The 56679-nt window shown below is 64.9% G+C and carries 51 protein-coding genes and 1 other RNA gene (2 of these 52 only partly in view); 34 read left to right on the top strand and 18 right to left on the bottom strand.

Features of this window, described 5'->3' with window-relative positions:
• Positions 1-745 carry the 3' portion of a DNA repair protein RadA gene (radA, locus tag ACAW63_RS00820; protein ID WP_371230991.1) on the top strand. The gene continues 632 nt to the left of window position 1, outside the view, so only the last 745 of its 1377 coding nucleotides appear in the window; the start codon falls outside the window, past its left edge; the stop codon is at positions 743-745.
• A gap of 19 nt (positions 746-764) precedes the next feature.
• On the opposite strand, the gene ACAW63_RS00815 is transcribed toward radA, so the two are convergent.
• Positions 765-1133 carry a PilZ domain-containing protein gene (locus ACAW63_RS00815; RefSeq protein WP_371230990.1) on the bottom strand — a complete coding sequence of 123 codons (369 nt, stop codon included), beginning with the start codon at positions 1131-1133 and terminating at the stop codon, positions 765-767.
• 178 nt (positions 1134-1311) lie between these two features.
• Here ACAW63_RS00815 and ACAW63_RS00810 point away from each other — a divergent pair, with 178 nt between their 5' ends.
• From ACAW63_RS00810 to yjiA, 4 genes are all read left to right on the top strand, one after another.
• On the top strand, positions 1312-1824 hold the full coding sequence (locus ACAW63_RS00810; RefSeq protein WP_371230988.1) for a DUF3015 domain-containing protein: 513 nt from the start codon (positions 1312-1314) through the stop codon (positions 1822-1824).
• A gap of 185 nt (positions 1825-2009) precedes the next feature.
• Complete coding sequence (locus tag ACAW63_RS00805; protein ID WP_371230986.1) at positions 2010-4076, top strand: carbon starvation CstA family protein; 2067 nt, start codon at positions 2010-2012, stop codon at positions 4074-4076.
• Between the two features lie 11 nt (positions 4077-4087).
• Positions 4088-4291, top strand: coding sequence for a YbdD/YjiX family protein (locus tag ACAW63_RS00800; RefSeq protein ID WP_015478970.1), 204 nt, complete (start codon positions 4088-4090; stop codon positions 4289-4291).
• 77 nt (positions 4292-4368) lie between these two features.
• Positions 4369-5367, top strand: a complete 999-nt coding sequence (gene yjiA, locus ACAW63_RS00795) for a GTPase (RefSeq protein ID WP_343577083.1) — start codon at positions 4369-4371, stop codon at positions 5365-5367.
• Positions 5368-5579: 212 nt separating this feature from the next.
• Here the strand turns inward: yjiA and ACAW63_RS00790 are convergent, their stop codons facing one another.
• Positions 5580-6266: a GntR family transcriptional regulator gene (locus ACAW63_RS00790; protein WP_275608753.1), complete on the bottom strand. Its 687-nt coding sequence runs from the start codon at positions 6264-6266 to the stop codon at positions 5580-5582.
• A 140-nt stretch (positions 6267-6406) separates the two neighbouring features.
• On the opposite strand from ACAW63_RS00790, the gene ACAW63_RS00785 reads away from it, so the two are divergent.
• From ACAW63_RS00785 to cysC, 8 genes are all read left to right on the top strand, one after another.
• Positions 6407-7477: an ABC transporter ATP-binding protein gene (locus tag ACAW63_RS00785; protein WP_371230983.1), complete on the top strand. Its 1071-nt coding sequence runs from the start codon at positions 6407-6409 to the stop codon at positions 7475-7477.
• Between the two features lie 2 nt (positions 7478-7479).
• A complete protein-coding gene (locus tag ACAW63_RS00780) occupies positions 7480-8391 on the top strand; it encodes an ABC transporter permease (protein ID WP_370600093.1) in 912 nt (303 codons plus the stop codon).
• Positions 8388-9179 (top strand): ABC transporter permease, encoded by a 792-nt coding sequence (locus ACAW63_RS00775; RefSeq protein ID WP_275608751.1) that lies wholly within the window; start codon positions 8388-8390, stop codon positions 9177-9179. The genes ACAW63_RS00780 and ACAW63_RS00775 overlap by 4 nt, the downstream gene beginning before the upstream one ends.
• Before the next feature lie 38 nt (positions 9180-9217).
• Positions 9218-10270 (top strand): extracellular solute-binding protein, encoded by a 1053-nt coding sequence (locus ACAW63_RS00770; protein WP_331317480.1) that lies wholly within the window; start codon positions 9218-9220, stop codon positions 10268-10270.
• A 216-nt stretch (positions 10271-10486) separates the two neighbouring features.
• Entirely contained in the window at positions 10487-11686 is a 1200-nt protein-coding gene (locus ACAW63_RS00765; protein WP_371230982.1) for an amidohydrolase family protein, read from the top strand.
• Positions 11683-13182, top strand: a complete 1500-nt coding sequence (locus ACAW63_RS00760; protein WP_370600091.1) for an amidohydrolase family protein — start codon at positions 11683-11685, stop codon at positions 13180-13182. Before ACAW63_RS00765 ends, ACAW63_RS00760 begins: the two co-directional genes overlap by 4 nt.
• An 11-nt stretch (positions 13183-13193) precedes the next feature.
• Positions 13194-13865: a flavin reductase family protein gene (locus ACAW63_RS00755; protein WP_371230979.1), complete on the top strand. Its 672-nt coding sequence runs from the start codon at positions 13194-13196 to the stop codon at positions 13863-13865.
• Between the two features lie 178 nt (positions 13866-14043).
• The gene (cysC, locus tag ACAW63_RS00750; protein WP_371230977.1) at positions 14044-14634 is read left to right on the top strand and encodes an adenylyl-sulfate kinase; all 591 of its coding nucleotides are present in this window, start codon (positions 14044-14046) and stop codon (positions 14632-14634) included.
• A gap of 67 nt (positions 14635-14701) precedes the next feature.
• Here cysC and ACAW63_RS00745 read toward each other — a convergent pair whose 3' ends face one another.
• Positions 14702-16186 (bottom strand): APC family permease, encoded by a 1485-nt coding sequence (locus ACAW63_RS00745; protein ID WP_275608746.1) that lies wholly within the window; start codon positions 16184-16186, stop codon positions 14702-14704.
• 117 nt (positions 16187-16303) lie between these two features.
• A complete protein-coding gene (locus tag ACAW63_RS00740) occupies positions 16304-17797 on the bottom strand; it encodes an aldehyde dehydrogenase (protein WP_371230976.1) in 1494 nt (497 codons plus the stop codon).
• Positions 17798-18092: 295 nt separating this feature from the next.
• Here ACAW63_RS00740 and ACAW63_RS00735 point away from each other — a divergent pair, with 295 nt between their 5' ends.
• The 4 genes from ACAW63_RS00735 to ACAW63_RS00720 all read left to right on the top strand — a co-directional run bounded on the left by ACAW63_RS00735 (position 18093) and on the right by ACAW63_RS00720 (position 20875).
• Positions 18093-18839, top strand: coding sequence for a FadR/GntR family transcriptional regulator (locus tag ACAW63_RS00735; protein ID WP_275608744.1), 747 nt, complete (start codon positions 18093-18095; stop codon positions 18837-18839).
• 130 nt (positions 18840-18969) lie between these two features.
• Positions 18970-19725, top strand: coding sequence for a cache domain-containing protein (locus tag ACAW63_RS00730; protein WP_371230974.1), 756 nt, complete (start codon positions 18970-18972; stop codon positions 19723-19725).
• Positions 19726-19786: 61 nt separating this feature from the next.
• A complete protein-coding gene (locus ACAW63_RS00725; RefSeq protein WP_371230972.1) occupies positions 19787-20458 on the top strand; it encodes a YceH family protein in 672 nt (223 codons plus the stop codon).
• A 114-nt stretch (positions 20459-20572) separates the two neighbouring features.
• Positions 20573-20875 (top strand): hypothetical protein, encoded by a 303-nt coding sequence (locus ACAW63_RS00720; protein ID WP_371230970.1) that lies wholly within the window; start codon positions 20573-20575, stop codon positions 20873-20875.
• Positions 20876-20938: 63 nt separating this feature from the next.
• On the opposite strand, the gene ssrA is transcribed toward ACAW63_RS00720, so the two are convergent.
• The 10 genes from ssrA to ACAW63_RS00670 all read right to left on the bottom strand — a co-directional run bounded on the left by ssrA (position 20939) and on the right by ACAW63_RS00670 (position 35568).
• Positions 20939-21294: a transfer-messenger RNA gene (gene ssrA, locus ACAW63_RS00715) on the bottom strand.
• 74 nt (positions 21295-21368) lie between these two features.
• The gene (locus tag ACAW63_RS00710; RefSeq protein ID WP_275608740.1) at positions 21369-22046 is read right to left on the bottom strand and encodes a type 1 glutamine amidotransferase domain-containing protein; all 678 of its coding nucleotides are present in this window, start codon (positions 22044-22046) and stop codon (positions 21369-21371) included.
• Positions 22047-22134: 88 nt separating this feature from the next.
• Complete coding sequence (locus ACAW63_RS00705) at positions 22135-23145, bottom strand: sodium:calcium antiporter (RefSeq protein WP_371230968.1); 1011 nt, start codon at positions 23143-23145, stop codon at positions 22135-22137.
• A gap of 398 nt (positions 23146-23543) precedes the next feature.
• Positions 23544-26834 (bottom strand): carboxyl transferase domain-containing protein, encoded by a 3291-nt coding sequence (locus tag ACAW63_RS00700; protein WP_371234532.1) that lies wholly within the window; start codon positions 26832-26834, stop codon positions 23544-23546.
• Positions 26835-27017: 183 nt separating this feature from the next.
• Entirely contained in the window at positions 27018-27269 is a 252-nt protein-coding gene (locus tag ACAW63_RS00695; protein WP_275608737.1) for a hypothetical protein, read from the bottom strand.
• Between the two features lie 85 nt (positions 27270-27354).
• The gene (locus tag ACAW63_RS00690; protein ID WP_371230966.1) at positions 27355-28761 is read right to left on the bottom strand and encodes a sensor histidine kinase; all 1407 of its coding nucleotides are present in this window, start codon (positions 28759-28761) and stop codon (positions 27355-27357) included.
• Complete coding sequence (locus ACAW63_RS00685; RefSeq protein WP_371230964.1) at positions 28758-29435, bottom strand: response regulator; 678 nt, start codon at positions 29433-29435, stop codon at positions 28758-28760. The genes ACAW63_RS00690 and ACAW63_RS00685 overlap by 4 nt, the downstream gene beginning before the upstream one ends.
• A 207-nt stretch (positions 29436-29642) precedes the next feature.
• Positions 29643-32450, bottom strand: a complete 2808-nt coding sequence (locus ACAW63_RS00680; RefSeq protein ID WP_371230962.1) for an FAD-binding and (Fe-S)-binding domain-containing protein — start codon at positions 32448-32450, stop codon at positions 29643-29645.
• Positions 32451-32622: 172 nt separating this feature from the next.
• The gene (gene lldD, locus ACAW63_RS00675; RefSeq protein ID WP_371230960.1) at positions 32623-33768 is read right to left on the bottom strand and encodes an FMN-dependent L-lactate dehydrogenase LldD; all 1146 of its coding nucleotides are present in this window, start codon (positions 33766-33768) and stop codon (positions 32623-32625) included.
• 123 nt (positions 33769-33891) lie between these two features.
• Positions 33892-35568, bottom strand: coding sequence for a lactate permease LctP family transporter (locus ACAW63_RS00670; RefSeq protein WP_371230959.1), 1677 nt, complete (start codon positions 35566-35568; stop codon positions 33892-33894).
• A gap of 330 nt (positions 35569-35898) precedes the next feature.
• Between ACAW63_RS00670 and ACAW63_RS00665 the strand changes: the two genes are divergently transcribed.
• Positions 35899-36675, top strand: coding sequence for an FCD domain-containing protein (locus tag ACAW63_RS00665; RefSeq protein WP_371230958.1), 777 nt, complete (start codon positions 35899-35901; stop codon positions 36673-36675).
• 39 nt (positions 36676-36714) lie between these two features.
• Here the strand turns inward: ACAW63_RS00665 and smpB are convergent, their stop codons facing one another.
• A complete protein-coding gene (smpB, locus tag ACAW63_RS00660; RefSeq protein ID WP_275608730.1) occupies positions 36715-37194 on the bottom strand; it encodes an SsrA-binding protein SmpB in 480 nt (159 codons plus the stop codon).
• A 153-nt stretch (positions 37195-37347) separates the two neighbouring features.
• Here smpB and ACAW63_RS00655 point away from each other — a divergent pair, with 153 nt between their 5' ends.
• Together ACAW63_RS00655 and ACAW63_RS00650 are read left to right on the top strand one after the other, a co-directional pair.
• Complete coding sequence (locus ACAW63_RS00655; RefSeq protein ID WP_275608729.1) at positions 37348-37782, top strand: type II toxin-antitoxin system RatA family toxin; 435 nt, start codon at positions 37348-37350, stop codon at positions 37780-37782.
• On the top strand, positions 37775-38083 hold the full coding sequence (locus tag ACAW63_RS00650) for an RnfH family protein (RefSeq protein ID WP_371230955.1): 309 nt from the start codon (positions 37775-37777) through the stop codon (positions 38081-38083). The genes ACAW63_RS00655 and ACAW63_RS00650 overlap by 8 nt, the downstream gene beginning before the upstream one ends.
• A gap of 55 nt (positions 38084-38138) precedes the next feature.
• On the opposite strand, the gene ACAW63_RS00645 is transcribed toward ACAW63_RS00650, so the two are convergent.
• Complete coding sequence (locus tag ACAW63_RS00645) at positions 38139-38675, bottom strand: outer membrane protein assembly factor BamE (protein WP_371230953.1); 537 nt, start codon at positions 38673-38675, stop codon at positions 38139-38141.
• A gap of 96 nt (positions 38676-38771) precedes the next feature.
• On the opposite strand from ACAW63_RS00645, the gene fur reads away from it, so the two are divergent.
• Positions 38772-39176, top strand: a complete 405-nt coding sequence (gene fur, locus ACAW63_RS00640; protein ID WP_015478949.1) for a ferric iron uptake transcriptional regulator — start codon at positions 38772-38774, stop codon at positions 39174-39176.
• A 221-nt stretch (positions 39177-39397) separates the two neighbouring features.
• On the opposite strand, the gene recN is transcribed toward fur, so the two are convergent.
• Positions 39398-41074 carry a DNA repair protein RecN gene (recN, locus tag ACAW63_RS00635; protein WP_371230952.1) on the bottom strand — a complete coding sequence of 559 codons (1677 nt, stop codon included), beginning with the start codon at positions 41072-41074 and terminating at the stop codon, positions 39398-39400.
• A gap of 197 nt (positions 41075-41271) precedes the next feature.
• Between recN and grpE the strand changes: the two genes are divergently transcribed.
• From grpE to ACAW63_RS00590, 9 genes are all read left to right on the top strand, one after another.
• On the top strand, positions 41272-41835 hold the full coding sequence (gene grpE / locus ACAW63_RS00630) for a nucleotide exchange factor GrpE (protein ID WP_371230951.1): 564 nt from the start codon (positions 41272-41274) through the stop codon (positions 41833-41835).
• A gap of 90 nt (positions 41836-41925) precedes the next feature.
• A complete protein-coding gene (dnaK, locus tag ACAW63_RS00625) occupies positions 41926-43842 on the top strand; it encodes a molecular chaperone DnaK (RefSeq protein ID WP_371230949.1) in 1917 nt (638 codons plus the stop codon).
• A 122-nt stretch (positions 43843-43964) separates the two neighbouring features.
• Positions 43965-45095 (top strand): molecular chaperone DnaJ, encoded by a 1131-nt coding sequence (gene dnaJ, locus ACAW63_RS00620; protein WP_371230947.1) that lies wholly within the window; start codon positions 43965-43967, stop codon positions 45093-45095.
• Positions 45096-45153: 58 nt separating this feature from the next.
• Entirely contained in the window at positions 45154-45960 is an 807-nt protein-coding gene (gene dapB, locus ACAW63_RS00615; protein ID WP_371230946.1) for a 4-hydroxy-tetrahydrodipicolinate reductase, read from the top strand.
• A gap of 324 nt (positions 45961-46284) precedes the next feature.
• A complete protein-coding gene (carA, locus tag ACAW63_RS00610) occupies positions 46285-47421 on the top strand; it encodes a glutamine-hydrolyzing carbamoyl-phosphate synthase small subunit (RefSeq protein WP_275608721.1) in 1137 nt (378 codons plus the stop codon).
• Positions 47422-47465: 44 nt separating this feature from the next.
• The gene (gene leuE, locus ACAW63_RS00605) at positions 47466-48119 is read left to right on the top strand and encodes a leucine efflux protein LeuE (protein WP_371234530.1); all 654 of its coding nucleotides are present in this window, start codon (positions 47466-47468) and stop codon (positions 48117-48119) included.
• A 19-nt stretch (positions 48120-48138) separates the two neighbouring features.
• Positions 48139-51360, top strand: coding sequence for a carbamoyl-phosphate synthase large subunit (gene carB / locus ACAW63_RS00600; protein WP_275608720.1), 3222 nt, complete (start codon positions 48139-48141; stop codon positions 51358-51360).
• Positions 51357-51833, top strand: coding sequence for a transcription elongation factor GreA (gene greA / locus ACAW63_RS00595; RefSeq protein ID WP_275608719.1), 477 nt, complete (start codon positions 51357-51359; stop codon positions 51831-51833). The genes carB and greA overlap by 4 nt, the downstream gene beginning before the upstream one ends.
• Complete coding sequence (locus ACAW63_RS00590; RefSeq protein ID WP_371230942.1) at positions 51814-52248, top strand: DUF4149 domain-containing protein; 435 nt, start codon at positions 51814-51816, stop codon at positions 52246-52248. The genes greA and ACAW63_RS00590 overlap by 20 nt, the downstream gene beginning before the upstream one ends.
• A gap of 42 nt (positions 52249-52290) precedes the next feature.
• Here the strand turns inward: ACAW63_RS00590 and ACAW63_RS00585 are convergent, their stop codons facing one another.
• A complete protein-coding gene (locus ACAW63_RS00585; RefSeq protein ID WP_207882711.1) occupies positions 52291-52605 on the bottom strand; it encodes a YhbY family RNA-binding protein in 315 nt (104 codons plus the stop codon).
• 79 nt (positions 52606-52684) lie between these two features.
• On the opposite strand from ACAW63_RS00585, the gene rlmE reads away from it, so the two are divergent.
• From rlmE to glmM, 4 genes are all read left to right on the top strand, one after another.
• On the top strand, positions 52685-53308 hold the full coding sequence (rlmE, locus tag ACAW63_RS00580; protein WP_065085392.1) for a 23S rRNA (uridine(2552)-2'-O)-methyltransferase RlmE: 624 nt from the start codon (positions 52685-52687) through the stop codon (positions 53306-53308).
• Between the two features lie 200 nt (positions 53309-53508).
• On the top strand, positions 53509-55425 hold the full coding sequence (ftsH, locus tag ACAW63_RS00575; protein ID WP_275608716.1) for an ATP-dependent zinc metalloprotease FtsH: 1917 nt from the start codon (positions 53509-53511) through the stop codon (positions 55423-55425).
• Positions 55426-55434: 9 nt separating this feature from the next.
• Positions 55435-56304, top strand: coding sequence for a dihydropteroate synthase (gene folP, locus ACAW63_RS00570; protein WP_371230939.1), 870 nt, complete (start codon positions 55435-55437; stop codon positions 56302-56304).
• Positions 56301-56679, top strand: the start of a protein-coding gene (glmM, locus tag ACAW63_RS00565) for a phosphoglucosamine mutase (RefSeq protein WP_371230937.1). It continues 962 nt past the right edge of the window; 379 of the gene's 1341 nt are visible here — the first part of the coding sequence; it begins with the start codon at positions 56301-56303; its stop codon lies off the right edge, out of view. Before folP ends, glmM begins: the two co-directional genes overlap by 4 nt.

Below are 56679 nucleotides of genomic sequence, written 5' to 3'. Positions count from 1 at the left end.
CACGGCGATCTTCCTGGTCGGCCACGTCACCAAGGAAGGCGCGCTGGCCGGTCCGCGCGTGCTGGAGCACATGGTCGACACCGTGCTGTATTTCGAGGGCGAATCCGATGGCCGCCTGCGCCTGCTGCGGGCGGTGAAGAACCGCTTCGGCGCGGTCAACGAGCTGGGTGTGTTCGCCATGACCGACCGTGGTCTGAAGGAGGTTTCCAACCCCTCGGCGATCTTCCTCACCCGCGCCCAGGAGTCGGTGCCCGGCAGCGTGGTCATGGCCACCTGGGAAGGCTCGCGGCCGATGCTGGTGGAGGTGCAGGCCCTGGTGGACACCAGTCACCTGGCCAACCCGCGCCGCGTGACCCTCGGCCTGGACCAGAACCGCCTGGCCATGCTGCTGGCGGTGCTGCACCGCCATGGCGGTATCCCGACCTACGACCAGGACGTGTTCCTCAACGTGGTGGGCGGGGTGAAGGTGTTGGAAACCGCATCCGACCTGGCGCTGATGGCGGCGGTGATGTCCAGCCTGCGCAACCGCCCGCTGGATCATCAGTTGCTGGTGTTCGGCGAGGTCGGTCTGTCCGGCGAGGTGCGCCCGGTACCCAGCGGCCAGGAGCGCCTGAAGGAAGCGGCCAAGCACGGCTTCAAGCGTGCCATCGTGCCCAAGGGCAATGCGCCGAAAGAGGCGCCGGCCGGTTTGCAGGTCATCGCGGTGACGCGCCTGGAGCAGGCGCTGGATGCGTTGTTCGAATAGCGGCTTTCTGTAGGAGCGATCAGTGTTCGCTGAGCAGCGTGAGCTCGCGTTCCAGCAGCGATTCGTCGCCCAGGTTGAGCTCCACCAGGCGGCGCAGATGGCTGATGGATTCCAGGTCGATGTGCTTGCAGTTGAAGCCCAGTAGCCCCTCGCGTTCCCAGGCCAGCTCGGCTTCCATGTAGACGTTGACGTCGAAGCCCAGGTAGATGCGCACCTGCACCGGCTCGTCGGGCACCACTGCCCAGTGTTCGGGCCGTTGCACCAGCACCCCCTGCAGTGACAGGTCGAGCAGGGTGACCTTCCAGCGCTGGTCGCCCTGGCTGATTTCCGTGCCGGCATCGAAGGCAATGCGCTGGAAGCGCCGGCGCTCGGCGTGATCGTCACTCATTGTCGTGGCTCTCCGGCCGTTCTGCTTCGCCTCACTATAGACAAACCACCGGCCACGCGTTGCACGCCATGTGCCGACCTTTCGTCCGTCAGGCATTTCTGGCGCGGGTTTGACAGGCTGCGGTCGCTCGCCAAAGCTCCATGGGCGTCAATCCAACACCAATTGTGGAGTGCAGAACATGGATAAGAAGTTCGTATGCAAGGGGATCATTCTCGGGGTGCTGAGCGCCGCCAGCCTGGCAGCACTGGCCGATGAGGCCGGACAAAGCGGTCATGGCTGCGGCTGGGGCAACATGGTCTTCGAAGGTCAGCGCGGCCTGCTCCCGCACCTGCTGGCCACCACCACCAACGGCACCTCGGGCAATGCCACCTTCGGCCTGACCTCCGGCACCAACGGTTGCGATGCCAATCAGCGCATCGGCTACGGCGGCCGCTCGATCTTCGCCATGAACGGCATGCTCGACAATATCGCCGAGAACATGGCCCAGGGCCACGGCGAGGCTCTGGACGCCTATGCGGTGCTGCTCGGCATTCCCACCGAGGATCGCGCGCACTTCGCCAAGGTTACCCAGCAGCACTTCGGGGAAATCTTCACCTCCCAGAACGCCACCGGCGAACAGGTGCTGAACAACACCCTGGCGGTGATGAGCCGCGACCAGGTGCTGTCGCGCTACGCCAAGCAGCCGGCCTGATCTGCGTTCGACCCGAAAGCCCGCCACCCGGCGGGCTTTTCATTTGCCTGGCGCGCCGCCGGGCGGTATTTGACTTCAGGCAATAAGCGCCTAACCGCTCTAGACTAAGGTCGTATGAATGGGTCGCTGGAAAAGACTAGAATTTTTCTGCGAATTCTCGCCTTCAAACTGTCGGAAGCCTCGCTATGAACAATAACAACAACCTGCTACGTCACCTCGGATGGCTGGTGGTGGCGATAGTCGGTGCCTTTGCCTTGGGAGTCGTGGCGTTGCGCCGCGGCGAAGCCATCAACGCACTATGGATCGTCGTCGCAGCGGTCTCCATCTATCTGGTCGCCTACCGCTATTACAGCCTGTTCATCGCCACCAAGGTGATGCAGCTGGACCCCAACCGGGCGACCCCCGCGGTCCTCAACAACGACGGCCTGGACTACGTCCCGACCAACAAGCACATCCTCTTCGGTCACCACTTCGCCGCCATCGCCGGCGCCGGTCCGCTGGTCGGCCCGGTACTCGCCGCACAGATGGGCTACCTGCCCGGCACGCTCTGGCTGATCGCCGGCGTGGTGCTGGCTGGCGCCGTGCAGGACTTCATGGTGCTGTTCATCTCCAGCCGCCGTAACGGTCGCTCGCTGGGTGAACTGGTGCGCGAGGAAATGGGGCAGGTGGCGGGGACCATCGCTCTGTTCGGCGCGTTCCTGATCATGATCATCATCCTCGCGGTGCTCGCCCTGATCGTGGTGAAGGCCCTGGCCGAAAGCCCGTGGGGCATGTTCACCGTGCTGGCGACCATCCCGATCGCGATCCTCATGGGCGTGTACATGCGCTACATCCGCCCGGGCCGCATCGGCGAGATTTCCGTGGTCGGCGTGGCCCTGCTGCTGGGCTCCATCTGGCTCGGCGGCCAGGTTGCCGCCAGTCCCGAGTGGGCACCGGTCTTCACCTTCCACGGCGTGCAGATCGTCTGGATGCTGATCGCCTACGGCGCCATCGCCTCGGTACTGCCGGTGTGGCTGCTGCTGGCGCCGCGTGACTACCTGTCGACCTTCCTGAAGATCGGCACCATCGTCGCGCTGGCCATCGGCATCCTGATCGTCTCGCCGGAGCTGAAGATGCCGGCCCTGACCCAGTTCACCGACGGCACCGGCCCGGTGTGGAAGGGCGGCCTGTTCCCGTTCCTGTTCATCACCATCGCCTGTGGCGCCGTGTCCGGCTTCCACGCGCTGATCTCCTCGGGCACCACGCCCAAGCTGCTCAACCGCGAGCCCGATGCCCGCTACATCGGCTACGGCGGCATGCTGATGGAGTCCTTCGTGGCCATCATGGCGATGGTCGCTGCCTCGGTGATCGAGCCGGGCATCTACTTCGCCATGAACAGCCCGCCGGCCGTGGTCGGCGCCGACGTCAACGCCGTGGCGGCCACCGTCAGCAGCTGGGGCTTCGCCATCACGCCGGACGTACTGGCCCAGACCGCCAAGGACATCGGCGAGACCACCATCCTGGCCCGCGCCGGTGGCGCGCCGACCCTCGCCGTGGGTATCGCGCACATCCTTCACCAGGTGCTGCCGGGTGAGAACACCATGGCCTTCTGGTATCACTTCGCGATCCTGTTCGAGGCGCTGTTCATCCTTACCGCCGTGGACGCCGGTACCCGTGCCGGCCGCTTCATGCTGCAGGACCTGCTGGGCAACTTCGTTCCGGCGCTGAAGAAGACCGATTCCTGGGGCGCCAACATCGTCGGCACCGGCGGCTGCGTCGCGCTGTGGGGCTGGCTGCTGTACCAGGGCGTGGTCGATCCGCTGGGCGGTATCAATACCCTCTGGCCGCTGTTCGGCATCTCCAACCAGATGCTTGCCGGTATCGCGCTGATGCTCGCCACCGTCGTGCTGATCAAGATGAAGCGCCAGCAGTATGTCTGGGTGACCGCCTTCCCGGCTGCCTGGCTGCTGATCTGCACCAGCACCGCCGGCCTGATCAAGATCTTCGACAGCAACCCGGCCGTCGGCTTCGTCGCTCTGGGCAAGAAGTACGCCGCGGGCCTGGACGCCGGGCAGATCATCGCCCCGGCCAAGGACATCGGCCAGATGCAGGCGGTGATGATGAACGCCTACATCAACGCCGGTCTCACCGTGCTGTTCCTGCTGGTGGTGTTCAGCGTGCTGGTGTACTCCATCAAGGTCGGCGCCAGCGCCTGGACCAAGAAGGAGCGCACCGACAAGGAAGCGCCGTTCCAGCCGATTCCGGACGCGTGAGGAAGTAGAGCATGTTCAACGACCTCAGCCGCATGGGTAAGTATCTCGGGCAGGCCGCGCGCATGCTGGTCGGCATGCCCGATTACGACACCTACGTTCAGCACATGCAGAACAAGCACCCGGACAAGACTCCGATGACCTACGAGGAGTTCTTCCGCGAGCGCCAGGAGGCGCGCTACGGTGGCGGCAAGGGTAGGCCGATCCGCTGCTGCTAACGACGCGGATAGGTGTATAACGGACGGGCCGCGAGCGATCGCGGCCCGTTTTCATTTCTGATTGCCTGGATGTTCCCATGACCGATTCCGCAAGCACGCCGCAGATTCCGGTGACCGTCCTCACCGGCTTCCTCGGGGCGGGCAAGACCACCCTGCTCAAGCACATCCTCAAGGCCGAGCATGGCCTGAAGATCGCCGTGATCGAGAACGAATTCAGCGACACGCCCATCGACGCTCAGTTGCTCGGCGACGATGCGGTGCAGGTGACGACGCTGTCCAACGGCTGTGTCTGCTGCACCATCAATAGCGACCTCGAGCGTGCGCTCTACGTCCTGCTGGAGCGCCGCGACAACGGTGAGCTGGACTTCGACCGCGTGGTGATCGAGTGCACGGGGCTCGCCGACCCGGCGCCGGTGGCACAGACCTTCTTCGTCGACGAAACGCTGCGCGAGCGCTACCTGCTCGACGGCATCATCACCCTGGTGGACGCTGCCAACGCCGATCGCCACCTGCAGGAAGCCATCGCCCAGGCCCAGGTCGGTTTCGGCGACCGCATCCTGGTGAGCAAGCGCGACCTGGTTTCGCCCGAGCAATACGAGGCCCTGGTGGAGCGCCTGCAGCGCATCAATCGTCGCGCCGAAATCCATCCGGTGGAGCATGGCGCCATCGAGCTGGAGCGCCTGCTCGACGTGCGCGGCTTCAACCTCAACGGCGACGTGGGCCTGCGCCCGCTGCTGCGCCCCGTGCGCCCGGCGGCGGACACCACCGACCGCATCACCACCCTGGTACTGCGCAGCGAGCGCGCGCTGGACATCGAGCGCCTGAGCGTCTTCATGGATGACCTGCTGCAATGGCACGGCAACTCGCTGTTGCGCTACAAGGGCGTGCTGAACATTGCCGATGAGGCGCGCCGCCTGGTGTTCCAGGGTGTGCTGCGGCTCTATGGCTTCGATTGGGACACCGAATGGAAGAGCGACGAGAAGCGCGAGAGCGTGATCGTCTTCATCGGTGACAACCTGCCGGAAGAGCAGATCCGCCAGGGATTCGAAGCCATCACGGGCGGACCTGCCGCCTGAATTAAAACGCCCGGCCAGTGCCGGGCGTTTTTAAGCTCTTCGTAGGAGCGAGCTTGCTCGCGAACAAGGGCTGTCCAACTGACGCTGAAGGTCAGAGTCGCCCCGATAGCTCCCTCTCCCTTCAGGGATAGGGGACTGTACGGAGCAGGCGCCCACGATGTCGTTAGTCGGGAGCTGCGGTTCGCGAGCAAGCTCGCTCCTACAGAAAATCTTCAGCCACCAATCAGATGCTTGAGCGGATGGTAATCCGCCTTCAGGTTCCCCGCCGCCTTGAGGATGGCCTGCTCGATGGCGTTCAGGTGCATGCAGGTCAGTTCGATGGCCGCCGCCTGGTTGCCCGCCTCGATGTACTCGATCAGCCGCAGGTGCTCGTTGCCCCGGCAGGTTTCGTGGTGCTCGTCATCCAGGGTGGTCGCGTAGAGCGAGGCGCGTTCGATCAGCTTGCGGAAGAAGTCCAGCAGCACCGGATTGTTCAGCGCCGCCGCGAGCTTCAAGTGGAACTCGCCGAGCAGGTGGACGAATTGCGCGTGGTCATGGTCGTGGGCCGCGTCCTCCAGCGCCACGTGGTCGCGCAGGTCCTGGATGATAGCGCTGTCCGCGCGGCGGCAGAGTTCGCTGACAATGCCGATCTCGATCAGTCGCCGGGTTTCGAACAGCGAGCGGATCTCCTCGTCGCTGGGTAGTGACACCCATGCCCCCTTGTTGAGCGCGCTGGACACCAGCCCATCCGCTTCCAGATGTTTCAGCGCCGCGCGCACCGAAGTGCGGCTGACCTTGAACAATTCCGCCAGCGCCGCTTCGCCCAGCTTCATGCCCGGGCGCAGGCTGCGCTTGCTGATTGCCTCGTAAACCCCTTGGTAGACGCGTTCCACCGTGGACTCGGGGTGCTTCTCCGTCATGAGCGACTCCACCTCTTGCTTGACCCTGGAAAGGATGCCGCAAAACCGTCCGTGCAAAACCAGTTGCAGAAGAAAAATACATCAGCTATTTCTAAGTTGCATTCAAATATTGCATACAAAAACAAGAGGAATGCACCAAAATGAATCACTCGTCGTCAGTCGAGGTCCGTCGGGTCAGCAAACGCTACACCGATGATCCGAACGTCGCCCCCGCCCTCAACGAGGTCTCGGTCGATATTGCCCATAACGAGTTCTTTACCCTGCTGGGGCCGTCCGGCTGCGGCAAGACCACGCTGCTGCGCAGCATCGCCGGTTTCGAGAACGTCACCTCCGGCGACATCCTCGTCGGTGGCGAGCGGGTCAACGACCTGCCGCCCTACCGCCGCCGCATCAACACCGTGTTCCAGAGCTACGCGTTGTTCCCGCACATGTCGGTGAGCGAGAACATCGCTTTCGGCCTGGAAATGCAAGGCCTGGCTCGCGGCGAGATCCCCGGCCGGGTGAAGGAAATGCTGGCGCTGGTGCAGATGGAGCACCTGGCACGGCGCAAGCCGGCGGAGCTCTCCGGCGGCCAGCAGCAGCGCGTGGCCCTGGCCCGTGCGCTGGCGCCCAAGCCCTCGGTGCTGCTGCTGGACGAACCGCTGTCTGCGCTGGACCTGAAGCTGCGCAAGGAGATGCAGGTCGAGCTCAAGCGCGTGCAGGAAGAGGCGGGCATCACCTTCATCTTCGTCACCCACGACCAGGAAGAAGCGCTGACCCTGTCGGACCGCATCGCCGTGATGTCCCACGGCAACATCATGCAGATCGGCACACCCAACGAAATCTACGAGCGCCCGCGGCATCGCTTCGTCGCGCAATTCATCGGCGACATCAACTTCCTCCCCGGGCAGATGCGCCAGGGCGCCTTCCACCCCAACGCCATGCCGGCGGAGATCCACTGCCAGGTGCCTGAGGGCCTGGACCAGAACAGCGTGCAACTGGCGTTTCGCCCGGAGCGCTCGAAGCTGGTCGACCCCTCGCAGCCGCACCACCTGCGCGCGGTGATCGAGACGGTGATGTATGTCGGCACCGCCACGCTGTACCGCTGCCGTCTGCCCGATGCTTCGCAGATCACCCTGCGCGAGAGCAATGAAGGCGGGCGCGCCCGTGACGTCGGCGAGGCCGTGGCGGTGCACCTGCCGCCCCAGGCCTGCCTGCTGATGGAGGCCTGAGCATGACGGAGTCGCCCACCACCCGCCGCCTGTTGCTGCTCAGCCCCGTGGCGCTGACGCTGCTCGGGCTGATCGCCATTCCGCTGGCGATCATGGGCTACATCAGCCTGCTGCCGCGCAACCTCTACGGCGGCGTCGACTGGCACGCCGACTGGCAGATCCAGAGCTACGTGCAACTGTTCTTCCAGGAAGACTTCGACGGCAACCTGGAGCTCAACTGGGTCTACGCCCAGGCGCTGCTGCGCTCGCTGTTCCAGGCCGGCGGCACCACGCTGCTGTGCTTCCTGTTCGGCTTCCCGGTGGCGCTGTGGATGACCAGCCTCAGCGAGCGCTCGCGCAACCTCATGGTGCTGCTGATCACCATCCCGTTCTGGACCAACCTGCTGATCCGCAACTACGCCTGGCTGATCATCCTGCGCGAGCACGGCTGGATCGCCCAGACGCTCAATGCACTGTTCCCCCAGGCCGGCGGCATCACCCTGCTGTACAACGACTTCGCGGTCTGCGTGGGGCTGGTCTACAGCTTCCTGCCGTTCATGATCCTGCCGATCTACTCGACCCTGGAGAAGCTCGACTGGCGTCTGGTCGAGGCCGCCTACGACCTCGGCGCGAACCGCTGGAAGGCGTTGCGTCGGGTGATCCTGCCGCTGTCCATGCCCGGCGTGATCGCCGGCTCCCTGCTGGTGTTCGTACCGAGCCTGGGCGCCTTCATCACCCCCGCCATCCTCGGTGGTGGCAAGACGCTGATGATCGGCAACCTGATCCAGCAACAGTTCGGCACCGCGCGCAACTGGCCGCTGGGTGGCTCGCTGTCGTTCCTGCTGCTGGCGATCATGCTGCTCGCGCTGATCGCGTTCGCCCTGTATAGCCGCCGCGCAGCCAAGGCCGTTCACCTGGGAGGAGCCAGCGCATGATCGCCCAGCACCTGAAGAAACTGCCCGGCACCCGCGAGACCAGCCTGCTGGTGCTGGCCTACCTGTACCTGCCGATCTTCGTGTTGATCGCCTACAGCTTCAACGCCAACCGTTCTGCCACGGTGTGGACCGAATTTTCCTTCGCCTGGTACGGCAAGATCGTCGCCAACCCCTCGATCCAGGCCGCCGCATTCAACTCGCTGGTGGTCGCCGGTTTCGCTACCGTGCTGTCCACCGCGATCGCCCTGGCGGCGGCGCTGGCGACCTCGCGGCCATTCTACGGACGTCGGGTGGTGGAGGGCGGGATCAACCTGCCGCTGATCCTGCCGGAGATCGTCATCGCTGTGGCCACGCTGCTGCTGTTCATGTCGCTGGGGATCAAGCTGGGCCTGATGACGGTGATCGTCGCCCATGTCGGCTTCTGCATTCCCTTCGCCTACCTGCCGATCCGCGCGCGCCTGAACGACCTGGACAAGAGCCTGCTGGAAGCCGCCGGTGACCTCTACGCGAGCCCCTACCAGGTGTTCCGCCGGGTGACCCTGCCGCTGCTGTGGCCGGCGGTGCTGTCCGGCGCGGTGCTGGCGTTCGTGGTCAGCCTCGACGACTTCATCATGACCTTCTTCGTCGCCGGGCCCGGTTCGACGACGCTGCCGGTCTACATCTTCTCGGCCATCAAGGCCGGGGTTACACCCGAGATCAATGCGATCTCGACCCTCATGCTGGTGATTTCCATCGTCCTCGTGGTGCTGTCGTACTGGCTTGGCCAGCGCGGCAAACCGGACGCCTGATCAAGACTGCCGACCTTTCGCTCTTTCTGGAGAAAACGATGAAGTTGAATGCCCTGCGTCACGGCCTTGCCGGTTTGTCCCTCACTCTGCTGGCCGCCGGTGTCGCCCAGGCCGAGGAGCCCAAGCAGCTGTTCTTCTACAACTGGACCGACTACTACCCGGTGGAGCTGTTGGCCAAGTTCGAGAAGGAGACCGGTATCAAGGTCACCATGGACGGCTACGACAGCAACGAAACCCTGCTGGCCAAGCTGCAGGCCGGCGGCGCCGCGTACGACGTGATCGTGCCGTCGCACTCGATCATGCAGACGCTGATCAAGCAGAACCTGCTGCTGGAAATCGACACGCCAAAACTCGCCAACTTCCAGTACGTGAAGCCGGCCTTCCGCGACCCGGCCTTCGACCCGGGCCGCAAGTATTCGGCGCCCTACCTGTGGGGCTCCACCGGCTTCTCCTACGACAGCGCGCGAGTGCCGGGCGGCAAGCTGGATGACTCGTGGAAGGAATTCTTCGAGCCGCGTCCGGAGCTGCAAGGCCAGGTCGCCGCGCTGGATACCCCGAGCAGCCTGATCAACGCCGCCGCGCACTACCTGAACGTCGACGAGTGCACCGAGAGCCCGCAGGACGCCAAGAAAATCCTCGAGCTGCTGCAGAAGCAGAAGCCCTTCCTGAAGATGTACAGCTCGGACAATACCGTGGACCGCATGGCCTCCGGCGAGGTGGTGCTGATGCAGAACTGGAACGGCTCCACCGCCCGCGCCACCTTGCAGAAGAACACCATCAAGTACGTCTACCCGCGCGAGGGTGTGGCGTCCTTCCAGGACAACTTCGCCGTGCCGAAAAGCGCCCCGCACCCGGAGAACGCCAAGGTCTTCATCAACTGGATGATGAAACCGGAGAATGCCGCCGCGGTGACCAACGCCATCGCCTATTCCAACGGCATCGAGACCGACAAGCTGCTCGACGCCAAGTGGAAGGTGATGGACGCCATCAACATGCCGCCGGAGTACGCCGAGCGCCTGCGCCTGGAAAAGGAATGCAGCAACAAGTCCCGTGAGCTGCAGGATCGCATCTGGTCCAAGCTCAAGGGCTGATGTGTTGGCCGAGCCCGATTCAGGCTCGGAACTGCTCTTCGTAGGAGCGAGCTTGCTCGCGAACCGCTCAACGCCGGTGCTGAGCCGGACTCCGGTCGCGAGCAAGCTCGCTCCTACAGGTTTCCAGCAGGGCGAGCGCTTCATCCGCCGGCGAGTTCCTCGGCGGATAACCGCAAGCGGTTATTCGCCCTACGTTTTCACAAGATCGAGGTCCCCATGACCGACAGCTACTGGCTGCGCAACATCCGCCCGCTGGGCAACCCTGCGGAAGACTTTCTCATCCGTGACGGCCGCATCGCCGATCGCCGTCCCGCCAACAACGCCGTGCTGCAATCCGGCGATATCGACGGTGCCGGCCAGCTCCTGTTGCCGCCGCTGGTGGAAAGCCACTGCCACCTGGACAAGACGCTCTGGGGTCAACCCTGGCGCCCCAACAGCGCCGGCCCGACGCTCAAGGACTACATCGCCAACGAGCGCCGCGTGCTGCGCGAAATCGAAGCCCCCATCGCCGCCCGCGCCGGCGCGCTGCTGGAGCAGTGCATCGCCCGCGGCTCGCTGACCTTCCGCTGCCACGTCGACATCGACCCCGAGCTGGGCCTGCGCCACGTCGAAGCCATGATGGCGCTGCGCGAGAATTACGCCGACCTGATCGACATGGAATTCGTGGTCTTCCCGCAGACCGGCCTGGTCAGTCGCCCCGGCACCGCCGAGCTGATGCGCGAAGCCCTGCAGATGGGCGTGGAAAACGTCGGTGGCCTTGACCCTTGCGGCATCGACGACGACCCCATCGCCCAGCTCGACATCGTCTTCGGCCTCGCCGTGGAATTCGGCCGTGGCGTGGACATCCACCTGCACGACAAGGGCGAGCTGGGCCTCTGGCAGATCGCCCGCATCGCCGACTACACCGAGCGCCACGGTCTGCAGGGCAAGGTCATGATCAGCCATGCCTACTGCCTGGGCATGGCGCCCTGGGAGCGGGTCGAGCCGCTGGCCAGGCGACTCGCCACGCTGAGGATTTCCCTGATGAGTTCCGCGCCGGCCGATACTCCGGTGCCGCCGTTCCTCGCGCTGCGCGAGGCGGGCGTGAACCTGTGCCTGGGCAGCGACGGCATCCGCGATGCCTGGTCGCCCATGGGCAATGGCGACATGCTCGAACGCGCCATGCTGCTCGCCTTCCGCTTCGACCTGTGCAAGGACGACGACCTCGCCGCCGCCTTCGGCGCTGCCACCGCCAACGGTGCCCGCGCGCTGGGCCGTGAGCCGGCGCGTATCGAGATCGGTGCGGCGGCGGACTTCCTCCTGCTGCCGGTCGAGACCCTCGGCGAAGCCGTGGTCGCACGCCCGGCACAGCGCCAGGTGTTCAAGGCCGGCAAGCTGATTGCCGAGAACGGGAAACTTCTGGAGTCGCGCCTGTGAGTGCTCCGCGTATCGGCTTGAAAGCCAGCTTCGTCGTCGGCTTCGACGGTCGCCAGCATGTGCTCTGGCGCCACGGCGAAGTGGTGTTCGAGGGTGGAAAAATCGTCTTCGTCGGGCGCGGTTTCCCCGGCGAAGTCAGCCAGTGGATCGACTACGGCCACGCGCTGATCGGCCCCGGCTTCATCGACCTCGATGCCCTCGGTGACCTCGACTCCACGGTACTCACCCTGGACAACGGCGCCGAGTGGAACATGGGTCGCGTCTGGTCCGAAGACTACCTGCGCGCCGGGCCGACCGAGTGCTACAGCCCGGACGAGGAGCTGTTCAAGTACCGCTACGCCTTCACCCAGCTGATCCGCAACGGCATCACCACCGCCATGCCGATCACCTCCATGTACTACCGGCGCTGGGCCGAGCATTACGACGAATTCGCCGGGGTCGCCGCGCTCTCTGCCGAACTCGGCCTGCGCACCTACCTCGGCCCCTGCTACATGAGCGGCATGACCTATGCCCGCGCCGATGGCAGCCCCGCGCAGCATTGGGACGAGGCTGCCGGCCTCGCCGGTTTGCGCGAAGCCGAACGCTTCTTCCGCGACTTCGACGGCGCGCACAACGGACTGGTGCGTGGCGCGCTGTTGCCCGACCGCATCGAGACCTGCACGCCCGCGTTACTGGAACGCACCGCCGCCGTACAGCGCGAACTCAATGCGCCGCTGCGCCTGCATTGCTGCCAGTCGCGCTACGAAGTGGAACTGGTGCGCCGTCTGCGCGATACCTCGTCGCTGCAATGGCTGGACAGCTACGGCCTGCTCAACCCGCGCAGCGTGCTGCCCCACGGCATCCTGCACAGTGGCGAGCACGAACTGCAGCGCCTCGCCGACACGGGCGCGAGCCTGGTGCATTGCCCGGTGGTGTTCGCCCGTGAAGGCGACGCGCTGGACTCGTTCGGCCGTTACCGCGCACGGGGCATCAACCTCGCCATGGGTACCGACACTTTCCCGGCGGACATGTTCGACAACCTGCGCCAGGGCCTGAATATCGCGCGAGTGAAGGAGGGCGATGCCGAGCACACGCGCATGCTTGACCTGTACAACGCTGCGACTCTCGGCGGCGCCCAGGCATTGGGCCGCGACGACCTCGGCCGCCTGGCTCCGGGCGCTCGCGCGGACATCACCGTGTTCCGCCTCGGCGACTTCCACCAGGGGCCGTTCTTCGACCCGCTGAAAAACCTGTTCACCGCCGGTCGAGGTGACGACTGCATCGCCAGCTTCATCGACGGCCGCTGCGTGATGCAGGACCGCCAGGTGATCGGCGTCGATTACACCGACCTGCAACGCCGCGCCGATGCGCTGTTCCAGAAACAGATGCAGCACCACGCGGACCGCGCCTTCGGCAACCCGCCGTGGCGCACGCTGTTCCATTCCGCGATCCCCTTTGCCGACCCTTACAGCGCCGCCGCACCGCTGCTCGACGCGCCCGCACAGTCTGCCCACTGAAGGATCACCCCATGCTCAGCTTCGACTTCCAGCAGCTGTCCGCCCGCGAGAAATACAAGATCCTCATCGGCAGCGTGGTGCCCCGGCCCATCGCGCTGGTCACGACGATCGACCCGCAGGGTCGTGCCAACGCCGCGCCTTTCAGCTTCTTCAACGCGCTCTCTGCCGACCCGCCGATCCTCGCCCTGGGTGTGGAGAACTACAGCGACCTGAGCCCCAAGGACACCACGCTGAACATCCGCCACAACCAGGAGTTCACCGTGAACATCGTCTCCGATGCACTGGTGGAGGCGATGAACGTCTGCGCCGTGCCCTTCGAACCGGGCTTCGACGAGCTGGTGGCCGCCGGCCTCACCGCCATCCCCGGCACCCGCGTCGGCTGCCCGCGCATCGGCGAGGCGCCGGTGGCGCTGGAGTGCCGGCGGATGATGGCGCTGTCCATCGGCCAGTCGCGGGAAATCATCCTCGGTGAAGTGCTGATGGCCCACGTGCGCGACGACCTGATCGACCCGGCCACGCTGTACATCGACCAGCTCGGCCTCGACGCCATCGGGCGCATGGGGGGACATGGCTATTCGCGCACACGGGAGTATTTCGACCTGCCGACGCGTTCGCTCAAACAATGGACTGAGGAGCCGGGTGCCGGAGAGCGGCTCTGGGCGCGATCCGAAGAATTGGCCTGACTTGCCTTCCCTGATACTGCGGGCGATATCCGCAAGCGCGGACAACGTTTGCTCGGGTTTGCCGATCGTCTTTGGGCTGAAATTCAGAAGCTTCTGCCTGGAATCGCCGAGCCTTCTAATTGGAGCAACCGCGCGATATCGTCAGCTTTCCCCATTTTCCCGGGGAAAGCTGAGCGTCATGACAAAGGAGTCGAACAGCGACGTGCGCTGGCACGAACAGAAAGTGACCTCGCGGATGCGAGCCGAGGTGATGCGGCAGCGCGGCGCTTGCATCTGGTTTACCGGACTTTCCGGCGCGGGGAAGTCGACGCTGGCCAATGCGCTGGACCTGGCCCTGCATGCCGCCGGCAGGAAGACCTATCTGCTCGATGGCGACAACCTGCGCCACGGCCTCTGTCGGGACCTTGGCATGGGCGAGGCGAACCGGACGGAAAATATCCGCCGGGCAGGGGAAGTCGCCAGGCTCATGGCGGACGCAGGATTGATCGTGCTCTGCGCCTTCATCTCGCCTTATCGGCGCGACCGCCAGTGCCTGCGCGAACTGTTCGAGCCCGGGCGATTCGTCGAAGTCCACGTCGCCACGCCCTTAGCGCTTTGCGAACAGCGCGATCCCACGGGGCTCTATGAGAAGGCGCGCCAGGGGCTGATCCGCGACTTCACCGGTATCGATTCGCCCTATGAGCCACCGCTCGCACCGGACCTGATGATCGATACCAGCGTCGAGCCATTGGACATTTCCATCCAACGCCTGCTTGAGCGGTGTGCATGAAGGCCCAGGCTCGCCGCAATGAAAAACGCCCGGCATCTGCCGGGCGTTTTTCGTTTCGCTCAAGCGCTTATTGCTTGTGCAGCTTCCACGCATCCCCATGGGGTGCGGTGCCCTTGTCGTACGGGCGGAACAGCGTCATGTAGGCCAGGCCCAGCGCGATCACGATACCGCCCACCAGGATGATCCCGTAGTTCAGGTACCAGGGCGCATCGGGCGTGCGCGGCCAGGACATGTTGACGATGGCGAGGACGCCATAGATCTGGGCGGCGATGTTTACCGGCCAGCCCCATTTGCCCAGGGTGAAGGCACCGCTGGGCTTCCAGCCGCGTACGCGGGCGAACAGGGCGGCGCCGACGATCATCTGGAACGACAGGTAGATGCCGATGGCCGCGAAGCTCACCACCATGGCGATGGCGTTCTGCAGGTAGAAGCCGGCGCAGACGATCATGCTGGGGATCACCCCGCAGACGATCAGCGCGGCAGTCGGTACGTGGGTGTTGGGCGACAGGCGCTTGAGCAGGCCGCTACCCATTACCATCTCGTCGCGGGCGTAGGAGTACAGCAGACGACTGGCGGCGGCCTGCAGGCTGAGCACGCAGGAGACGAACGAGACGATGATCACCGCCATCACCAGGCGCGCACCGGTCACGCCGAAGGCGTTGTCGAGGATGGTGGTCATCGGGTCCTTGTCGGTGCCGGAGATCACGGCTTGCATGTCCGGTACCGCGAGGATCAGTGCCAGGGCCGCGAACATTGAGGCGCCGCCGCCGATCCAGATGGTCATGCGCATGGCCTTGGGGATGCGCCGACTGGGATTCGGGGTTTCCTCGGCGACGTCACCGCAGGCCTCGAAGCCGTAGTAGAGGAACATGCCCGCCAGCGAGGCGGTGAGGAAGGCCGGCCAGTAGTTGCCATCGATGCGGATGTCGAAGGTGTTGAACAGCACCGACAGCGGTTGGTGGCGCTCGAAGATCAGCAGGTAGCCGCCGATCACCAGCGCGCCGATCAGTTCGCAGAGGAAGCCGAACATGGCTACCCGGGCTAGCAGCTTGGTGCCGCTGAGGTTGAGCAGGGTGGCGATCAGGGTCAGTGCCAGCGCGACCATCGTGTTGGTGACCGGGCTGGATTCAAAGCCGAGCAGGGTGGCGATGTAGGGACCCGCACCCAGTGCCACGGCCGCAATGGTCACGCAAAGGGAGATCGAATAGATCCAGCCGACCATCCACGCCCAGCGCTTGCCCACCAGGCGTCGTGCCCAGGGATAGACGCCGCCGGAAATCGGGAACTGCGAAACCACTTCGCAGAAGATCAGGCACACCAGCATCTGGCCGATGCCCACCAGCAGGTAGGACCAGAACATCGGCGGGCCGCCGGCGGCCAGGCACAGGCCGAACAGGGTGTACACGCCGACCACCGGCGAGAGGTAGGTGAAGCCCAGGGCGAAGTTCTGCCACAGGGTCATGCTGCGTTCGAAATTGGAGGTGTATCCCAGCGCGCGGAGCTGCTCCGCGTCGCGGTCCAGGGCAATGCCTGGCTGGATCGGACTGTTCATCGTGGTTGTCCTGTTTGAGGTTTTCGCGTCGGCAGTGCAACGGAAAGCGTTGTTGTTATTGTTCGGCGCGCGGGTCGAGCCGCGCGCCGTCTTCCTTCAAACCTCAGGCCCTGGTCGTTACAGCTTGATCCAGGTGGCTTTCAGCTCGGTGTACTTGTCGAAGGCGTGCAGCGACTTGTCACGGCCGTTGCCCGACTGCTTGAAACCGCCGAAGGGCGCGGTCATGTCGCCGCCGTCGTACATGTTCACCCACACGCTCCCGGCGCGCAGGGCGCGGGCGGTGAGATGGGCCTTGGAGATGTCGCGGGTCCAGACCGCCGCTGCCAGCCCGTACGGGGTGTCGTTGGCGATGCGGATCGCTTCCTCGGCGTCTTCGAACTCGATGACCGAGAGCACCGGGCCGAAGATTTCCTCGCGGGCGATCTTCATCGCGTTGCTCACGCCGTCGAACAGGGTCGGCTCGACGTAGGTGCCGCCGGTTTCCTCCAGTACGCGCTTGCCGCCGGTGAGAATCTTCGCGCCTTCGTCCTGGCCGGCCTGGATGTAGCCCAGCACCTGCTCCAGCTGGCGGCCGTCCACCAGGGCGCCGACGTTGGTTTCCGGGTCCAGCGGGTGGCCGGCTTTCCAGCCTTTCAACGCCTCGACCACCAGCGGCACGAACTTCGCCTTGATCGACTTCTGCACCAGCAGGCGCGAGCCGGCGGTGCACACTTCGCCCTGGTTGAAGGCGATGGCGGCGGCGGCGGACTCGGCGGCGGCCTGCAGGTCCGGGGCGTCTTCGAAGACGATGTTCGGGCTCTTGCCTCCTGCTTCCAGCCAGACGCGCTTCATGTTCGATTCGCCGGCGTAGACCATCAGCTGCTTGGCGATCTTGGTGGAGCCGGTGAAGACCACGGTGTCCACATCCATGTGCAGGGATAGGGCCTTGCCGACGGTGTGGCCATAGCCCGGCAGCACGTTCAGCACCCCGGCCGGCAGGCCCGCGTCGATGGCCAGTTGGGCGATACGGATGGCGGTCAGCGGCGAGCGCTCCGATGGCTTGAGGATCACCGAGTTGCCGGTGGCTAGGGCCGGGCCGAGTTTCCAGGCGGCCATCATCAGCGGGAAGTTCCACGGCACGATGGCGGCGACCACGCCCACCGGCTCGCGGGTGACCAGGCCGAGCTGGTCATGGGAGGTGGCGGCTACTTCGTCGTAGACCTTGTCGATGGCCTCTCCACTCCAGCGCAGCGAGTCGGCGGCGCCCGGCAGGTCGACGTTAAGCGCATCGCCGATGGGCTTGCCCATGTCCAGGGTTTCCAGCAGCGCCAACTCCTCGGCGTGCTCTTCCAGCAGCTGGGCGAAGCGGATCATCACGGCCTTGCGGGCAGCCGGTGCTTCCCGCGACCAGACGCCGGAGTTGAAGGTGGTGCGGGCGCTCTGTACGGCGCGTTCGGCGTCAGCGGCATCGCAACTGGCGACCTTGGCCAGCAGGCGGCCGTCCACCGGGCTGATGCAATCGAAGGTCTCGCCGGAGGCGGCGGCAAGGTACTCGCCCTGGATGAAGGCGCGGCCCTCGATCTTCAGGGCCTTGGCGCGGGCTTCCCATTCGGCGCGTGTTGGCTGGCTCATGCGTATCGCTCCTCGTTCTTGCTGTTGTTGGCGGGGACGGCCGATAGGTCGTCTCTGGCTAATACATTTAAAACCATATCTTATGAATTGCCGGTTGCCAATACGGGGCGAAAAATGAGCGATTGAAAGGGGTTTTCGAGCGGAAATCTCTTGCTGTAAGCCCGTGAATCGATTTAAAAATATGGAGACATAGTTTTGCGCGAAGCCGCTGCTCAGCTAGCAAGTAGACTTCGTCACCAACGCCGGAACAGGAAATTTCGCGCAGGAAGCGTCCGCGCCCCTCGCACTGCTGCCTATGAACGAATTCAGGAAAGTCCGCCCCGCCACTTTCATGCGCCTGCGCCAGGAAGGACGCACCGAGGAAGTCGCGCGCCGGCTGGTGGAAATGGTCGATCTCGGCCTGTACGCCGAAGGCGAGCAACTGCCCAGCGAAAGCGAGCTGGCCATGCAATTCGGCGTTGCCACCGTGACGTTGCGCGACGCCCTGGCGGAGCTGCGCGAACGCGGTGTGATCGAGACACGGCGGGGGCGCAATGGCGGCAGTTTCGTCTGCTCGCCGCAGCACACCTCCGAGGATGCTCTGCTCGGCCAGCTGCGCCAGATGAGTGCGCTGGAGCTACGCGACCTCGGTGACGAGCATGTGGCCATTGCCGGTGCCGCCGCGCGCCTGGCCGCCCAGCGCTCTACGTCGGATGAGCAGGCGCGCATCGCCCAATACCTCGATGCCCTCGCCAGCGCCACCACGCGACAGGAGCAACGCCGTGCCGATGCGCGTTTCCACATCGAGATCGCCGTCGCCGCCCAGTCCGTGCGCCTGACCCATGCGGAGACGCGCCTGCAGGCGGAAATCGGCGAATGGCTGTGGCTGCCGGTGGAAGGCTTCCCCGGTGCGGCGGCCATCGAGCAGGAGCACCGCGCCATTCTCGAAGCGATCAGCGCCGGCGACTCGAACCTGGCCGGCGCGTTGGCCGAAGCCCACGTCACCCGCGGCATCAAGCGGCTGATCAACCTGCGGCTGAGCCTGCTGGCCGACGACGGCTGACTGGCACAGCGCTTGCTGCTTTCCCGACGCGCCCGGACGGGCGCACGCAACGACTCACCGAACCGATTTTGCGGGCCTCTCTGGCCCGCCCCTGAACCAGAACAACGACAAGAACAGCGAGGCCCCGGCCATGTCCAGCGAGCAACCCACGGATGAACTCCAGCGCTGTGCCCAGCGCATCGACGCTTCCATCCGTAACGTTTTCCAGCGCCTCGACGAGCTGGCCGGTGAGGTCGTGGCGATCTGGCGCGAGCTGGCCCGGGACGGCAAGCGGCCGTCTTCCCGGGACCTGGGCGCATTGCGTCCGCGCATCCAGCACGACCTCACCGATGACGGCACACGTCTGCACGGTACCGGCGTGGTGATCGAACCGGGCGAACTGGCCGACCAGGACATGTATCTGGAGTGGTGGTACCACGGCCGTGGCGACAAGGTCGTGCCCATGAGCCTGAACTTCAACCGGCGCAGCGAGAGCTTCTACAACTACCTCAACATGCCCTGGTTCTCGCGCCCGCGCGCCAGCGGCCAGCCCTCGGTGGTTGGGCCCTTCGTCGACCTCTACGGCACCGACCTGTACATCCTCGCCTTCTCCGTGCCGATCCAGGTGGACGGCCGCTTCATTGGCGTCGCCGCTGCCGACATCGCCCTGCACGAATTCGAGGGTGTGCTGCTGGGCAGCCTGATGCAGATGGGCCACGAAGCCCTAGTGGTCAACGGCGAGGGCCGCGTGGTGGCCGCCAACACCGCCAACTGGTTCACCGGCGACCTTGCCCGACGCACGCTGGGTCGCAATGCACAGGGCCGCGAGCAGGAGTTGGCCGCGTCCTTCTCGCACTGGGCTGTCATTGAGCGACCGCTGAACCGCCGCCTGGCCGGTGCGGCCTGAGGCTGCCAAACGCCGCGTAAACGGCTAGGCTAGGGCGGTTCCCTCATCGACGGATGCCGCCATGAGCCAGTCGCTCGACACCCTCTCCGACTTCGAACCCTTCAGTGCAGTGGATGCCCGCGTTCTCGGGTGCCTGATCGAAAAGCAGCTCACCACGCCCGAAGCCTACCCGCTCACCCTCAACGCCCTGGTCACCGCCTGCAACCAGAAGACCAGCCGCGACCCGGTGATGAACCTCACGCCCGGCCAGGTCGGCCAATCCTTGCGCCACCTCGAAGGCCGCGAGATGACCCGCCTGGTCATGGGCAGCCGCGCCGACCGCTGGGAGCAGCGTCTGGACAAGGCTCTGGAACTGGTCAAGCCGCAGGTCATCCTGCTCGGCCTGCTGTTCCTGCGCGGCCCGCAGACCCTCAACGAACTGCTCACCCGCAGCCAGCGCATGCACGACTTCGACGACACCGAAGAAGCCCGCCACCAGCTCGAACGCCTCGCCAGCCGCGGCATGGCCGTGCAGCTGGAGCGCCAGAGCGGTCAGCGCGAAGACCGCTACATGCACCTGCTGGGCACCGAGGAAGACCGCCAGGCCGCCATCGCCGCCAGCGGCAGCCGCGCCTCCAGCGAACGTAATGATGGCGGTGGGCACGACGAAGGCCGCCTGGTCGAACTCGAAGCCCGCATCGCGGCCCTGGAAGAGCGCCTCGCCTTGCTGGAACTGGGCGTCTCGCGGGACTGAATCAGCTATTTCCCACTGGCCGATCGACTTTGGTCGGCCTGCCCTCCCACTAATCAAGCGTTAACATTCGCCGTCGATAGTCACCGCATTACCCGCTTCAACCCGGAGTTCCCCATGAGTCGTCCTTTCTCCCAGGCCCAGCTGACCGCCGTGCTCAGCCAGCTTTCGGAAACCGACTTGAAGACCGTGAACGACCTGAGCGGCAATCGTGAGCGAAACCTGTTGGCCATTCGTGAACTGTTCCGCCAGGGGCTGATCAGCGGCGTGCTGATCGATGACCCTTTCGGCGCCGAAGACGATGAAGGCCCGCTGCTCTGCAACGCCGAACGGCTGCGTCTGCGCAAGCCTTGTGTGGAGACGGCCGTGGAGGAACGAACCGAGCTACTGATGCCACGGCTGGGGTTCCTGACGCTGTAGGCAGATCGCGCGGGCAATAAAAAAGGCGCTGGGCTTGAGGCTCAGCGCCTTTTTCTTTGGATTTGGTGGAGCCGGGGGGATTTGAACCCCCGTCCGCCAGTTCTCCGCTGTCGGTTCTACATGCTTAGCCATCTCTACTGAGTTAACTCCGCGCCGCCCGAGTGGCAGGGTGCTTGGAGCGAGCTGTATGAGTTTTAGCCGTTACGTCTACAGCGAACTTGGCGGCGATCCTGTTCTATCTGACAGACCTAATCTTCGGGTTTACAGGCATCCCCTAGGGTCTGCTGGTGCATTAAGCAGCCAGAGCGTAGTTGTCGTCGTTGGCAACTATAAAGTTGTGGCAGCTGATTTACGAGAACTGTCACCTACTCGGCATGCCCCTCGAGTTTTGTTACCGGCGTCGAATCCTAATCGGCCCCAAAACCTTTGAAGGTCGCCGACCATTCTACGGGAAAGCCGCCCCGAGGTCCAACCGGGGCGGAGCAAGTCATTGTCAGGTTAGGAATTTCAGCACGGCCTCAGCCACCGCTTCGGAGGAGGCTGGGTTCTGGCCGGTGATCAGGCCCCGGTCGACCTCCACGTGGCTTTGCCAGTCGGGGCCTTTGCTGTAGCGGGCGCCGTTGGCCTTGAGCATGTCCTGGACGAGGAAGGGCACCACGTCGGTGAGGCCCACGGCTTCCTCTTCGCTGTTGGTGAAGCCGGTGACGTGTCGGCCCTGCACCAGCGGACGGCCGTCCAGTCCGCGCGGGTGGCGGAATACGGCGGGGGCGTGGCAGACGGCGGAGACGGGCTTGCCGCTGGAGTGGAAGGCTTCGATCAATGCCACCGAGGTTCTGTCCTCGGCCAGGTCCCAGAGTGGGCCATGGCCACCGGGGTAGAAGATGGCGTCGTAGTCGTCGGCGTGCACCTCGGTCAGTTTCACGGTATTGGCCAGTGCGGCCTGCGCTTCGCTGTCCTGGCGGAAGCGGCGGGTGGCCGGGGTCTGGGCGTCTTCCTCGTCGCTCTTGGGGTCGAGCGGTGGCTGGCCGCCTTTGGGCGAGGCCAGGGTCAGGGTGGCGCCGGCATCCTTGAACACGTAGTAGGGCGCGGCGAACTCCTCGAGCCAGAAGCCGGTTTTCTTGCCGGTGCTGCCGAGCTGGTCGTGGGAGGTCAGGACTACCAGGATTTTCATGCTCACTCCTTCGGCGTATCGCTGTGACGAGCGGCTGCCGCAGCAACGGCAGCCCAGACTGGTCAGTGTAGGCGGTACGCCGTACTCGTCAGCGTGACAGGGTGATGCCCAGATAGGCGGCGTATAGCACGCCGTTGAGCAGCAGCACCCAGACCGGGAACCCGTCGCGCTGGGCATTGAGGCGAAGCCAGAGGGCGGCGCCAAGGGTGATCAGCACGCCGGTGAGGACTTCTGTGCGCGGTTGCCAGGGGGTGAGCAGGATGCCGATGGCGGGCAGCAGGGTGCCCTGGAAGACCATGGCGCCGCTGATGTTGCCGAAGGCCAGGGTGTCCTTGCCGCGGCGGACCCAGAGGATGCTGTTGATCTTTTCCGGCAGTTCGGTGGCGATCGGGATGATCAGCAGCGACAGCAGCAGCGCGGAAACTCCCAGCAGGTGCGACAGCCCCTCGACGCCGTGGATGAAGCCCTTGGCGCCCAGCACCAGCAGAGCCAGGCCCAGCAGCAACTGCAGCAGGATGGTTCCCAGGTTGGTCGGCAGGCCGATGCGCGACAGGTGCATGTGGTGGTCGGCCTCGGTGCCGTGACCGTTCTGCACCAGATCCTGCGAAGCACGCAGCGTGAGGGTGATGTAGGCGACGTAGGTGAGTACCAGCAACAGGCTCAGGCCAAGGCGGACCGTCAGGTATTGCGTCGGCACGAACATGGCGACGGTGGCGAGGCTGAAGGCGATCAGGAAGAAGTTCAGGTCGCGCTGCAGGCCGGTGCGCTCGGGGCGTACGCGTCCGCTCAGGCCGCGTGCGCGCAGGACGAAGCAGGCCATCAGACAGGTGGACAGGGTCGAGAGCATCAACGGCGCGCCGAGGATGGCGCCCACGCCGACTTCCTGGTTGAGGTTGGCGTTACTGGTGCCGGCGAACAGGGCCAGCAGCGGGATCAGGGTCTCCGGCAGGGCGGTGCCGATGGCGGCGAACAGCGAGCCGGTAACGCCTTCGGAAATGCCCAGGCGCTCGCCGAGATGCTCCAGCGCGTTGGTGAAGACTTCGGCGGCAATCAGGATCACCAGCAGCATGCCGAGCAGTTCGAGGATGAAGGTCAGCATGCGTGGGGCTCCAGGATGGAGCGAGGTGCGGGGTAGTGCATCACGGTGAAAACTCCCGGCCGGTTCGATACCCATGACCACGCGCTCCCCGGCCGTTCGGAGGCTGCGTGGTCAAAGGTCTTGCCGGGCAACGTATCGCTAGCGACGCCATGGCTTGAAATCTGTCTACGATCTGCTGCGCGTCGGCAGAGCGTCGTTGAGACCCGCTGAGAAATGCTCATTTACTCTCGTAAACTCTGCTTTCTCAGCAGCTCCCGCCGGGTTCTGCTCTAGCTCGCGAGATCGTCAACGGATTTGGGCCAAGTGTGTTGACGTCGCCCCCGCTCGCACGAGCGGTCGGCTACTCCCCAATGACGCGCGCATTCTAGCCGATCACAAGCTTAGCTCAACCCGACCGCTCACCAAGTGTCGATCAGTGGGCGCTTCTTCCCCTGGCGAGGCGCCGGGCGCGGCACCGAGGCGAGGCCGCGCAGCAGCCAGCGGCGGGTGTCGGCCGGGTCGATCACGTCGTCGATTTCCAGGTAGCTCGCCATGTTCAGTCCCTTGCCGTTGCGGTAGGCCGCGGCGACCAGCTTGTCGAACAGCTTTTGCCGCTCCTGCGCATCTTCCACGGCGGCCAGTTCCTTGGAGTAGCCGAGGCGGATCGCGCCTTCCAGCCCCATGGCGCCGAACTCGCCGCTGGGCCAGGCCACCGTGAACAGCGCCGCGTGGAAGCTGCCGGCCGCCATCGCCTGCGCGCCCAGGCCATAGCCCTTGCGCAGCACCACGGTGAAGAAGGGCACGGTCAGGCTGGCGGCGGTGACGAACATGCGCGACACGTGGCGGACGGTGGCGGTCTTTTCCGCCTCCGGGCCGACCATGAAGCCGGGGGTGTCGCACAGGGAAATGACCGGCAGGTCGAAGGCGTCGCACAGTTGCATGAAGCGCGCGGCCTTGTCACCGGCTTCGGAGTCGATGGCGCCGCCCAGGTGCATGGGGTTGTTGGCGATCAGGCCGAAGGGTTTGCCCTCGATGCGCACCAGCGCGGTGATCATCCCGGCGGCGAAGCCGCGGCGCAGTTCCAGTACCGAGCCACTGTCGGCCAGTTGTTCGATGACCTGGCGGATGTCGTAGACGCGCAGGCGGTTCTCCGGCACCGCGTGGCGCAGCAGGCGCTGGTCGGCGCATTCCCAGTCGGCGGTGTCGCCCTGGAAGTAGGCGAGGTACTGGCGGGCGATGCGAGTGGCTTCGGCCTCGTCCTCCACCAGCACGTCGATCACGCCGTTGGCGCTCTGCACGTCGCTGGGGCCGACTTCCTCCGGGGCGAATTTGCCCAGCCCGCCGCCCTCGATCATCGCCGGTCCCGCCATGCCCAGGCTGGTATCGCGGGTGGCTATGATCACGTCGCAGCAACCGAGCAGGGCGGCGTTGCCGGCGAAGCAGCGACCGGAGACCACGCCCACCAGCGGCACCAGTCCGGAGAGCCGCGCCAGGCCGACGAAGCTCATGTTGTCCAGGCCGGCGACGCCAACGAAATCGGTGTCACCCGGCCGCCCGCCGCCGCCTTCGGCATAGAGCACCAGCGGGATGCGCCACTGCTCGGCGAGGTGCAGCATGCGGTCGGTCTTCTTGTGGTTCATCACGCCCTGGGTGCCGGCGAATACCGTGTAGTCGTAGGCCAGTACCAGGCAGCGCGCCTTCTCGTCGCCGAACTGCGCGGCGTTGATGCTGCCCAGGCCGCTGACCAGACCGTCGGCCGGACTGCTGGTGATCAGTTCCTCGACGCTGCGACGACGGCGCTGGGCGGCGATGGCCAGCGCGCCGTACTCGATGAAGCTGCCTTCGTCGAGCAGGTCGGCGAGGTTCTCACGGGTGGTGCGCTTGCCAGTCTTGTGGCGCTTGGCAACGGCATCCGGACGGCGCTCGTCGAGGCCGATGGCATGGCGCTCGATGACTTCGGCGAGGTCGGCGCGGATCGCGTCGAGGTCGATGGCGGCGGCGTCCTGGCTGCCCTGCGCCGCGATGTCCGCCGGTTCCACGAACAGCAGTGTATCGCCTTCGCCCAGGCTGTCGCCCGGCGTCGCGGCCAGGCTGTGGACGATGCCGCTGGCACTGGCCTTGACCTCGAACTCCATCTTCATGGCTTCGATCACGGCGATGGTCTGGCCTTGGGCGACGGCGTCTCCGGGCGTCACCTGGAGGCTGACCAGCACGCCGGTGCCGGGCGTGCTCAGCGGGATGCAGCCGGCGGGTGCTTCGCTGGTGCGCTGCTCGACCTGCGCGTGGCCGGCGTGGCTGAAGAAGCGGTGGGGATGTGCGTGTTCCTGCGCGCCGAGCAGGCTGGGCAGGTGCTCCTCGATGTAGCGGGTGGTCACAAGATTCTCGGCGACTTCCGGCTGGCGCAGCAGGTTGAGCAGCAGCGGAATGTTGCTCGCCACACCCTCCAGGCGGAACTCGCAGAGCGCGCGATAGGCGCGCTGCACCAGCTGCGGAAAACCGGCGTTGCCGTGGACGATCAGCTTGGCCAGCAGCGAGTCGTAGCCGGCGCTGTTGCGGTAGCCTGCGTAGCCATAACCATCCACACGCAGGCCGGGCCCGCTGGGTGGTTCGTAGGCGCTGATCTGGCCGCAGGCGAGTTGCGGGGTGCCGTCGCTGGCGAGGCTTTCCAGGTTGATCCGCAGTTGCAGGGCATGGCCGCGCGGCGCGGGAATCTCGGCCTGGGTCAGGCCCAGTTCGGCCAGGCTTGCGCCGGCGGCGATGCGCAGTTGCGCTTGCACGAGGTCGATGCCGGTCACCGCTTCGGTGATGGTGTGCTCCACCTGCAGGCGCGGGTTGGCCTCCATGAACACGAAGTCGCCGCTGTCCTCGTCCAGCAGGAATTCGAAGGTGCCCAGGCCGCGATAGTTCACCGCTTCGGCCAGGCGCAGGGCGGCGGCGAGGATGGCGCCGCGCAGGCGCGGATGCAGGTTGGGGCTGGGGGCGATTTCCAGCAGCTTCTGGTTGCGCCGTTGCAGGGTGCAGTCGCGTTCCCACAGGTGGCTGACGCTGCGGCCGTCGCCGATCACCTGCACTTCGATGTGCCGGGCGCGCGGGATCAGGCGTTCGACGTACAGGCGGTCATCGCCGAAGGCTGCTCGGGCTTCGGCCTGGCAGCGTGCGTAGGCTTCGGCGATCCCGGCCACCGTGCGTACCGCCCGCATGCCGCGCCCACCGCCACCGGCGAGGGCCTTGATCATCATCCCGGAGCCGCTGGGCAACTCGCGGAAGAAGCGTTCGGCGTCCTCCCGCGAGGTGGCGCGGTTACTACCGACGGCCAGCGCCACGCCATGCGCGTTGGCCAGGTCGCGGGCGCGGGCCTTGTCGCCGAAGCACTCCAGGATATCCGCCGGGGGACCGACGAAGGTCAGTCCGGCGGCTTCGCAACGGCGGGCGAAGTCGGCGTTTTCGGAGAGGAAACCGTAGCCGGGATGCACGGCATCGCAGCCCTGGGCCAGGGCGAGGTCGATCAGTTGCTGCTGGTCGAGGTAGGCGCTGGCGCCGCGTCCGCGCAGGGGCTGCGCCTGGTCGGCCTGACGGGTGTGCAGGGCGTCGGCATCGTCTTCGGCGTAGACGGCGAGACTGCGGATGCCCAGTTCGGCAGCGGCGCGGGCGATGCGGATGGCGATTTCGCCACGGTTGGCGATGAGCAGGTGCGTCAGGGGCATGGCGATTCCGGTTGTGATTCTTGTCGGTCGGCAATCGCTACATCTTAGGTAGGTGCTCGGGTGGGGGAATGAACTGCTTTCTCGCGAATGGCATGCGCTTCGTGGGGGTTATGGACGTACAGGCCCGCAGATACATCCTGCACCCGGTAGACAAGGCGGCCGGCCAGTGCGGCCGGCCGCTGAGCGGGATCAGGACTTACCGCTCTGCTTGAGCAACTTCAGGGCTTTTTCGGTTTGGGCGATGCAAGCCTTGGTATTACCAGCCTGCTGGGACTGGATGGCTTTTTCCTGCAGGCGCATGGCTTGATCCTGGGTCTGGGCGGTGCCGGCATTGGACTGCACGGCAGCATCGATTTTCTGGAGATTGTCGCTGCACAGGTCGGCGGCGAAGGCCGGCGACGCCAGCAAGGCGGCGGTAATGAGCAAGGCGGTACGTTTCATGGCTGTACTCCTGGCAAATTGACCGAGTCGTGGCGGACCGTTCACGCGGGCCGTAAAGAGTGGACGGCCGGATTTCGCGCCAGGTTCACTCTTTTTCGCCAATGGTTATCGGCAGTTCGACGCATACGCCGAGGCCGGCACCGTCCAGTCCTTCGTGCAGGCTGATGCGGCCGTGATGGATCTCCACGATGCGCTTGACGATGGGCAGGCCGAGCCCGCTGCCGGCGCTGCTGGCCACGCTGGGGCTGCGGTAGAAGCGGGTGAATATCGCCGCTTGCTCGGCTTGCGCCACGCCGGGGCCGTTGTCGCGCACCCAGAGCACCAACCGGTCGCCCGTGCGCTCCAGGCTCACCGCTACGCGGCCGCCTTCGGGCGTGTAGCGCAGGGCGTTGCCGACCAGGTTGGTAAGGATCAGTCCCAGCCAGACCGACACCCCCATCAGTGTGGTCTCCGGGTGGGTGTCGAGGGTGAGTTCGATCCGCCTGTCGATGGCCTGGGGAGCGAGTTCGGCGATGGCTTCTTCGGCGAGCAGGCCGAGGTCGACACGGCGGAAGGTTTCGTGCAGCTCCTCGCCGTCGAGTCGGGCCAGCAGCAGGATCTGCTCCATCAGTGCGCTGATGCGCTCCACGCTCCGGCTGACCTGCTGCAGGCCGTGAGCGTGGGCTGCCGGGTCGGAAGAGCGCAGCGCCACCTGGGCGTGGGTGCGCAGGCTGGCCAGCGGTGTGCGGATTTCGTGGGCGGCGTCGCTGGTGAGGCGGCGTTCGGCCTCCATGGCCGACTGCAGGCGCTCCAGCAGCAGGTTCAGTTCCCTGACCAGGCTGTGCACCTCCACCGGTGCCCGGCTCAGCGACAGCGGATGCAGGCTGTGGGCGGTACGCTGGTGAACCTGGGCGATGAGGCTGCGCAGCGGTGCCAGGCCCTGGCGCACGCCGAGCCAGACCAGTACGAGGAACAGCGGCAAGGCCAGCAGCAGCGGGAACAGCGCGCTGAACAGCAGCAGGCGCAGCGTCTTGGAGCGGTAATGCAAGTCCTCGAATACCCAGATTCGCACGCCGTCCGGGCCCGCCGAGGCAATCTGCAGCACCCGCCAACTCACATCGCCCTGTTCCAGTCTGGAGAAGCCCAGGGGCTGCTGCTCGACGCCGGGTGGCGGCTCGTCGGTGGTGAGCAGGCGCTGGCCCTGGTACCAGATGGAGTAGCCCAGCGTGGCTTCCCGGCGTATCAGCGGCAGGCCTTCGATGGCCTTGCGGCTGCGGGCGATGATGTCGCCCGGTGGCGTGGGCTGGGCATCGATGGAGTCGGCAATATCCACCAGGCTCAGGGCGGCCTGGCCGAAGTCGATCATGTCCTGGTCGTAGAGACCGTTCACCTGTTGGCGGGTCAGGTGATAGGTGAAGAAGCCGGCGACCAGCCAGCACAGCGAGATGCCGCCGATCAGCAGCAGCAACAGGCGGCGGCTGAGCGAGCCGGCGCGGCGCGGGACAGGGCTCACGGCGAGGACGGATTGCCGGGGCGGTCGATGCCGTAGCCGATACCCCGCACGGTGCGGATCAGGCCATTGCCGAGCTTGCGGCGCAGGTGGTGGATGTGGACTTCGATGGCGTTGCTCTCCAGGTCGCCGTCCCAGCCGTACAGGGCTTCCACCAGGCGGGTGCGGGACAGCACCTTGCCGCGTTGTTCCAGCAGCAGGCGCAACAGTGCGTATTCGCGTGGGGCCAGCTCCACCGGCGTGCCGCAGAGGCTGACCTGGTGGGTAGCCGGGTCCAGCATCAGTTCGCCGTGCTGCAGCAGCGGCGCGGCGCGGCCGGTACGGCGGCGGGTGAGGGCGCGGACACGGGCGAGCAGTTCGTCGAGGTCGAAGGGTTTGGTCAGGTAATCATCGGCGCCGGCGTCGAGGCCGGACACGCGGTCGGCCACCTTGTCACGGGCGGTGAGGATCAGCACCGGGGTCAGGTCGCCGCGTCGACGCAGGCTGCGCAGTACGTCCAGGCCGTCCTTGCGTGGCAGGCCGAGGTCGAGGACCAGCAGGTCGAATTCGTCGGTCTGCAGTGCCTGGTCGGCAGCCTGGCCGTCCTGGACCCAATCCACGGTGTCGCCTTCCAGTCCGAGTCCGGCGCGAATGCCGTCACCCAGCAGTTGGTCATCTTCCGCCAGCAGGATTCTCATCGGTGCCCCCTCATCGCACGGCGCCGCCGCGACTGTCCCGAGCAGGATAGCCGCAGAGGCAGTTTCGCGGCAGAGGGTCGCAGCGCTGGCTTAACGAGGCGTTAAGAGGGGAGTGAGTTTACTCGCGAACGGACCGGCCGGCCGTGCCGGCGTCGGGCGGTTCGCGAGCAAGGGCTGGGCGCCCCCCTCGGTCCTACGAAAAGCATCCTACGCTCTGGCGCGAGTCACGCGATCCACCAGGTAGACCACGCCGCGATAATCGATGCCGCCGTGGGCGGACAGGCCGATCTCGCAGGTGCGGCTGGTGGAGACGCCTTCCTCGCAGTGCTGCACGGCATCCCTGAGCGTGCGCAGCGAGTGCGCTTTCAGTTCCGGTGTGGTGAAGCCCTTGTCACCGGCGAAGCCGCAGCAGTGGATGCCTTCGGGGATCACCACCTCGCGGGTGCAGCGCTTGACCAGGTCGATCAGCGCCTGGCTTTCCCCCAGGTGCTGGGTGCTGCAGGTGACGTGCACGGCCACCGGCTTGTCCTGCGGCTGGAAGTGCAGGCGCTCCACCAGGTGCGTGCGGATGAACTTCACCGGGTCGTAGATCTTCAGCCGGTCGTCCGCCAGCTCCTGCACCAGGCGCAGGGTGCAGGGGCTGGTGTCGCAGTAGATCGGATCGAGGCCGCCGCGGCTGGCGCGCAGCAGTTCGGCGAGCAGCTCGTCGCGCTTGGCGTCGGCCTGGTCCTTGTAGCCTTTTGAGGCGAAGGGCTGGCCGCAGCAGAGGTTGTCGGCGTTGTCCGGGAAGACCACCTGGTAGCCGGCCTTTTCCAGCAACCGGCGGGTCTTGTCGATCAGCGGCATCTGCTCCTCGTCCGCCGCCGCCGGGCCCATGGCGCGGGACACGCAGGCGGTCAGGTAGACCACGCGCGGGCGGCTGTCGTCGAGCGTGCGCGGCGGTGCGGCGAGGCGAACCGGTTGCGGCATGGCTGGCGTCCACTGCGGCACGCGGCCTTTGCTCGCATGGCTGATGGAGGCACTGAGGCTGGCCAGGCGCGGCGCACCCAGCACCCTGCGTGCGCCATTGGCGGCATGCAGCATGAAGCGCGCGCCTTTCATGGCGGTGGCGAAGTTGCGGGCGAGCCAGGTGGCGGTACCGGCGTGCTGCGCTTGTTCGCCGCGCAGCTTTTTGATGAGCTCGCCGGTGTTGATGTTCACCGGGCAACGCTGGGCGCACAGGCCGGTGGCGGCGCAGGTGTCGATGCCCTGGTACTGGTAGTCGCGCTCAAGCTGCGTGGTGTCGACGCCGGCGCGGCGCCTGGCCTGGATGTCGCGCCACATGACGATACGCTGGCGCGGGCTCAGGGTCAGTCCCTTGGACGGGCAGACCGGTTCGCAGAAGCCGCACTCGATGCACTTGTCGACGATCTCGTCGGCGGCTGGCAGCGGCTTGAGGTTCTTCAGGTGCAGCTGCGCATCGTCGGTCAGCACCACGCCGGGATTGAGGATGCCGGTGGGATCGAGCAGGCGCTTGAGCTGCCACATCAGCTGGTAGGCGTCGTGGCCCCATTCCAGCTCGACGAAGGGCGCCATGTTGCGCCCGGTGCCGTGCTCGGCCTTGAGCGAGCCGCCGTATTCCACCGCGACCAGGTGCGCGACGTCGTCCATGAAGGCCGAGTAGCGGGCGATCTGCTCCGGCGACTCGAAGCCCTGGGTGAAGACGAAGTGCAGGTTCCCTTCCAGCGCGTGGCCGAACAGGATGGCTTCGTCGTAGCCGTGCTTGTCGAACAGCGCGATCAGGCGGTTCACGCCTTCGGCCAGTTGTTCGACGGGGAAGGTGACGTCTTCGATGATCACCGTGGTGCCGGTTTCACGCACCGCGCCGACGGCCGGGAAGGTGTCCTTGCGGATGCGCCAGAGCTGGTTGTAGACCACCGGGTCTTCGCTGAAGTCGACCTGTTTCTCCACCGGGTAATCGGCGATGGAGGCGTTGATCCGCGCGAGTTGTTCATGCAGCAGCGACTGGGTCGCGGCGCGGGATTCGATGAGCAATGCGCAGGCGCCTTCGGACAGGCTCTTCACCCATTCCGGCATGCCCTGCATGTTCTCCACCGAGCGCAGGCTGCGGCGGTCCAGCAGCTCCACGGCGGAGACCGGCTGCTGCTTGAGCACGGTCACGGCCTTGCAGCAGGTCTCCACATCGGGGAAGACAATCAGCGCGCTGGCCTTGTGCGGGTGGTCCGGCACGGTGTCATAGGTCACCGCGCTGATGAAGCCCAGGGTGCCCTCGGAGCCGACCATCAGGTGGGTGAGGATGTCCAGCGGCTCGTCGTAGTCGACCAACGCGTTCAGCGACAGGCCGGTGGTGTTCTTCAGCCGGTACTTGTGGCGAATCCTGGCGGCCAGCTCTGTGTTTGCACGAGTCTGGCGGCCCAGTTCGGCGAGCTGGTCGAGCAGGGTGCCGTGGCTATCGCGGAAGGCCGCGATGCTCTCGGGAATCTCGCTGTCCAGCAGGCTGCCGTCGGCCAGCAGCAGGCGCATGCCGGCCAGGGTGTGGTAGCTGTTCTGCGCGGTGCCGCAGCACATGCCGCTGGCGTTGTTGGCGACGATGCCGCCGATCTTGCAGGCGTTGATCGAGGCCGGATCCGGGCCGATCTTGCGGCCGAACGGCGCCAGCCAGGCGTTGGCCTGGGCGCCGATGACGCCGGGCTGCAGGCGAATCTGCGTGCCGCCGTCGCGAATGTCGCGGCCGTTCCAGTTGTCCCCCAGCACCAGCAGCACCGAGTCGCTCACGGCCTGGCCGGAGAGGCTGGTGCCGGCGGCGCGGAAGGTCACCGCGACCTGGTGGGCGTGGGCGGACTTGAGCAGGGTGGCGACTTCGTCTTCGCTCTCGACGCGGATCACCAGCTTGGGGATCAGGCGATAGAAGCTGGCGTCGGTGCCGAAGGCCAGGGTCGACAGCGGATCGTCGAAGCGGCGCTCGCGGGGGATCAGGTGTTCTACCGTGTCGAGGAATGCGGCAGGGAGGCTCATGGCGGCTCCAGTCATCATCGGTGAGCGTGGACCGCTGGACGGCCCATCGGTGTTCTTTTATCGAACGCGCCGAGGCGCGGTCTGACTTGTAGGAGCGAGCTTGCTCGCGAACCGGAAAGGCACTGAGCTGGGCAGGTTCGCGAGCAAGCTCGCTCCTACGAAAAGAAGGCGTTTACGCGCCCAGTTCGCGCACCAGCGAGTCGCGGGTTATCTCGCTGATGGACTTGGCGCCGGTGAGCACCATGGCCACGCGCATTTCCTTTTCGAACAGGTCCAGCAGGTTCTTCACGCCGGCTTCGCCGTGGGTCGCCAAAGCGTAGAGGAAGGCGCGGCCGATGAGCACGGTGTCCGCGCCCAGGGCGATCATGCGCACCACGTCCAGGCCGTTGCGGATGCCGGAGTCGGCGAGAATCTTCAGGTCGCCCTTCACCGCGTCGGCGATGGCCGGCAGGGCGCGGGCGCTGGAGAGCACGCCGTCGAGCTGGCGGCCGCCGTGGTTGGAGACGACGATACCGTCGGCGCCGAATTTCACTGCGTCCTTGGCGTCCTCGGGGTCGAGGATGCCTTTGATCACCATCGGGCCGTCCCAGAAGTCGCGGATCCACTCCAGGTCCTTCCAGGAGATCGACGGATCGAAGTTGGCGCCCAGCCAGCCGATGTAGTCGGCCAGCCCTGTGGGGTTGCCACGGTACCTGGAGATGTTGCCCAGATCGTGCGGCTTGCCCAGCAGGCCGACGTCCAGCGCCCAGGCCGGGTGAGTCATGGCCTGCCAGACACGACGCAGCGGCGCGTTCGGGCCGCTCATGCCGGAGTGGGCATCGCGGTAGCGGGCGCCGGGCACCGGCATATCGACGGTGAACACCAGGGTGGTGACGCCGGCGGCCTTGGCACGCTCCAGGGCGTTGCGCATGAAGCCACGGTCTTTGAGCACGTAGAGCTGGAACCACATCGGTCGGTCGATGGCCGGGGCGACTTCCTCGATGGGGCAGACCGACACGGTGGACATGGTGAACGGAATGCCCTTCGCGGCCGCCGCACGGGCTGCCTGTACTTCGCCGCGCCGGGCGTACATGCCGGTCAGGCCAACCGGAGCCAAGGCCACCGGCATGCTCAGCGTCTCGTTGAACAGGCGCGTCTCCAGGCTCAGCTCGGACATGTTCTTCAGCACGCGCTGGCGCAGGGCGATGCCGGCCAGATCGTCGACGTTGTTGCGCAGCGTGCGCTCGGCGTACGCGCCGCCGTCGGCGTAGTGGAAGAGGAACGGCGGCAGCTTGCGTTGGGCGGCGGCGCGGTAGTCGGTAGAGGCAGAGATGATCATTGGACGTCTCATCAATCGTGGTCTTGTTGCGGGCGTCGTCCCCGCGAAGGCGGGGACCCAGAGAAAACTAGCTGCTCAATCCGGATTCCCACAGGCGGGAATGACGATCCAGTGCCATTTCCCTTAATGCACGAGCATGCCGGTGAAAATGTACGCCTGGGCCAGGGTGATCAAACCCACCATGGCGGCGAACATCAGGCTGTGCTTGAGGGTGAAGCGGAACAGGTCCGATTCCTTGCCGACCATGCCGGTGGCGGCGCAGGCCACGGCGATGGATTGCGGCGAGATCATCTTGCCGGTCACGCCGCCGCTGGTGTTGGCGGCCACCAACAGGGTGTCGTTGACCCCGATCTGGTGTGCGGTGGTGGACTGCAGCGAGCTGAACAGCGCGTTGGACGAGGTATCCGAACCGGTCAGGAACACGCCCAGCCAGCCGAGGAACGGTGAGAAGAACGGGAAGGCCGCACCGGTGCCGGCCAGGACCAGCGCCAGGGTGGTGGACATGCCCGAGTAGTTGGTGACGAAGGCGAAGGCCAGCACCATGCCGATGGAGAGGATCGGCCATTTCAGCTCGACCAGGGTCTCCTTGAAAGTGGTCAGACCAGTTTTCGCGCCGATGCGGAGGATGAACATCGAGACCACGGCGGACAGGAAGATCGCGGTGCCGGTGGCCGAGACCGGGTCCAGCTTGAACACGGCGGCGATCGGCGTCGGGTTGGCGACGATGGGGGCGGTCTTCACGACCATCTGGTCCAGGTGCGGAATGGCGAAGTTGAATACCAGGCTGTAGAGCGTGCCACCCGGCGCGAACATGGCCTTGAACGGCTTCAGGGTCCAGAGGGTGACCAGCACGGTCAGCACCAGGAAGGGCGACCAGGCCTTGAGGATTTCGCCGAAGCTGTAGGGCGAGGGCTCGGTCTCGCGCGGGCCGTTGCCGCCCATGACCGCGGCGCCGCCAGCGGTGGCGACCACTTCACGCTCGGCTGCCGGCTGCCAGACCTTCAGGAACAGGGTCAGGGAAATCAGGCTGACCAGGGCGGAGGTGATGTCCGGCAGTTCCGGGCCGATGAAGTTGGAGGTGAAGTACTGGGTAATGGCGAAGCTGCCGCCGGCGACCAGCGCGGCCGGCCAGGTTTCCTTCACGCCCTTGAGGCCATCCATCATGAACACCAGCCAGAACGGCACGAGGATCGACAGGAACGGCAACTGGCGGCCGGTCATGGCGCCGATCTTGAAGGCGTCGATACCGGTGACCTGGCCGGCCACGATGATCGGGATGCCCAGGGCGCCGAAGGCCACCGGCGCGGTGTTGGCGATCAGGCACAGGCCGGCTGCATACAGCGGATTGAAGCCCAGGCCGACCAGTAGGGCGGCGGTGATCGCCACCGGCGCGCCGAAGCCGGCCGCACCTTCGAGGAAGGCGCCGAAGGAGAAGCCGATCAGCAGCACCTGCAGGCGCTGGTCGCCGGTGATCGACAGCACCGAGCTGCGGATCACTTCGAACTGGCCGCTCTTGACCGTGAGTTTGTAGAGGAACACCGCCGCGACGATGATCCAGGCGATCGGCCACAGGCCATAGGCGAAGCCATAGCCGGCGGCGGCGATGGCCATGTCGGCGGGCATGCCGAAGGCGGCGATGGCGATGATGATCGAGAGGGCGAGGGTGATGCTGCCGGCGACGTGGCCCTTGAGGCGGAACACGGCGAGGGCGAGGAAGAAGAACACGATCGGAATGACGGCGACCAGCGCGGACAGGCCAAGGCTGCCGAGCGGGGTATAGATCTGCTGCCAGGTTTGCATCTGGTTGGCTCCCTAATTGTTTTTGGGTGGAGGGCCTTGTTGCCGGTCGGGCGATTCCGTTGCGCTTGTGGCGCGTTGGCAGGCGGTCGACTGATCGCGGCGTAGTTGTCGTGTAATCGACTTTTCGGTAAATTGGTAATACCAATTTACAAAGCCGAGCGCTCAGGGTAAAAGCCCTGCTGTCGGCGTGTCAATTTGCTGCGATTCAACTTTTGTCGATAACGCCCGGGTGGGCGGGGTGGTCTTGTTGCCGGCTTCGGGGTTGGTCAGACTGCCGCGCTTGGCGCGCAAGTCGCGGCGCAGAGCGTTTTGCCGTGGGAGATCACGAAGATGGGATTTGGTCAGGTCAAGCAGCGCCGTCTGTCGGATGACATTGTCGAGCGGTTGGAGGCGATGATTCTCGAAGGCACCCTCAAGGCTGGCGAGCGCCTGCCGGCGGAGCGAGTGCTGGCCGAGCAGTTCGGCGTGTCGCGGCCGTCACTGCGCGAGGCGATCCAGAAGCTGGGGGCCAAGGGCTTGCTGGTCAGTCGCCAAGGGGGAGGCAATTACGTCAGCGAAGGGCTGGGCTCGATGTTCAGCGATCCCCTGTTGCATCTGCTGGAGAGCAATCCGGAAGCGCAGCGCGATCTGCTGGAGTTCCGCCACACCCTGGAAGGCTCCTGCGCGTACTACGCCGCGCAGCGTGCGACCGAGGTGGATCACCAGCGCCTGAAGCAGGCTTTCGACACGCTGCAGGACTGCTACCAGGGGCACGGCAAGGTCAGCCGGGCGGAGGAGGGCGCGGCGGACGCGGCCTTCCACCTCGCCATCGCCGAGGCCAGTCACAACGCCGTATTGCTGCATACCATCCGCGGCCTGTTCGACCTGCTCAAGCGCAACGTGGTGACCAATATCGGCGGGATGTATGCGCAGCGCGACGAGACCCGCGAGCAGCTGATGCGTCAGCATCGCGAACTCTACGAGGCGATTGTCGGCGGGCAGGCGGAGGCGGCGCGGGAGATTTCCCAGCGACACATCGACTACGTGCAGGAAGTGCTGGCCGAAGCCCAGGCGCAGGAAGTGCGCCTGCAGCGGGCGCAACGGCGCCAGGGCGCGGTGGACGCCTGACCGGCGCCGCGCCCTCGCTGAGGGAGGGCGCTGAAGGGGTCAGTCGTCCTTGCCGTGACGAATGGCGCGCTGGACCTCGCGGTTGGCGTCGCGCTCCTTCGCCGTATCGCGCTTGTCGTACTCTTTCTTGCCCTTGGCCAGTGCGATCTCGCACTTGATCAGGTGCTTCTTCCAGTACATCGACAGCGCGACGCAGGCATAGCCTTTCTGCTGCACGGCACCGAACAGCTTGCCCAGCTCGCGCTTGTGCAGCAGCAGCTTGCGCGTGCGCACCGGGTCGGCGATGACGTGGGTGCTGGCAGTGGTCAGCGGCGTGATGTGGCTGCCCAGCAGCCAGGCTTCGCCATCCTTGAGCAGCACGTAGCTGTCCACCAGCTGCGCCTTGCCGGCGCGCAGGCTTTTCACTTCCCAGCCGGCCAGGGCGACGCCTGCCTCGAAGCGCTGCTCGATGAAGTAGTCGTGCAGAGCCTTCTTGTTCTGCGCGATAGTCCCCGAAGGGTGTTTCTTCTGTTTAGCCATAGGCCGCGCATTATAGGGAGTCGCTCGCCGCGCCGCTATCGGGACTGTGCATGCCGGCATGCAAGCTTGAGGGGGCGTGGCTAATCTCGGAGAATGCGCGCTGTTTTTTTGATCGGCGGGCGGGCAATCGCCCCATAACAAAGCGAGACGTCTATGAGCACGCATATCCAGCGTTCGGCGCTGCTGCCCTACCCGGCGAAGGCGCTGTACGACCTGGTCAATGATGTGGCGCGCTACCCGGAGTTCCTGCCCTGGTGCTCGGCTTCCACCGTGCTGGAGGAAAGCGAGGTGGCCATGCGCGCCGAGCTGACCGTGGCCAAAGGCAGCATCACGCAACGCTTCACCACGCGTAACGCGCTGGTGCCCGGCCAGAGCATCGAGATGAATCTGGAGGAGGGCCCCTTCACCCAGCTGCACGGCGTCTGGACCTTCAAGGCTTTGGGTGACAAGGCCTGCAAGATTTCCCTCGATCTGACCTTCGATTACGCCGGCGCGCTGGTTAAGGCTACCCTCGGCCCGCTGTTCACCCAGGCGGCGAACACCATGGTCGATGCCTTCTGCCAGCGCGCCAAGCAACTCCATGGCTGAAGCGGCGAGCATCGCTGTGGAGGTGGTCTACGCGCTGCCCGAGCGGCAAGCCCTGCTGCGCCTGAGCGTGCCCTACGGCACCCGGGTGCGCCAGGCGGTGCTGCTGTCGGGTATCGCTGCGCAGTTTCCCGATCTGGATGTGCGGAATTGCCCACTGGGGATTTTCGGCAAGGCCGTGGCCAGACCCGATGAGCGCGTACTGGAAGACGGGGAGCGGGTGGAGATCTATCGTCCGCTGATCGCCGATCCCAAGGAGGTTCGCAAACAGCGCGCGGCGCGGGCCAGGGCCGCCAGGGGCTGAAACAGCAGGCAACAAAAAGCCCGGCATTGGCCGGGCTTTTTTGTCGGGCAGACCCTTATTGCGGGTTCTTGTCCAGCGGTTCCGGGGTCGGGATCGGCACGGTTTCCACCTGGTCCACTTCCTTCTGGATCTGCTCTTCCACGGAGCCGGGCTTGGCCGGTTCTTCCTTGGGTTGTTCGGGTTGCTGCTGGGTCGGTTCCGACGGCGTGGTGGTCGAGCCGCCTTCCTTGCCGAGGATCGACTCGTCGCGGCTCACGCCGGGCATGAAGTCGCCGTTGAGGCCGATCAGCTGGTCGCTGTCACTGAAGTACAGGCTCATGCGTTCCTGCTGGCGCTGACCGCCACCGGGCTGGATGCTGTACAGGTAATCCCAGCGATTGGGATGGAAAGTGTCGACGATCAAGGGGTTACCCATGATAAACCGCACTTGGCGCCGGGTCATTCCAGGCTTCAACTGGTCTATCATGTCTTGTGTTACGACGTTGCCCTGCTGGATGTCGATCTTGTAAACCCCCGGGAAAGAGCAACCGGCGAGTGCGGCGAGTCCCAGCGCGAAGGCGAGACTGGTCAGCATGAGCTTGGCGTTTTGCATCGGGTGGTGACTTCCACTATCTTGGCTGAGCGACGAAACCCCGATCATACCTGCATTGAGGGAAGCTGCGAAGCATCCCGCGCCGAGAAAGCACACATGGTTGAAAATAGCGAACTGCGCAAAGCCGGACTGAAGGTCACGCTGCCGCGCGTCAAGATCCTCCAGATGCTCGATTCCGCCGAGCAGCGCCACATGAGCGCGGAGGATGTCTACAAAGCGCTGATGGAGGCGGGTGAGGACGTAGGTCTGGCCACTGTCTATCGCGTGCTGACCCAGTTCGAGGCCGCGGGCCTTGTGGTGCGCCACAACTTCGATGGCGGCCATGCCGTCTTCGAGCTGGCCGACAGCGGCCACCATGACCATATGGTCTGCGTCGATACCGGCGAAGTCATCGAGTTCATGGACTCGGAAATCGAGAAGCGCCAGAAGGAGATCGTCAGGGAGCGCGGCTTCGAGCTCGTCGATCACAATCTGGTGCTCTACGTGCGCAAGAAGAAGTAAGCGCACGCGGATGCAGAAACGGCGGCCCTCGGGTCGCCGTTTTCGTTTGTGGCGTGGTTCGTCGGGCGTAGAGCGTATAACGCTCCGCGTTATACGCCGATTGGCCATTGCCCCGCTTCACACTGGTTCGACCTGGGAATGATTGGCCACGCCCAGCCTCGGCGTCAGCGATGTGACAGGTGTATCGACGTACAACCGCGAACGGTTGTACGCCCTACGGGTCAGCCCTGTATGGCGGAGTCCACCATCTTGCGGGCGTGGGCCAGGGACTCCTTGGTCAGGTCGACGCCGCCGAGCATGCGGGCGATTTCCTCGATGCGTTCGGCCTTTTTCAGGTTGGCTACGGCGGTGCGGGTTTCGCTAGTGTCGCGGTCCTTGTGCACGAACAGGTGCTGGTGGCCCTGCGCAGCGACCTGCGGCAGGTGGGTGACGGTGAGCACCTGGCCGCGATCGCCCAGGCGGCGCAGCAACTGGCCGACGACTTCGGCGGTGGGGCCGCCGATGCCGACATCCACTTCGTCGAAGACCAGGGTCGGGACGCGCGAGGTCTGCGCGGTGATCACCTGGATCGCCAGGCTGATACGCGACAGCTCGCCGCCTGAGGCGACCTTGGCCAGGCCCTTCATGGGCTGGCCGGGGTTGGCGCTGACCAGGAATTCCAGCTGCTCCAGGCCGTTCACCTGGGGTTCGTCCGAGCTGGCTTCGCGCAGGTCGATGGCGAAGCGGCCACCGGGCATGCCCAGACGCTGCATTTCCACTTCCACCGCCTTGGCCAGCTGCGGCGCGGCGGTTTGGCGGATACGGCTGAGTTCCTCGGCCTTCTCCTGGTAATGACGGGCATAGGCGGCCAGCTCGTCGCCCAGGCGCTCGACGGCCTCGTCATCGGCGTTCAGCGCTTCCAGCTCATCCAGCAGGCGCTGCTGCAGGTCCTGCAGTTCGTGGGGCTGTACGCGATGCTTGCGGGCCAGGCTGTAGATGGCGTCCATGCGTTCTTCCAGCTGTTGCAGGCGCATGGGGTCAGCGTCGAAGTTGTCGACGAAGCGGTTCAGCTCGCCAATCGCCTCTTCCACCTGGATCTGCGCGCTGGACAGCAGGTTCACCGCTTCGCCCAGCGCCTGCGGCTGGCTCGGGAAGGCAGTCAGGCGATTGAGGCTCGACGTCAGTGCCGAAAGCACGTTGCCGGCATCGCTTTCGCTGCACATTTCCACTACTTGCCGACACGCGGCGATCAGGCTGCCGGCGTTGCTCTGGGTCTTGTGTTCGGCTTCCAGCGTCTCCAGTTCGTTATCACCCAGTCCGAGGTTTTCCAGTTCCTCCAGCTGATAGCTGAGCAACTGGTGGCGAGCGCGCTGCTCGTCGCCATTGCGCGACAGGCGGTCCAATTCCTGGCGGGTCTGTTTCCAGCGCTGCGCGGCAAGGTGCACCTGGCGCGCCAGGTCCTGGCTGCCGGCGTATTCGTCGAGCAGGCGGCGGTGGGTGTCGGCCTTGAGCAGGGACTGGTGCTCGTGCTGGCTGTGGATGTCGATGAGCAGTTCGCCCAGGTGCTTGAGGTCGCCCAGCGGGCAGGGCGTGCCGTTGATATAGGCGCGGGAGCGGCCTTCGGCGGTGATCACCCGGCGCAGGATGCACGGGCCGTCCTGCTCCAGGTCGCGCTCGGCCAGCCAATCGCGGGCTTCGGCAATCGCGCTGACATCGAAGCTGGCGAGAATGTCGGTCTTGTCGGCGCCGGGGCGCACCACGCCGCTGTCGGCGCGGTCGCCCAGGGCGAGGCCGAGGGCGTCGAGCATGATCGACTTGCCGGCGCCGGTTTCGCCGGTGATCACGGTCATGCCGGCGGCGAGCTCGAGATCGAGGTGCTCGACGATGGCGTAGTTGTGCACGGACAGGTGAACCAGCATGGGCGGCGGCTCCATCAATAAGTCTGGTTATTTATACAGTATTTTTTGCCGCTGGCAATTCTCTCCTGTCGCGTTGGGGTGCCCATGAGGTCGGCGCCCTTGAAGTCGAAAAAATCCGCCCCATATAGACGGCAGAGCCGCGGACCAATGGGTTCGCTTTGTTTTCAAAGGCTTATTTTCTTTTTTAGGAGAGTGGCATGTCTGACGAACAACAGACTCGGGATTCCCAGTTCAACGAGCAGCCGGAAACCGGTGCTGCCGAGGACCTGAACGCCCGCGTGCTGGAGCTGGAAGAGCAGCTCGCCGCGGCCAAGGATCAGAGCCTGCGCGCCGTCGCCGAACTGCAGAACGTCCGCCGCCGCGCCGAGCAGGACGTGGAAAAAGCGCACAAGTTCGCCCTGGAGAAATTCGCCGGCGACCTGCTGCCGATCGTCGATACCCTCGAGCGCGCGCTGGAGATGTCGAATCCGGACGACGAGGCGATCAAGCCGATGCGCGAAGGCATCGAGCTGACGCTGAAGATGTTCCACGACACCCTGAAGCGCTTCAATCTCGAGCCGGTCGATCCGCACGGCGAGCCGTTCAATCCCGAGCATCACCAGGCCATGGCGATGGAAGAGAGCGTGCGCCTGGAGCCGGGTAGCGTGGTCAAGGTGTTCCAGAAGGGTTACCTGCTCAACGGTCGCCTGCTGCGTCCGGCCATGGTCGTGGTTAGCAAGGCGCCCGAACAAACCCCGCCTTCGATCGACGAGAAGGCTTGAAATCCACCACCCGGTCCCCATCTGGGTAATCAACCGAGCCAAAGACCCGCAACAGGGTCAGCGCGGAATCTAATTTCTGGAGAGTGAAATATGGGCAAAATCATTGGTATCGACCTGGGGACCACCAACTCCTGTGTGTCCATCCTGGAGAACGGTAACGTCAAGGTCATCGAGAACGCCGAAGGCGCTCGTACCACCCCGTCGATCATCGGTTACGCCAACGACGGCGAGATCCTGGTCGGTCAGCCGGCCAAGCGCCAGGCCGTGACCAACCCGAAAAACACCCTGTACGCAGTGAAGCGCCTGATCGGTCGTCGCTTCGAAGAAGACGTCGTACAGAAAGACATCAAGATGGTGCCGTACGCCATCGTCAAGGCTGACAACGGCGACGCGTGGGTCGAGGCCAAGGGCCAGAAGATGGCTCCGCCGCAGGTCTCCGCCGAAGTCCTGAAGAAGATGAAGAAGACCGCCGAGGACTACCTGGGCGAGCCGGTCACCGAAGCGGTCATCACCGTTCCGGCCTACTTCAACGACAGCCAGCGTCAGGCCACCAAGGACGCCGGTCGTATCGCCGGTCTGGACGTCAAGCGCATCATCAACGAGCCGACCGCGGCTGCGCTGGCCTACGGCCTGGACAAGGCCAAGGGCGACCACACCATCATCGTTTATGACCTGGGTGGCGGTACCTTCGACGTTTCCGTGATCGAAATCGCCGAAGTCGATGGCGAGCACCAGTTCGAAGTACTGGCTACCAACGGCGACACCTTCCTGGGTGGTGAAGACTTCGACCTGCGCCTGATCGACTACCTCGTTGAAGAGTTCAAGAAAGAGTCGGGCATGGACCTCAAGGGCGACCCGCTGGCCATGCAGCGCCTGAAGGAAGCGGCCGAGAAGGCCAAGATCGAGCTGTCCTCGACTCAGCAGACCGACGTCAACCTGCCGTACGTCACCGCTGACGCCAGCGGCCCGAAACACCTGAATGTCAAGGTTTCCCGCGCCAAGCTGGAATCCCTGGTGGAAGACCTGGTCACCCGCACCATCGAGCCGTGCCGCGTTGCGCTGAAAGACGCAGGCCTGGACGTCTCGAAGATCGACGAAGTGATCCTGGTCGGCGGCCAGACCCGTATGCCGCTGGTGCAGAAGACCGTTGCCGAGTTCTTCGGCAAGGAGGCGCGCAAGGACGTTAACCCGGACGAAGCCGTTGCCATGGGTGCTGCCATCCAGGGCGCCGTTCTGGCCGGCGACGTGAAGGACGTGCTGCTGCTCGACGTCACCCCGCTGACCCTGGGTATCGAAACCCTCGGTGGCGTGATGACCGCGCTGATCGACAAGAACACCACCATCCCGACCAAGAAGTCGCAGGTGTTCTCCACCGCCGATGACAACCAGGGCGCCGTGACCATCCACGTGCTGCAGGGCGAGCGCAAGCAGGCCGCGCAGAACAAGTCGCTGGGCAAGTTCGACCTGGCCGATATCCCGCCGGCTCCGCGCGGCGTGCCGCAGATCGAAGTGACCTTCGACATCGACGCCAACGGCATCCTGCACGTCGGCGCCAAAGACAAGGCCACCGGCAAGCAGCAGTCCATCGTGATCAAGGCTTCCTCCGGCCTGTCCGAGGACGAGATCGCGCAGATGGTGCGTGACGCCGAGGCGAACGCCGAGGAAGACCGCAAGTTCGAGGAACTGGCCGCGGCCCGCAACCAGGGTGATGCGCTGGTCCATGCGACTCGCAAGATGGTCACCGAGGCTGGCGACAAGGCCACCGCCGAGGAGAAAGCCGCCATCGAGAAAGCGCTGGGCGAGCTGGAAGTTGCCGTGAAGGGTGACGACAAGGCCGAGATCGAAGCGAAGCTGAACGCGCTGTCCCAGGCGTCCACCCCGCTGGCGCAGAAGATGTACGCCGAACAGCCGCAGCCGGGCGCTGCCGCTCAGGGCGAGGCCGCTGACGACAAGGCTGGCGACGATGTCGTCGACGCCGAGTTCGAAGAGGTCAAGGAGAACAAGTAAGCCGCGTGCTTGCTTCCGCTCCGGCGCACCGACCAGCGTGTCGGTGCGCATGAAACGTCACGCGGGGGCTTGCTCCCGCGTTGGCGTGTCTGGGGGAGAGGTTTTCAAGGTGCAAAGAATTTATGGCCAAACGTGATTTTTACGAGGTACTGGGTGTCGAGCGTGGCGCCAGCGAGTCGGACCTGAAGAAGGCCTACCGCCGGCTGGCCATGAAGTACCACCCGGACCGCAATCCCGGCGACAAGGAAGCCGAGGACAAATTCAAGGAGGCCAACGAGGCGTACGAGGTCCTGTCCGACGCCAGCAAACGCGCGGCCTACGACCAGTACGGCCATGCCGGCGTCGATCCGCAGATGGGCGGTGGTGGCGCCGGCTTCGGTGGTGCGAGCTTCTCGGACATCTTCGGTGATGTCTTCAGCGACTTCTTCGGCGGTGGCGGCGGTCGCGGTGGCTCCCGTGGCGGGCCTGCGCGTGGCGCTGACCTGCGCTACACCCTCGATCTGGACCTGGAAGACGCGGTGCGCGGCACCACCGTGACCATCCGCGTTCCCACCCTGGTCGGCTGCAAGACCTGCAGCGGCAGCGGCGCCAAGCCCGGCACCACGCCGGTCACCTGTACCACCTGCGGCGGTATCGGCCAGGTGCGCATGCAGCAGGGCTTCTTCTCGGTACAGCAGACCTGTCCGCGCTGCCATGGCAGCGGCAAGATGATCACCGACCCCTGTGGCTCCTGCCACGGCCAGGGGCGCGTGGAAGAACACAAGACCTTGTCGGTGAAAGTGCCGGCCGGCGTCGATACCGGTGACCGCATCCGCCTGACCGGCGAAGGCGAGGCCGGCGCCCATGGTGGCCCGGCGGGCGACCTGTACGTGGTGGTGAACGTGCGTGAGCACGACATCTTCCAGCGCGACGGCAAGCACCTGTACTGCGAAGTGCCGATCAGCTTCGCCGACGCTGCCCTGGGTGGCGAGCTGGAAGTGCCGACCCTGGATGGTCGCGTGAAGCTGAAGATTCCCGAAGGCACCCAGACCGGCAAGCTGTTCCGCCTGCGCGGCAAGGGTGTTGCCCCGGTGCGTGGCGGCGGTGCCGGCGACCTGATGTGTCGCGTCGTGGTGGAAACCCCGGTGCAGCTGGACAAGCGTCAGCGCGAGTTGCTCGAAGAGTTCCGCGGCACCCTGCAGGGCAACTCTTCCCATTCGCCCAAGGCCAGTGGCTGGTTCGAGGGCATGAAGCGCTTCTTCGACGATCTATGATGCAAGGCCCCGGACGATGTGAATCGTCCGGGGCTTTCTAGCTTTGGAGCAGTTTTATATGCGACGTATAGCCGTAATGGGCGCCGCCGGGCGCATGGGCAAGACCCTGATCGAGGCGGTGCAGCAGACCAATGGCAGTGCCGGCCTGACCGCGGCGGTCGACCGTCCGGACAGCACCCTGGTGGGCGCTGATGCGGGCGAGCTGGCGGGCCTGGGGCGTATCGGCGTGCCGCTGTCGGGAGACCTGGGCAAGGTGGTCGACGAGTTCGACGTACTGATCGACTTTACCCACCCGACCGTCACCTTGAAGAATCTGGAAGTCTGCCGCAAGGCTGGCAAGGCCATGGTTATCGGCACCACCGGCTTCACCGTCGAGGAGAAGGCGCTGCTGAGCGATGCGGCCAAGGATATCCCGATCGTCTTTGCCGCCAACTACAGTGTGGGCGTGAATCTCTGTCTGAAGCTCCTCGATACCGCAGCCCGCGTGCTGGGTGATGAGGTGGATATCGAGATCATCGAGGCGCACCACCGCCACAAGGTCGATGCGCCGTCCGGCACTGCGCTGCGCATGGGCGAAGTGGTCGCCAACGCGCTGGGTCGTGATCTGGAGAAAGTGGCCGTCTACGGTCGCGAAGGCCAGACCGGTGCCCGTCCGCGCGAGACCATCGGCTTCGCCACCGTGCGTGCCGGCGATGTGGTGGGCGATCACACCGTGCTGTTCGCCGCCGACGGCGAGCGCGTGGAAATCACCCACAAGGCCTCGAGCCGCATGACCTTCGCTCGCGGTGCCGTGCGTGCTGCGCAGTGGCTGGAAGGGCAGGCCAATGGCCTGTACGACATGCAGGATGTGCTCGGCCTTCGCTGAGCATCAGCATGCTGTACGTCGGTCGGGTTGCGTTGGGCAGGAGTCTCGAGTGCTCATTTGGCACGTGTAAACTCCGCGTCCTCGCTTACTGTCCGCCTTGCCCGACTCTAGCTCGCGAGATCGAAAGCTGATGCTGAGTGGCATAGCCGTACGTCGTGCAAAAGGTGGACCATGATGTCGCTTTTCTGTAAACTACAGCTTTAGTGTGTCCACTAAAAGCAGCGCAGCATGATCACATAAAAAGCGGGATGACTTCTTCTGATGTCATCCCGCTTTTTTACAATCTGCGCACGCCCAGCCAGGCTTGAACTACGGGAGGTCTTCTTGACTAAGCCAGCCATACTTGCACTTGCCGACGGCAGCGTTTTTCGCGGTGAAGCCATCGGCGCCGACGGCCAGACCGTCGGAGAGGTGGTGTTCAACACCGCCATGACCGGCTACCAGGAAATCCTCACCGATCCTTCCTACGCCCAACAGATCGTCACCCTGACCTACCCGCACATCGGCAACACCGGCACCACGCCGGAAGACGCCGAGTCGAACAAGGTCTGGGCCGCCGGCCTGATCATTCGCGACCTGCCGCTGCTCTCCAGCAGCTGGCGCGACAAGCAGTCCCTGCCGGACTACCTGAAAGAGAACGGCACCGTTGCCATTGCCGGCATCGATACCCGCCGCCTGACCCGCATCCTGCGCGAGAAGGGTTCGCAGAACGGCTGCATCCTGGCAGGCCCCGACGCCACCGAGGAAAAAGCCCTCGAACTGGCGCGCGGCTTCCCGGGCCTGAAGGGCATGGACCTGGCGAAAGTCGTTTCCTCCACCGAGCGCTACGAGTGGCGTTCCAGCGTGTGGAACCTGGAAACCGACAGCCATCCGGAAATCGCCGCCGCCGACCTGCCGTACCACGTGGTTGCCTATGATTTCGGCGTGAAGCTGAACATCCTGCGCATGCTGGTCGCCCGCGGCTGCCGCCTGACCGTCGTGCCGGCGCAGACCCCGGCCAGCGAAGTGCTCGCCCTCAATCCGGACGGTATCTTCCTCTCCAACGGCCCTGGCGACCCCGAGCCGTGCGACTACGCCATCCAGGCCATCCGCGAATTCCTCGACACCGAGATCCCGGTATTCGGCATCTGCCTCGGCCACCAGCTGCTGGCCCTGGCCTCCGGCGCCAAGACCCTGAAGATGGGCCACGGCCACCACGGCGCCAACCACCCGGTACAGGATCTGGATTCGGGCGTGGTGATGATCACCAGCCAGAACCACGGTTTCGCCGTGGACGAGGCGAGCATGCCGGCCAACCTGCGTGCGACCCACAAGTCGCTGTTCGACGGCACCCTGCAGGGGATCGAGCGCACCGACAAGGTGGCCTTCAGCTTCCAGGGGCACCCGGAAGCCAGCCCTGGCCCGCATGACGTGGCCCCGCTGTTCGATCGCTTCATCGCGGCGATGGCCGAGCGCCGCTGAGTCCCGGCTTTTTTTCGAAAGAGACGGAAGAGGGAAAGAAGATGATGCCGACCCTGGGAATCACCGACCTCTGGACCTACGTCCTGGGTACGTTGTTCATCGTCCTGCTGCCGGGGCCGAACTCGCTGTTCGTCCTCGCCACCGCCGCCCAGCGCGGCGTGGCTTCGGGCTACCGGGCGGCGAGCGCGGTGTTCCTGGGCGATGCGATCCTGATGCTGCTGTCGGCGTTGGGTATCGCCTCGGTGCTCAAGACCGAGCCGATGCTGTTCCTGGGTCTGAAGTACGTCGGCGCTGCCTACCTGTTCTATTTAGGGGTAGGCATGCTCCGCGGTGGCTGGCAGAAACTGCGCCACCCGCTGGACACGGCCGCCGCGCCGGCCAGGGAAGTGGACGTCAACCAGCCGTTCCGCAAGGCGCTGCTGCTGAGCCTGTCCAACCCCAAGGCGATCCTCTTCTTCATCTCCTTCTTCATCCAGTTCGTCGACCCGGGTTACGCCTACCCCGGCCTGTCGTTCCTGGTGCTGGGCACGATCCTCGAGATCATCAGCGCCCTGTACCTGAGTTTCCTGATTTTCTCCGGTGTGCGTCTGGCGGCCTGGTTCCGTCGGCGGCAACGGTTGGCTGCCGGCGCCTCGAGTGGCGTCGGCGCCCTGTTCGTCGGCTTTGGCGTGAAGCTGGCCAGCGCAACCCTTTCCTGAATATTGCAACGAGAGTCCCATGCCCAAGCGTACAGACATCAAGAGCATCCTGATCCTCGGCGCCGGCCCGATCGTCATCGGCCAGGCCTGCGAGTTCGACTACTCCGGCGCACAGGCCTGCAAGGCCCTGAAGGAAGAAGGCTTCCGTGTCATCCTGGTGAACTCCAACCCGGCCACCATCATGACCGACCCGGCCATGGCCGACGCCACCTACATCGAGCCGATCAAGTGGCAGACCGTCGCCAAGATCATCGAGAAGGAGCGCCCTGACGCGCTGCTGCCGACCATGGGCGGCCAGACCGCCCTGAACTGCGCCCTGGACCTGGAGCGCCATGGCGTGCTCGAGCAGTTCGGCGTGGAAATGATCGGCGCCAACGCCGACACCATCGACAAGGCCGAAGACCGTTCGCGCTTCGACAAGGCCATGCGCGACATCGGCCTGGCCTGCCCGCGCTCGGGCATCGCCCATAGCATGGAAGAAGCCTACGGCGTGCTGGAGAAGGTCGGCTTCCCCTGCATCATCCGTCCGTCCTTCACCATGGGCGGTACCGGTGGCGGCATCGCCTACAACCGCGAAGAGTTCGAAGAAATCTGCGCCCGTGGTCTGGACCTGTCGCCGACCAACGAGCTGCTGATCGACGAATCGCTGATCGGCTGGAAGGAATACGAGATGGAGGTTGTCCGCGACAAGAAGGACAACTGCATCATCGTCTGCTCCATCGAGAACTTCGACCCGATGGGCGTGCACACCGGTGACTCCATCACCGTGGCGCCGGCGCAGACCCTGACCGACAAGGAATACCAGATCATGCGCAACGCCTCGCTGGCGGTGCTGCGTGAAATCGGCGTGGAAACCGGCGGCTCCAACGTGCAGTTCGGCATCTGCCCGAACACCGGCCGCATGGTCGTGATCGAGATGAACCCGCGCGTATCGCGTTCCTCGGCGCTGGCTTCCAAGGCCACCGGCTTCCCGATCGCCAAGATCGCCGCCAAGCTGGCCGTCGGCTACACCCTCGACGAGCTGCAGAACGACATCACCGGCGGTCGCACCCCGGCGTCCTTCGAGCCGGCGATCGACTACGTCGTCACCAAGATCCCGCGTTTCGCCTTCGAGAAATTCCCGAAAGCCGACGCCCGCCTGACCACCCAGATGAAATCCGTGGGTGAAGTCATGGCGATCGGCCGCACCTTCCAGGAATCCGTGCAGAAAGCCCTGCGCGGCCTGGAAGTCGGCGCCACCGGTTTCGATCCGAAGCTGGACCTGCACGATCCGGAAGCCGAGAGCATCCTCAAGCGCGAGCTGACCGTGCCCAATGCCGACCGCATCTGGTACGTCGCCGACGCCTTCCGTGCCGGCAAGAGCATCGCCGAAGTCTTCGACCTGACCCGCATCGACGAGTGGTTCCTGGTGCAGATCGAAGACCTGGTCAAGGACGAGGAGCGCGTGAAGACCCTGGGTCTGTCCGCCATCGACCGCGACCTGATGTACAAGCTCAAGCGCAAGGGCTTCTCCGACGCCCGCCTGGCCAAGCTGCTCGGCGTGACCGAGAAGAACCTGCGCAGCCATCGCCAGAAGCTCAAGGTGTTGCCGGTGTACAAGCGCGTGGATACCTGCGCCGCCGAGTTCGCCACCGACACCGCCTACATGTACTCGACCTACGAGGAGGAGTGCGAAGCCAATCCGTCGACTCGCGACAAGATCATGATCCTGGGCGGCGGTCCGAACCGCATCGGCCAGGGCATCGAGTTCGACTACTGCTGCGTACACGCCGCGCTGGCCATGCGTGAAGACGGTTACGAGACCATCATGGTCAACTGCAACCCGGAAACCGTCTCCACCGACTACGACACGTCCGACCGTCTGTACTTCGAGCCGGTGACCCTGGAAGACGTGCTGGAAATCGTCCGCGTCGAGCAACCCAAGGGCGTCATCGTGCAGTACGGCGGCCAGACCCCGCTGAAGCTCTGCCGCGCCCTGGAAGAAGCCGGCGTACCGATCATCGGCACCAGCCCGGACGCCATCGACCGCGCCGAAGACCGCGAGCGCTTCCAGCAGATGGTCCAGCGCCTGAATCTGCGTCAGCCTGCCAACGCCACCGCGCGCAGCGAAGACCAGGCCCTGGAACTGTCGAAGAACATCGGCTATCCGATGGTGGTGCGCCCGTCCTACGTACTGGGCGGCCGTGCGATGGAAATCGTCTACCAGGAAGAAGAGCTCAAGCGCTACATGCGCGAAGCCGTGAAGGTTTCCAACGACAGCCCGGTGCTGCTGGACCGCTTCCTGAACTGCGCCATCGAAGTCGACATCGATGCGGTATGCGACGGCGAGACCGTGGTGATCGGCGCGATCATGCAGCACATCGAACAGGCCGGCGTGCACTCCGGTGACTCCGCTTGCTCGCTGCCGCCGTACTCGCTGCCCGAGCACATCCAGAACGAGATCCGCGAGCAGGTCAAGAAGATGGCCCTGGAACTCGGCGTGGTCGGTCTGATGAACGTGCAGATGGCCGTGCAGGGCGAGGATATCTACGTGATCGAGGTGAACCCGCGCGCGTCCCGTACCGTGCCGTTCGTCTCCAAGTGCATCGGCGAATCCCTGGCCAAGGTCGCGGCCCGCGTCATGGCTGGCAAGTCCCTGGCCGAGGTCGGCTTCACCGAAGAGGTGATCCCGCCGTACTATAGCGTCAAGGAAGCGGTGTTCCCGTTCGCCAAGTTCCCCGGCGTCGACCCGATCCTCGGCCCAGAGATGAAATCCACTGGCGAGGTGATGGGTGTCGGCGACAGCTTCGGTGAGGCGTTCGCCAAGGCCCAGCTGGGCGCCAGCGAAATCCTGCCGAACGCCGGTTGCGCTTTCATCAGCGTCCGTGATGACGACAAGCAGCAGGCCGTCCAGGTCGCTCGCGATCTGATCGCCCTGGGCTTCGAGGTTGTCGCCACCGCCGGTACCGCCAAGGGCATCGAGGCTGCCGGCCTGCCGGTGCGTCGCGTGAACAAGGTGACCGAGGGCCGTCCTCACGTGGTCGACATGATCAAGAATGACGAAGTCACCCTGATCATCAACACCACCGAAGGTCGCCAGTCCATCGCTGACTCGTACTCCATCCGTCGTAACGCCCTGCAGCACAAGATCTACTGCACCACCACCATCGCGGCGGGTCAGGCGATCTGTGAGGCGCTCAAGTTCGGTCCCGAGAAGACCGTTCGCCGACTGCAGGATCTCCATGCAGGAATCAACGCATGAGCAAATTTCCAATGACCGTCCAGGGCGCTCGCGCCCTGGAAGAAGAACTGAAACACCTGAAGACCGTTCTGCGCCCGCAGATCACCCAGGCCATCGCCGAAGCGCGTGAGCTGGGCGACCTGAAGGAAAACGCCGAGTACCACGCCGCCCGTGAACAGCAGGGCATGTCCGAGGCTCGCATCCGCGACATCGAGGCCAAGCTGTCCAACGCGCAGATCATCGACGTGACCACCATTCCGCACACTGGCAAGGTGATCTTCGGTACCACCGTGGATATCGCCAACGTCGAGACCGACGAGACCGTGACCTACCAGATCGTCGGCGACGACGAGGCTGACATCAAGAACAGCAAAATCTCGGTCAACTCGCCGATCGCCCGTGCGCTGATCGGCAAGACCGAAGGCGACGCCGTACTGGTGAAGACTCCGGGTGGCGACGTCGAGTACGAGATCGTTGAAGTCCGCCACGCCTGATCGGCAAAGTCCAAGCGCAGGCACCATCAGCTGGCTGCTGGCCCAGACATTCTGGGTCGGCGGCCTTTGGCTGCTTCAGTTCGTGATGCTGCCGGCGCTGGGCAAGATCGGCCTGGCGCCGCTGCTGGTGGATGCGGTGGCGCAGGCCCTGAAGCCGTTGCTGCTGGGTTTCGCCGGTTTCTGCGCGCTGCTCCAGGCCATGGTGCTCTGGCAGGCGCGCGGATTCGCTGCTTTCACGCGCGAGATGCGTGGGCAGTTGCTGCTCAGCGTGCTGGTGATGACGGTGGTGTATTTCGGCGTGCGCCAGGTTGCGCCTGATGCCGAGCGCTGGCTGCTGTTCAACTACCTGGTGGTGGCGCTCTGCGGGTTGCTGCTGGTGCTGCAGCCGGCGCCGGGGCGGGACGAGCGGAGCTGACGCTGCGGAGCCTTGCCGGCTCCGCGCTGCCGGGCTTGACTGTCAGAGACCGCTGTAGCGGCTGATGTTCGACAGGTTCTTGTTCGGCTTGGGATTGCGGCGATAGATCAGCGCCATCTTGCCGATGACCTGGATCAGTTCGCAGCTGCCGTTCTGGCAGAGTTCGTCGATCAGCGCGCGACGGTCGTCGCGTTCGGCGATGCGGAACTGCACCTTGATCAGTTCATGATCGTTGAGCGCGCGCTCAAGCTCGGCCATCACGCCTTCCGACAGACCGTTTTCAGCAACGGTCAATACGGGTTTCAGGTGATGCCCGATAGATTTGAACTGCTTTTTCTGCTCCTGAGAGAGCGCCATAATCTGACCCCTGGGAAAAAAGGCGGATATTCTACCCGAGTTTCGGTTATACCGGGATGCCGCTCAGACGAGGTAATACGTGGCCCGTTCCAAGACTAGCCATCGCTGGCTGAAAGAACATTTCGACGATCCGTACGTGAAGATGGCACAGCGCGACGGTTATCGCTCGCGCGCCAGCTACAAGCTGCTGGAAATCCAGGAGAAGGATCGCATCCTGCGCCCGGGCATGACCGTGGTTGACCTCGGCGCCGCGCCGGGCGGCTGGTCCCAGGTCACCAGTCGGGTGATAGGTGACAAGGGCACCCTGATTGCCTCGGACATCCTGCCGATGGACAGCATCCCGGACGTCACCTTCATCCAGGGCGACTTCACCGAAGACGAAGTCTTCGCCCAGTTGCTCGAGGCCATCGGAGAAAATCCGGTAGACCTTGTGATTTCCGATATGGCCCCCAATATGAGTGGACTGCCCGCCGTGGACATGCCGCGTGCCATGTTCCTCTGCGAGCTGGCCCTGGATCTCTGCACTCGTGTGCTGCGTCCGGGTGGCGATTTCCTGATCAAGATTTTCCAGGGTGAGGGTTTCGACGCTTACCACAAGCAGGTTCGCGAGAACTTCGAGAAGGTGCAGATGCGCAAGCCGCTGTCGTCCCGCGACCGTTCGCGGGAGCAGTATCTGCTCGCACGAGGCTTTCGCGGCGCCTAGACTGGAATGATTGTGCCGGCTGTTGGTCCATAGCCCGCAGCTTTTGCTTGTGCCGGCGTCAGCCGGGGTTCATAAAGGGTTACAGACGACGCCTGCCTGGGGTGGGCGTTGTGTAGTAATTTTGGCCGGAAGGAGTCTGGCCGTCGTGCGAAGCGGTTTCCAGGGCGGAGCCGGCTTCAGAGGGTAGTCAATTGAACGACATGGCAAAGAACCTGATCCTGTGGCTGATCATCGCGGCGGTACTCGTCACCGTGATGAACAACTTCTCCAGCCCGAGCGAGCCGCAGACGCTCAATTACTCGGACTTCATCCAGCAGGTGAAGGACGGCAAGGTCGAGCGCGTAACCGTCGACGGTTACGTCATCACTGGCAAGCGCCAGGATGGTGACACCTTCAAGACCATCCGCCCGGCGATCCAGGACAATGGCCTGATCGGCGACCTGGTCAACAACAACGTGGTTGTCGAGGGCAAGCAGCCCGAGCAGCAGAGCATCTGGACCCAGTTGCTGGTTGCCAGCTTCCCGATCCTGGTGATCATCGCCGTCTTCATGTTCTTCATGCGCCAGATGCAGGGCGGCGGCGGTGGCCGCGGCGGCCCGATGAGCTTCGGCAAGAGCAAGGCGCGCCTGTTGTCGGAAGACCAGGTGAAGACCACCTTCGCCGACGTCGCCGGTTGCGACGAGGCCAAGGAAGAAGTCAGCGAGCTGGTGGAGTTCCTCCGCGATCCAGGCAAGTTCCAGCGCCTGGGCGGCCGTATCCCGCGCGGCGTGCTGATGGTCGGCCCGCCCGGTACCGGTAAGACCCTGCTCGCCAAGGCCATCGCCGGCGAAGCCAAGGTGCCGTTCTTCACCATTTCCGGTTCGGACTTCGTGGAAATGTTCGTCGGCGTGGGCGCCTCGCGCGTTCGCGACATGTTCGACCAGGCCAAGAAGCACGCGCCCTGCATCATCTTCATCGACGAGATCGACGCCGTCGGCCGCCATCGTGGCGCCGGCCTGGGCGGCGGTCACGACGAGCGCGAACAGACCCTCAACCAGTTGCTGGTGGAGATGGACGGCTTCGAGATGAATGACGGCATCATCGTCATCGCCGCTACCAACCGTCCGGACGTGCTCGACCCCGCGCTGCTGCGTCCGGGCCGTTTCGACCGCCAGGTGGTGGTCGGCCTGCCGGACATTCGTGGTCGCGAGCAGATTCTGAAAGTGCACATGCGCAAGGTCCCGCTGGGTGACAACGTCGATCCGGCTGTGATTGCGCGCGGTACCCCGGGCTTCTCCGGTGCCGACCTGGCCAACCTGGTCAACGAGGCCTCGCTGTTCGCCGCCCGCGCCAACAAGCGCATCGTCGACATGCGCGAGTTTGAACTGGCCAAGGACAAGATCATGATGGGCGCCGAGCGCAAGACCATGGTCATGTCCGAGAAGGAGAAGAAGAACACCGCGTTCCACGAAGCCGGTCACGCCATCGTCGGCCGCCTGGTTCCGGAGCACGATCCGGTCTACAAGGTTTCCATCATTCCGCGCGGCCGCGCCCTGGGCGTCACCATGTTCCTCCCGGAAGAGGATCGCTACAGCCTGTCCAAGCGCGCCCTGGAAAGCCAGATCTGCTCGCTGTTCGGTGGCCGTATCGCCGAAGAGATGACCCTGGGCTTCGAAGGCGTCACCACCGGTGCCTCCAACGACATCATGCGGGCCACCCAGCTGGCACGGAACATGGTGACCAAGTGGGGCCTGTCGGAAAAGCTCGGTCCGCTGATGTACGCGGAAGAAGAGGGTGAGGTTTTCCTCGGTCGCAGCGCCGGTAGCCAGCACGCCAACGTCTCCGGCGAGACCGCCAAGATGATCGACCAGGAAGTGCGCCGCATCATCGACGACTGCTACGGCACCGCCAAGCGTCTGCTGGAGGAGAATCGCGACAAGCTCGACATGATGGCAGACGCGCTGATGAAATATGAAACCATCGACGCCGATCAGATCGACGACATCATGGCCGGCCGCACTCCGCGCGAGCCGCGCGATTGGCAGGGCGGCAACTCCGGCTCCTCCGGCAATGCTGCTTCGCCGCGCGACGAAGGACGCCAGGAAAACCCGATTGGCGGGCCCGCCGGCGAACACTGAGAGCACTGAATGAGTTCGTTGTACCATCCGACCCGGTTGCCTTGCGGCAACCGGGTTCTTGATTTAAGTCGCCCACACGTCATGGGCATCCTCAACGTCACTCCTGATTCCTTCTCCGACGGCGGCCGTTTCAATCGGCTGGATGTGGCGCTGCGCCATGCGGCGGAGATGGTCGAGGCGGGTGCCACGCTGATCGATGTCGGCGGTGAATCGACCCGGCCGGGCGCGCGCGTCGTTTCGCCAACCGAAGAGCTGGAGCGCGTGGCGCCGGTGGTCGAGGCCATCGCTCGCGAGCTGGATGTGGTGATTTCGGTGGACACTTCGACCCCGGCGGTGATGCGCGAAACCGCGCGGCTGGGGGCTGGGGTGATCAATGACGTGCGTTCGCTGCAGCGCGATGGCGCGCTGGATGCCGCGGTCGATAGCGGTCTGCCGGTCTGCCTGATGCACATGCGCGGCGAGCCGGGGAATATGCAGGACGATCCGCGCTATCCGGACATCCTTCAGGAGGTGTTGGGCTTCCTCGAGGAACGTATCGCGGCGTGCGAAGCAGCGGGCATTGCCCGGGAAAGGATCATCGTCGATCCCGGCTTCGGCTTCGCCAAGACCCAGAGTCACAATCTGAATCTGTTCCGGCAGATGGAGCGGTTGATGGAGCTGGGTTGCCCGGTTCTGGTCGGGGTATCCCGCAAGAGCATGGTCGGTCGCGCGTTGGGTCGAGAGGTCGATGGGCGTCTCTATGGAAGCCTGGCGCTGGCGGCTCTGGCGGTGGCCAAGGGTGCCAGTATTATTCGCGTTCATGATGTCGCCGAGACCGTGGACGTGGTTCGAATGATTCACGCAGTGGAAAGTGCAAAGGAAGAGGGGATGTCTGTATGAGCAGGAAGTATTTCGGCACCGATGGTATTCGCGGCCGTGTAGGCACGCCGCCGATCACGCCGGACTTCGTGCTCAAGCTGGGCTGGGCAGTCGGCATGGCGTTCCGTCAGCAAGGCAAGTGCCGCGTGCTGGTGGGCAAGGACACGCGGATTTCCGGCTACATGTTCGAATCCGCGCTGGAGGCGGGGCTGTCCGCGGCGGGCGCAGATGTGATGTTGCTCGGCCCGATGCCGACCCCGGGTATCGCCTATTTGACTCGCACCTTCCACGCCGAGGCTGGCATCGTCATCAGCGCTTCGCACAATCCGCACGACGACAACGGCATCAAGTTCTTCTCCGGCCAAGGTACGAAGCTTCCGGACGAGGTGGAGTTGA

The sequence above is a fragment of the Pseudomonas sp. QE6 genome (genome assembly GCF_041379005.1).
Classification (GTDB): domain Bacteria; phylum Pseudomonadota; class Gammaproteobacteria; order Pseudomonadales; family Pseudomonadaceae; genus Pseudomonas.
Note: the sequence above shows the minus strand (reverse complement) of the source record. Positions and strands in the feature narration are given on the sequence as shown.

Excerpts from the sequence above, each read along its gene's own strand:
- ACAW63_RS00815 (WP_371230990.1), bottom strand. The coding sequence starts at position 1,133 with ATGAGTGACGATCACGCCGAGCGCCGGCGCTTCCAGCGCATTGCCTTC.
- ACAW63_RS00810 (WP_371230988.1), top strand. The coding sequence starts at position 1,312 with ATGGATAAGAAGTTCGTATGCAAGGGGATCATTCTCGGGGTGCTGAGC.
- ACAW63_RS00805 (WP_371230986.1), top strand. The coding sequence starts at position 2,010 with ATGAACAATAACAACAACCTGCTACGTCACCTCGGATGGCTGGTGGTG.
- ACAW63_RS00800 (WP_015478970.1), top strand. The coding sequence starts at position 4,088 with ATGTTCAACGACCTCAGCCGCATGGGTAAGTATCTCGGGCAGGCCGCG.
- yjiA (WP_343577083.1), top strand. The coding sequence starts at position 4,369 with ATGACCGATTCCGCAAGCACGCCGCAGATTCCGGTGACCGTCCTCACC.
- ACAW63_RS00790 (WP_275608753.1), bottom strand. The coding sequence starts at position 6,266 with ATGACGGAGAAGCACCCCGAGTCCACGGTGGAACGCGTCTACCAAGGG.
- ACAW63_RS00785 (WP_371230983.1), top strand. The coding sequence starts at position 6,407 with ATGAATCACTCGTCGTCAGTCGAGGTCCGTCGGGTCAGCAAACGCTAC.
- ACAW63_RS00780 (WP_370600093.1), top strand. The coding sequence starts at position 7,480 with ATGACGGAGTCGCCCACCACCCGCCGCCTGTTGCTGCTCAGCCCCGTG.
- ACAW63_RS00775 (WP_275608751.1), top strand. The coding sequence starts at position 8,388 with ATGATCGCCCAGCACCTGAAGAAACTGCCCGGCACCCGCGAGACCAGC.
- ACAW63_RS00770 (WP_331317480.1), top strand. The coding sequence starts at position 9,218 with ATGAAGTTGAATGCCCTGCGTCACGGCCTTGCCGGTTTGTCCCTCACT.
- ACAW63_RS00765 (WP_371230982.1), top strand. The coding sequence starts at position 10,487 with ATGACCGACAGCTACTGGCTGCGCAACATCCGCCCGCTGGGCAACCCT.
- ACAW63_RS00755 (WP_371230979.1), top strand. The coding sequence starts at position 13,194 with ATGCTCAGCTTCGACTTCCAGCAGCTGTCCGCCCGCGAGAAATACAAG.
- cysC (WP_371230977.1), top strand. The coding sequence starts at position 14,044 with ATGACAAAGGAGTCGAACAGCGACGTGCGCTGGCACGAACAGAAAGTG.
- ACAW63_RS00745 (WP_275608746.1), bottom strand. The coding sequence starts at position 16,186 with ATGAACAGTCCGATCCAGCCAGGCATTGCCCTGGACCGCGACGCGGAG.
- ACAW63_RS00740 (WP_371230976.1), bottom strand. The coding sequence starts at position 17,797 with ATGAGCCAGCCAACACGCGCCGAATGGGAAGCCCGCGCCAAGGCCCTG.
- ACAW63_RS00735 (WP_275608744.1), top strand. The coding sequence starts at position 18,093 with ATGAACGAATTCAGGAAAGTCCGCCCCGCCACTTTCATGCGCCTGCGC.
- ACAW63_RS00730 (WP_371230974.1), top strand. The coding sequence starts at position 18,970 with ATGTCCAGCGAGCAACCCACGGATGAACTCCAGCGCTGTGCCCAGCGC.
- ACAW63_RS00725 (WP_371230972.1), top strand. The coding sequence starts at position 19,787 with ATGAGCCAGTCGCTCGACACCCTCTCCGACTTCGAACCCTTCAGTGCA.
- ACAW63_RS00720 (WP_371230970.1), top strand. The coding sequence starts at position 20,573 with ATGAGTCGTCCTTTCTCCCAGGCCCAGCTGACCGCCGTGCTCAGCCAG.
- ACAW63_RS00710 (WP_275608740.1), bottom strand. The coding sequence starts at position 22,046 with ATGAAAATCCTGGTAGTCCTGACCTCCCACGACCAGCTCGGCAGCACC.
- ACAW63_RS00705 (WP_371230968.1), bottom strand. The coding sequence starts at position 23,145 with ATGCTGACCTTCATCCTCGAACTGCTCGGCATGCTGCTGGTGATCCTG.
- ACAW63_RS00695 (WP_275608737.1), bottom strand. The coding sequence starts at position 27,269 with ATGAAACGTACCGCCTTGCTCATTACCGCCGCCTTGCTGGCGTCGCCG.
- ACAW63_RS00685 (WP_371230964.1), bottom strand. The coding sequence starts at position 29,435 with ATGAGAATCCTGCTGGCGGAAGATGACCAACTGCTGGGTGACGGCATT.
- ACAW63_RS00680 (WP_371230962.1), bottom strand. The coding sequence starts at position 32,450 with ATGAGCCTCCCTGCCGCATTCCTCGACACGGTAGAACACCTGATCCCC.
- lldD (WP_371230960.1), bottom strand. The coding sequence starts at position 33,768 with ATGATCATCTCTGCCTCTACCGACTACCGCGCCGCCGCCCAACGCAAG.
- ACAW63_RS00670 (WP_371230959.1), bottom strand. The coding sequence starts at position 35,568 with ATGCAAACCTGGCAGCAGATCTATACCCCGCTCGGCAGCCTTGGCCTG.
- ACAW63_RS00665 (WP_371230958.1), top strand. The coding sequence starts at position 35,899 with ATGGGATTTGGTCAGGTCAAGCAGCGCCGTCTGTCGGATGACATTGTC.
- smpB (WP_275608730.1), bottom strand. The coding sequence starts at position 37,194 with ATGGCTAAACAGAAGAAACACCCTTCGGGGACTATCGCGCAGAACAAG.
- ACAW63_RS00655 (WP_275608729.1), top strand. The coding sequence starts at position 37,348 with ATGAGCACGCATATCCAGCGTTCGGCGCTGCTGCCCTACCCGGCGAAG.
- ACAW63_RS00650 (WP_371230955.1), top strand. The coding sequence starts at position 37,775 with ATGGCTGAAGCGGCGAGCATCGCTGTGGAGGTGGTCTACGCGCTGCCC.
- ACAW63_RS00645 (WP_371230953.1), bottom strand. The coding sequence starts at position 38,675 with ATGCAAAACGCCAAGCTCATGCTGACCAGTCTCGCCTTCGCGCTGGGA.
- fur (WP_015478949.1), top strand. The coding sequence starts at position 38,772 with ATGGTTGAAAATAGCGAACTGCGCAAAGCCGGACTGAAGGTCACGCTG.
- recN (WP_371230952.1), bottom strand. The coding sequence starts at position 41,074 with ATGCTGGTTCACCTGTCCGTGCACAACTACGCCATCGTCGAGCACCTC.
- grpE (WP_371230951.1), top strand. The coding sequence starts at position 41,272 with ATGTCTGACGAACAACAGACTCGGGATTCCCAGTTCAACGAGCAGCCG.
- dnaK (WP_371230949.1), top strand. The coding sequence starts at position 41,926 with ATGGGCAAAATCATTGGTATCGACCTGGGGACCACCAACTCCTGTGTG.
- dnaJ (WP_371230947.1), top strand. The coding sequence starts at position 43,965 with ATGGCCAAACGTGATTTTTACGAGGTACTGGGTGTCGAGCGTGGCGCC.
- dapB (WP_371230946.1), top strand. The coding sequence starts at position 45,154 with ATGCGACGTATAGCCGTAATGGGCGCCGCCGGGCGCATGGGCAAGACC.
- leuE (WP_371234530.1), top strand. The coding sequence starts at position 47,466 with ATGCCGACCCTGGGAATCACCGACCTCTGGACCTACGTCCTGGGTACG.
- carB (WP_275608720.1), top strand. The coding sequence starts at position 48,139 with ATGCCCAAGCGTACAGACATCAAGAGCATCCTGATCCTCGGCGCCGGC.
- greA (WP_275608719.1), top strand. The coding sequence starts at position 51,357 with ATGAGCAAATTTCCAATGACCGTCCAGGGCGCTCGCGCCCTGGAAGAA.
- ACAW63_RS00585 (WP_207882711.1), bottom strand. The coding sequence starts at position 52,605 with ATGGCGCTCTCTCAGGAGCAGAAAAAGCAGTTCAAATCTATCGGGCAT.
- ftsH (WP_275608716.1), top strand. The coding sequence starts at position 53,509 with ATGGCAAAGAACCTGATCCTGTGGCTGATCATCGCGGCGGTACTCGTC.
- folP (WP_371230939.1), top strand. The coding sequence starts at position 55,435 with ATGAGTTCGTTGTACCATCCGACCCGGTTGCCTTGCGGCAACCGGGTT.